We start from the raw sequence: 57,671 nt of genomic DNA, 5'->3' as shown, positions 1-57,671 counted from the left end.
TGCACGCGCCACATCGGCACGAAACACCGCGACCACCATGCGCGCCACGCTTTCCCAGTTCTCCTGATGGCCGCGCACCCGGTCATCGCGGAACATCATGCGCAGCACATTGCGATCGCGCGGCGGAATGGTGGCGTAATCCGTCAGAACGACGCTCGCCGCGCGGTTCCACGCGATGATATCCCACAGGGCGTTCTTGATCATGGCCGGAGCCGGATCGAGCGCATCGAGCACGCCCTGCAAGCGCTGCGTCACGCCTTGCGGGTCCTCGACCGCTTTTACCCGCACGTCGGGCGCATGCCCCAGCGCGACGAGAAACAGATGCTCGCGCTCGACATCGGTCAGCAGCATCGCGCGCGCCAAACGGTCGAGCACGTCCGCAGACGGCGCCCCGCCGCGTCCCTGCTCAAGCCAAGTGTACCAGGTGGCGCTGATGTTCGCGAGCTGGGCCAGTTCCTCGCGCCGCAGCCCCGGCGTGCGGCGACGGCCCGCCGGAAAGCCGAAATCCTGCGGGTCCATGCGTTCGCGCCGATCGCGCAGGAACGTTCCCAAAGATGTGCTGTCGGGCATGTGCGGCCTTTCAGTTATACCTGTTTAGAAGGTATTCATTACCCCGATACTCCGCAAGACCGGCAGCGGCGGAACAAAACGCCGCGCCGACCGTCTTTTCGGTTGAAAAACGGTCGCCATCTGCCCGACTGACATGAAAGCACCGCAAGGACGGGCGATGTCCGCTTCCGGCCACGGCTGAAGGGAGCAACGATTGGGTCAGCACCCGACCTTGATAGAACGCCTGCCGCTGCTGCCGGACAAGCCAGCTGCCGGATATGCCTTTGCTGTCGTGCTCAGCCTTGTTGCACTTGCTCTGCGTTGGCAACTCGATGCTGCCTTCCCACCGGGTTACCCTTACCTGACCTTTTTCCCTGCCGTGATCCTGACATCGTTCCTGTTTGGGCCGCGCCCCGGCATCGCCGCCGCGCTGGTTTGCGGCATTTTCGCATGGTACTTTTTCATTGCTCCGCGCGGGAGCTTCACGTTCGACGCGCGGACGCAGGTCGCGCTGAGCTTCTACGGCTTCGTCGTGGCAGTCGATATCGCGCTCGTTCACCTGATGCAGGCCGCGAACCGTCGCCTCAGCGCCGCGCGCGAGACCGTACACGACCTTGCGGAAGAGCGCGGACGGCTGGCGACCCGTGCGGAAGTCCTGTTTCAGGAACTCCAGCACCGTGTCGGCAACAATCTGCAGATGATCGGCGCCATGCTATCGCTGCAACAGCGTGGACTGAGCGATCCCGCCGCGCGCGCTGCACTGGACGATGCCGCCCGGCGCCTGCAGGTGATCGGCAACATCCAACGCGAACTCTATCGCCACCACGGCGACGACGTGCCGCTGGACACCTTCATTACCGACCTTGCGACGAAACTTGCCATCGCCACCACTCATGCCGGCGTGACCATCCACGTCGAAGCCCATTCGGGCCGGGCCTTGCGACAAGGTGCCGCAATTCCAGTGGCGCTGATTGTTGCAGAAGCGATCGCCAACGCGGTCGAGCATGGCTGCCCGGATCATGTCGGCACGGTCCACATCCACTGCCTTCATGATGCTGCCTCCGGCGGGATCTCCATCCGTGTGCGGGATCGGGGCCCCGGCCTGCCGTCCGCTTTCGACGGGCAGGCCGCCACCAGCGTCGGCTTGCGCCTGTCTCATGTCATGGCACACCAACTGAGCGCAGAACTGCTGCTCGAAAATGACCGATCCGAAGGCGATGCCCCCTGCGGCGTGGTCTCCACGCTCACCTTGCCGCACGAACACCTGCTTCCGCATACATGAGCCCCGTGCCACTTCCAGACCTCGCTCCTGCCCTGCGCAACACTCTGCTTGATGTCGCCGCGATCATGACCGGAGCGCGCGAGCGCTGGTGGATCATCGCCAGCGCTGCCGCCGCATTGCACGGTGCCGCGCCGATCGAGGTGGCCGATGTCGATGTGCTGCTTTCGGTTCCAGACGCCAACACGATCCTGCCGCGCCTAGGGCTCGCCGTAGGCCCCGGCACGGCGAACGAGCGCTTCCGTTCGGCCCGCTTCGCCACCTGGCAATCTACCGCTCTACCTGTCGATTTCATGGCAGACTTTCACGCGCGGGATTTCCAGCGGCCAGATGGACCGAAATGGAATCGCGTAATGCCGCAAACCCGCGTTTCGATCGATCTTTCCGGCGCAAGGCTCTACATCCCCTCACGTGTTGAACTTCACGCTCTTTTTCTGAGCTTCGGGCGCCCGAAAGACCTTGCGCGGGCACGGCTTCTTGCCGCTCTTCCCGCGCCGGATCAGGGACAAGCGTATCTTGGTGACGCCCGCTAACTTGCAGTTCACTCCAAGGCGCCTACATTGGCGAGGAGAAAGGACGGATTCCCTCCAAGATGAACAACGACGACCAGCCTAACGGCAATCCCTGGGTGAAGAGCCTCTTCGTATGGGGCGGTATCTTCCTGGCCCTGCTTCTGGTGGTATCGATGTTCGGATCACGTGCCGAAAGCGGCCCGCTGATCCCCTATTCGGACTTCCGCGCCAAAGTCGCGCAGGACACCGTCGCCTCCGTCGATATCGGCGACGACCGCATCGACGGCAAGCTGAAGAACGGCGAGAATTTCTCGACCATTCCTGTCGCCAACGACACTTCACTGGTCCAGCTACTTCAGGACCATGACGTGCGCTATGCTGGCAAGTCGCCCGAGCAAGGCAGTATGCTGCTGTATGTGCTCGCCAATTTCCTGCCATTCCTGCTGCTTCTGGGCATTGCCGTGTTCGCACTGCGACAGGTCCAGAAGGGCGGCGGTTCGGGGGCGATGGGCTTCGGAAAATCCAAGGCCAAGCTGCTGACAGAACGCGCCGGTCGCGTCACCTTCGACGACGTTGCCGGTATCGACGAAGCACGCGAGGAACTCGAAGAGATCGTCGAGTTCCTGCGCGATCCGGGCCGCTTCTCCAAGCTCGGCGGCCAGATTCCCAAGGGCGCGCTGCTGGTCGGCTCGCCCGGCACCGGCAAGACCCTGCTCGCCCGCGCCATCGCCGGGGAGGCAGGCGTTCCGTTCTTCACGATCTCGGGTTCGGATTTCGTCGAAATGTTCGTCGGCGTCGGCGCAAGCCGCGTGCGCGACATGTTCGAGCAGGCCAAGAAGAATGCGCCATGCATCGTCTTCATCGACGAGATCGACGCCGTGGGCCGTCATCGCGGCTCGGGCCTCGGCAACTCGAACGACGAACGCGAGCAGACGCTGAACCAGCTGCTCGTCGAGATGGACGGCTTCGAGGCGAACGAGGGCATCATCATCATCGCGGCGACCAACCGCCCCGATGTGCTCGATCCCGCGCTGCTGCGCCCCGGCCGTTTCGACCGTCAGGTCGTGGTGCCGGTGCCCGACATCGATGGTCGCGAGAAGATCCTGGCCGTTCACATGAAGAAGGTGCCGCTGGCGCCCGACGTGAACCCGCGCGTGATCGCACGCGGCACGCCCGGTTTCTCGGGTGCGGACCTCGCCAACCTCGTCAACGAAGCCGCACTGCTGGCCGCGCGCCGCAGCAAGCGCCTCGTCGCGATGCAGGAGTTCGAGGACGCCAAGGACAAGGTGATGATGGGCGCGGAACGCCGCTCGATGGTCATGACCGAGGACGAGAAGAAGATGACCGCCTATCACGAAGCGGGCCACGCGCTCGTCTCGGTGCATGAACCGGCGTCCGATCCGATCCACAAGGCCACGATCATCCCGCGCGGTCGCGCGCTGGGCATGGTCATGCGCCTGCCTGAGCGTGACAGCTATTCGTATCACCGCGACAAGATGCTGGCGAACCTCTCGGTCGCCATGGGTGGCCGTGTCGCCGAAGAACTGATCTTTGGTTACGACAAGGTCTCCTCGGGCGCCTCAGGCGATATCCAGTACGCCACCGGCCTCGCCCGCTCGATGGTCACGAAATGGGGCATGTCCGACAAGCTCGGTCCGCTCCAGTACGAAGACCAGCAGGAAGGCTATCTCGGCATGGGCGCCTCGCAGCGCATCATGGGATCGGACGAGACCAACAAGCTGATCGACAGCGAGATCCGCGAACTGGTCGACAACGCCCACGCCCGCGCGACGCAGATCCTCACCGATCGCAACGAGGAACTCCACACGCTGGCGCTGGCGATGCTGGAATACGAAACGCTGACAGGCGATGACATCAAGCAGTTGCTGGAAACCGGCAAGCTCGACCGCCCCGGCGACATGACGCTGGCTGCGGGCAAGCCCGTGGCCGTGCGTGGCTCGTCGATCCCCAAGGCGGGCAAGCGCTTCTCCGGCGGCCCGGCAGCGCAGGGTATCTGACGGTGAAATTTTCCGGTCCGTTCCACCGAACGGGAACCGGATGAACGAACCACGGTTCTCCTTCATGGAGAATGCAGGAAGGGGCGTTGGACCAAGGGTCCGACGCCCCTTTGCTTTGGGCAATCGGTTCGCGAAAGCGACAGGCGGGTCGGCTTGACCATGGCGGACATGTGCTCTGCCCTGCCGGACGCACCTCTACGCTTCAAACGGTGCCGACACTACTCGCAAGCGGGCGAAAACCGCTCAAAAGCTGGTCTGCGCCATGATCATCACGAAAAACAGCGTCAGGGCCATCGCCGCGAACCACACCAGCATGCCCGTTCGCCAGAGCGCACCCCAGCGGCTGACCAGATAGGCACCGCGCAACTGTCGATACATGTGCAGCGGCGGAAGGAAGACGAGCACACCCACCAGCCCTCCCCAGCCAATGGCCGAGCAGAGCATCGCCACGATCACCAGAAGTGTCATGAAGCACAGTGAATACGTCACGAAAACGGTGTGATCGTACAAGTGGTATCGTCGGGAGAACGGGAAAAGCAGCCAAAGGAAAGGCACCGAAATCGGAATCAGCGCCCAGCTGTATTTGTAGGCATAGGTCTGTATCTTGTAGATCGCGAGGTCGGGATTGCTCTGGAACTTGCGGATCGCGCCGACGATACGCGGGCGCAATGTCTTGTCGAGTTGCGAAATCGACGTCCCGCTGGCCACCAGATTCCCGCCCTTGTCCGACAGGGCATCGCGCGTGCCATGCAGGACATCAAGGCCATCCTGGGCATTGTCGATCTGCTTGTCAATCTGATCGGTATCGCGCCCGGCGGCGATCAGTCGGCCCCGTTCAGCCTTCAACTGGCCAAGTTTCAACTCACTGGTGGATATGGCTTTCTCGATGGCGGAAGGGTCTGATACTGCCGCTGTGGCGTGTCCGCCCTCGTGGTCTTCCACGGCATGGAACACCGCGAACATCACGAAGACGAAGAACAGGAACAGCGCGATCGGCGACACGTAACTCGCCCGTTTACCCGCGATATATTGCCGCGTCAGTCGCCCCGGATGCAAAACCAGTAAGGGCAGCGTGCGCCAGACCCGCCCCTCGAAATGGAAGACGCCGTGCAGCAGATCGTGGAAGAACGCGCCCAGCGTCCGGTGGACATGCGCCGCCTGCCCGCAGACATGGCAGTGAGAGCCGATCAGCCCCGTCCCGCAGTTGAGGCAGGCCGTTTCATGGGTATGGCCATCGCTTTGCGCACCGTGCGGTTCGACACCACCGCCGTCCACAGCCGCCGAAAGCAACGCCCCCTGCCCCAGTTCCGCCAGTCCTTCCCCTGCACTCATCATCGCCCCCAGCAATCCGCTGGTCGCGAGTGTGCCGTACGGATCGCTGCAGCGCAATGCAGGTCTAGAGTTCGGCGAAGCCTCCGGCACGGCCACCCTGCAACTTGCGCTCGATCGCGGACCAAAGACCGGCAAACGCCTGCGCCGCTGCGCTTTTCGGCGACAATACGCCTACCGGCTGACGCTGCACGGCACCCTGTTCAACCACGCTGGCATAGGGCACCGAGGGCCACTCCGGCTGCGCGGCGCGCACTTCCCGGTGGAGACCGCGACGCAAGTCGAGCATCGAGAGAACAGGCAGGATCGGCGGGTGTCGTTTTCCAGCCCCGGCGATCTCACGGACCACCAGATCAAGCGCCCGCGCCGAAAGCGGCGAAGGCGGCAACGGCACGATCACGAGATCGGCCGCGCGAATGATCTGGGCGGACAGTTCGTTCATCACCGGCGGGCAATCCAGCACTACGCGGGGATAATGCTGCGTCAGTTCCTCGGTCAGCCGCGCCAGTCGCTTGCGCTTGCCGATCTGCAGGAGCCGGGAATCGAGCGCACGGATGCTGTCATCGGCCGGCAGCACATCCAGCCCGGCATAAGAGGTATGCTGGATCAGCTTCGCAACGGCACGGCCGCGCGTGAAGACCTCTTCGACAAGATGCGTCGATTGTGGCTGAAGATCGTAGAGAAATCCCGATCCGCCTGCGGCATCGAGATCCCACAACAAGGTACGGTGCCCGGTCATTGCACTGGAACACCAGGCAAGGTTGGCCGCGAAGGTCGTCTTTCCGACGCCACCTTTGACGCTGTACACGGCGATCGTCGCACCAGCAGGTGCAAGCGCGCCATCAGCGTCCTGCTCACCAGGATGTCTGGCGGCTTCATCCGGCTTTCGCACGCCGCCCATGGCGAACCCTGCGATCCGGGGAAGTTTTCGGTTCTTGTCCTTCACCGGGAAGAGACTTGCGCCTCATCCCGGCAAGGTCAAGTGCCGGGGATCAACCGTCGTAATCGGCGCCCAGCGAGGTGTTGCGCGTCGGCGCCGAAGCCGTGATGCGCAGCGCTTCGGCCGACTGGCTCAGCGAGCCGACATCGTCCATCTCGTCATCGTCTTCCGGCAGGTAACGCTGCATCGAGGTGACCAGCGTTTCCTTGAGAATCTTGGGCGTCACGGTTTCTTCCGCGATCTCGCGAAGGGCGACGACGGGGTTCTTGTCACGATCGCGCTCGAGCGTGAGTTCCGCACCACCCGAGATCTCGCGCGCACGCTGCGCAGCCAGCAGGACCAGGTCGAAACGGTTGGGGATCTTGTCGACGCAATCTTCGACAGTAACGCGCGCCATGGGCACTCCGTGAAAATTCGAGAGTTCGGAAAGGACGGCAACTAGGCATCGGCTGCCGAAAAGTCAAGGAAAGCCGCATCCTTTCCAAAACGCTGTCCTGTCCGATATCGAACGCATGAGGTCGGAAGGAACCTGTAGCCTCTTCAACCGCTTGGCCCAAGGGCATATCCTGCCCGGCCTGTCACTCAAGGGATTTTCATCATGGCCAATATCGCCATTACCGGCGCGGGGCGCGGCATCGCGCTCGAAATCGTGAAGCTCCACCTTGCCAAGGGCGATCGCATCTTCGCCCTGCTCCGCGATCCCGATGGCGCCGCCGAACTCAACGCGCTGGCTGCCGACAGCGAGGGCCTCATCACGCTTCATGCCATGGATGTTTCCGAGGACGAATCGGTGCGGCAAGGTACGGCCGATACCGGAGATACGCCGGTCGATATCCTGTATAATGTGGCTGGCGTTCTGGGCCCGCGCGCATCGCAGGTCGAGCATGCCGATTTCGACGAATGGCTGGGCGTCCTGAACGTCAACGTCATCGGCCCGATGCGCGTGTTTCAGGCGTTCCTTCCCCGGCTCCGCGAAGGCAGCAGGGTCGTCAATTTCGGCAGCCAGATGGGCGCATCGACCTGGACGCATCCGGGCGCGGAAATCTACTGCACGTCCAAGGCCGCAGTGCACAAGCTGACGCAGCAGGTCGCGACCGGCACGACGGATCGCGGCATCATCGCCATCAGCGTCCATCCGGGCTGGGTGCAGACCGACATGGGTGGCCCCGGCGCCGACATTACGCCGCAGGAAAGCGCGTCGGGCATCGTCGCTCTTGCCGGGCGGCTCACGCCGGACATGTCAGGCGGCCTGTACAAGTGGACCGGCGAGCCGCACGCCTGGTAAGAAATGAACGTGCGGACGACGGGAATACCCCTTCGTCCGCACGCTTTATTCCTCAAGCTTGCGCCAAACCCTCGCGCGCAGCAGCGAGCATCCCGCGCAGCCATTCATCATGGCCATTGATCATCGGGTTCGGCACGGCTGCCGCCAGCGCCTTTGCAGGGTTGCCGTTCTGGGTTTCCTGCGTGAGGACGCGCACCCGGCCGCCCTCAATATCTTCGATCAACCAAGCATGATGCACGTCAAGCCGCTCATCGCCCTCACCCGACCAGCCATGCCACGCGACACGGCCCGGCGCTCCAGCCTGCGGAGCAACATATTCGGTCACTTCGCAATCGACAGGAAAGCCGAAGGTGCGGAAAAAGAAACGAGTCCCCTCTGCAAGCACCGGACCATTCCCATCGGGGAAGGCAATGTCAGCGCAATTCGCGTAGTAGCTCGGCCACACTTCAGCGTTGGCCAACAGTGGCCACACCTGGTCGGCGGTGAGTCCAGCCACGATCATCTCGTTCGAGGCAAAATTGTCGGCAAAGCCGGGAATGTAACCTTCCGGCCAGAAAATGGCGTTCATCGTAGGATCTCACTCGATATTTCATGGCGAACACCATCTGTATTCACCTTGCGGCTGTTCATTTGCTCCTCGCTCAGCCATTATTCCAATTATGACTCCGGATGATCGTCATCGCCATGACTGATATCAAGATTTTCGACCTCAATCTCCTCAAAGCGCTCGACGCCCTGCTGGTCGAACGTAGCGTGACGCGGGCCGCCAGTCGGCTCAACTTGTCGCAACCGGCAGTCAGCGGCATGCTCGCACGGCTAAGGGAAGCGTTTGCCGACCCACTGTTCGTTCGGGGGCAGCGCGGCATCGTGCCGACTGAGCGCGCATTGCAATTGGCTGCACCGCTCCGGCAGGCGCTGGACGAATTGGACAGCCTGTTCCAGCCCCCATTTTCGACCCGTCGAGCGCCCGAGGCACATGGCGTATTGCTGCGACCGATTATGCGCTTCACACTCTTGCCTTGCCCTGTCTTTCACGCCTTCGCTCGCTTGCTCCAGGAATACGGGTTTCGGTCCAACCCGTACCCGAGGTCGAACTGGGCGCATGGTTCGACAATGGCGACCTCGATCTGGCGCTGACCACGCCGCAGATGGCACCGGGATCGCTGCGCTCCCGCCACCTGTTCGATGAGCATTACGTTGTCGCGATGCGGGCCGATCATCCGGTCGCCGGAGCATTGCCCGACCTCGACACGTTCTGCGCGCTCGATCATGCGCTGGTTTCCCTGGGCGGCGACGATTTCTCCGGCGTGACCGACACGGCCCTGGCCGCGATCGGTCGCTCGCGACGGGTACAGGCATCTCTCGGCAGCTTTCAGGCGCTCGCTGATCTGCTGCGCACAACCGATCTGGTAACGGTCGCCCCTTCGCGGCTTTTCCGGCATGCTCCGGGCATCGTGGCGTATCCGCCGCCGATCGACGTGCCCGGCTTCAGCAAGATCGCCGTGTGGCATGAGCGAAGCCACCGCGACCCCACGCAAGGCTGGCTGCGCGCACTGCTTTTCCAGCAGGCAGCCGGAGATGCCCCTCCCTCATCCCCACTTGCGGACAACGCATGAAACCTTAACCTCTCCCGAGACTTGCTTGGCCGACCCCAAGGAGTTTCCCGCATGTCCCAGACCGTCGCAGATGTCATCGTTGAAACGCTGGAGCAGGCCGGTGTACGCCGCTGTTACGGCGTTCCGGGTGACACGCTCAACCATGTCACCGACTCGATCCGTCGCTCGCAAATCCGCTGGGTTCACATGCGCCATGAGGAAGCCGGTGGGTTCGCCGCAGGAGCCGACGCCATGGTGACAGGCGACCTCACCGCCTGCGCCGGTTCATGCGGTCCCGGTAGCCTGCACTTTATCAACGGCCTGTTCGACAGTCATCGCAACCGGGCGCCGGTAGTCCTTATCGCCAGCCAGATCGTACGCGACGAACTCGGCTTCGATTTCCCGCAGGAAGTGGACTACAAACCGATCTACCAGAGCTGTTCGGTATTCTGCGAGGAGATCCGCACACCCGGACAGGCCCGCCGCATGACCGCGATGGCCGCACAAGCCGCGATCGCGAAGAAAGGCGTTGCGGTGCTGATCGTTCCTGCCGACGTCTCCAGCGCCAAGGCGCCCGACGAGCCTGCCTTCCGCGTCCATCGCGCGACACCGCGGACGCTTCCTGCGCAGACAGAACTGGAGCAACTGGCAACAGCCCTGAACGCCGGCAGAAAAGTCGCGATCTATGGCGGTTCGGGAACGCATGAAGCCCACGATCAGGTGATCGCGCTGGCCGAAAAGCTGAAGGCGCCGGTGGCGCATACCTCGCGTGCCAAGGATTTTCTGGAACACGACAACCCCTACCTCGTAGGCATGACCGGTGTGTTCGGTTCCGAAGCGGGCTATCACGCGCTGACCGCGTGCGATACGCTGCTGCTGCTCGGCTGTGACTTCGCGTGGCGCCAGTTCTATCCCGAAAAAGCGACGATCCTGCAGATCGATCTTGACGGCACCCACCTTGGTCGCCGCCATCCGGTAGACATCGCCGCAGTCGGCGATGTGCGCTCGACGCTCGATGCGCTGCTGCCGATGATCACCCCAAAGGATGATCGCGCCTTCCTCGACCAGTGCCTGAAGCATCACGCCAAGGCCCAGAGCGAACAGTCCAAGCATGCCGTGGCCAATGACAAGGTGCCGATCCATCCGCAGTATCTGACCGAGACCATCGCCAGACACGCGCAGCCTGACGCCGTGTGGACGGCCGATGGCGGCTCCCCGATGGTGTGGTGCCTGCGCCATGTCCCTGCGACCGGCCGGAACCGCACGGTGATCTCGCTGACGCATGGGACAATGGCCAATGCCATGCCCAATGCACTGGGTGCGCAGGCAGCCTGCCCCGGCCGTCAGGTCATCTCGCTTTCGGGCGACGGCGGCATTGCCATGCTGCTGGGCGACCTGCTGACCGCCATTCAGGAAGACCTGCCGATCAAGGTCTGTGTGTTCGACAACAGTTCGCTGGGCTTCGTGGAGCTTGAACAGAAGGTCGAAGGGCTGCTCGACTCCTACACCAACCTCAAGAATCCCGACTTCGCACGGGTTGCCGAGGCCATCGGCTTCTGGGCACGGCGCGTGGAAAAGGCCAGCGATCTGGACAATGCCGTGCGAGACTGGCTGGCAACGCCCGGCCCCGCACTGCTCGATGTCGTTACCGATCGCATGGAACTGGTGATGCCGCCCAAGGTACAGGCCAGTCAGGTTTTCGGCACCGCGCTCTATTCGGCCAAGGCCGTGCTTGCGGGCCGAGCCGAGGATGTGAAGGGGCTGCTGCGTGGTGCCCTGACCTGATTGCGCCTGTGCCGCGCGAAGAGGAGCCTATCCTGTTTTCTCCCCCTCGCGCGGCGTATCCGCCCAGGGCATCCCGTCAGAACGGGTATGCCGGCGCTTGCTTCCCTCTTGATCGAGACCCACTGCCACTCGGTGAACCCCTCCCTGTTGGCCGGAGCGACGATCGAAGTGCCGTTGCCCTAAGCCCCGACCTCACCTATCATCACAAGCTATCCTGCAGATGACAGTTCTCCGGATCTGGCCGTCATGACAATGACTTACTGCGCAAAAATACAATGATTAAGGATGCTGCGTATCGCCTCCGCTGTTATCGAACTGGTACATACAGTCATCAAGCGACGATGTAGCCGATCCGCTAGTATTGCCATAGTCCCAGCGAAACGGCAGCACAGTTAATTACCTGCCGCTTGGCCCAAGCATGCTAATCACCGTGGGACCAGTGCTGCCCGAAGACCTACAGGCGTTACAACCAGTGCCAGCATGGCACCGAAAACCAGCTTGCCACCCAATGCGCACCACCAGTTCACGTCCTGCCAGCCCAAGGCAGCGAATATCGCCAGCGCGATTGCCGAACAGACCAGCGCCGAGACCAGCGCCATCGCGATCGCACGTACCCATGGCGAATACGGCAGGATCGAGCGCTCCGATAACGCCTCAACCTTGCCTGCCTGCCGCTTTGCGCGCGCTATCAGACCCGGCACCAGTACCCCCATCAGCGTGATCATGAAGCTCTGCGGCAGAGTATCGAAAACGAGGTTGCCAAGGCCCCAGACCGGCACTCGCGCCTCCAGACGAAACACCACGAGAAAAAAGGCCAGACTGAGGACGGTGTTGATCGCCACACTGGTCAACGTCTCGCGGCGGATGAAGTCGGACGCAGAGATCGCGCCCGGCTCGACCGGCAGAACACTCGTCTCGCTCACTTCCCTTCCTCCCACAGGCGCACCGGACCGATAAGGCCGGAGGGTCGCAGCGGCGCATCGGCACGATAAGTCGGCATCGCCGTCCAGGTGATCGCCTTCGCGCCGGGTTGGGCATCACCGATCAGGCGATTGACCCAGGTATCGGCGACCTGCACCTCCAGCGTGTTGGCGCCCGCCTTCACCACCTTGCCGATATCCAGCCGGTAAGGCGCATGCCAGACGGTGCCGACCGCGACACCGTTGACCCGAACCGCAGCCAGATCGCCGACCTGCCCAAGGTCAAGCCACAAGGGCGTGCCGGCCTTGTGTGACGCGGGGACTGTGAAGCGGCGCGAATAGGTCGCCACACCGGAGAAATATTTGATACCCGGATCGGCGCTTTCGCTCAACGAACCCAGCCGGGGCAGGTTCGCTGATACCGGAGCGCCGCGATCCGGCTGGAAGGCGACCTTCCAGCCACTGTCGAGATCACCCGCCAGGGCATGCGAAACCGGCGTGGGCACGGTAAAGCCAGCCTGCGTGGTCGGTTCGCGGAACACCACGAAGACGGCGTCATCGGCGGTGAGCGAGAGCGGCACGATCGTCTCGCCCTCGACGATCCGGTAACTTACCGGCTCGGACGTTCCGGTCTCGGGGTGCCACAGTTCGGGGCGCTTTCCGGTCACGCGGAAATGCGCCTCGATGGTCTGCGCGGTGTCGGCCGGGTTCGAGAGATAATAGATATCGCCCTTGTCGTCGCGGCGATGGACGAAGGGGATGGCCACGCCCGCCGCGGCCCCGGTGAAGCGGAAATCGGGCGCGACGCCCATCCCCGCAAGCGCGCCTTCCACGTCGTGCGAGGCGATAACCCGGCCCTTGCCGATCATGGCCTGCCCGCCACCCGGCCACAGCCGGTCGACAAGGCTCATCCACTGCGCGCCCTCGCCCTGCTCACTGGCGACGAGGCTGGGCGAAAGCTGCGGTTTCTCGCCGATCACCGTCGCCCCGCCCTCAACGAGAGCGGACAGGCGACGCAGCGCCGCCAGCGTCATCCGGCTGGACGAACCGCCGAGATAGATCGCGCGATAACGCGCGCCTGCGGGCGTCACGACATCGGTCCCGTCATTGGTCAGCAGCGTGTTCAGAGCATCGAAGTTCAGGAAATCATAGGCATGGGTAACAGGCGCGTCGGCGACCGGCTTATCGCCATAGAGCGAGGTCAGCGGCGCCTCCTCGCCATGGAAATAGGCCAGATCGGCCACGTTGCGCCCTTGCTGCAACATCAGCGAGGAGCGCGAGATATAATCCACCCACGGCTTCGCCATGCCGGACCAGCTCTCCATCCGGTTGAAGTACTGCCCGAAGATAAACAACGAGAGGCCCGGCTTCTTGTCATCCACCGGGACATGGACCGAGGTATGCACCACCGGGCGGTTGACGCCGGTCACGAACTCCAGATCGATAACGTGCTTCAGATCCTTCGGCGCAAAAGCCCAGGGCGCCATCTGCGAGGTCATCGATTCCGCCGCGACAAGGTTCTGCCCGTAAAGGTGCGCAACCGAGGCAGCGCCCTTGATGTCGGCGACCAGCGACTGGCGCGGCCCCTCGGCCTTGTTGAACGCCCACATCGCCGCCATCGGCACATCGGTGTGGCTGCGCATGGTCATGTCGTCGCCCAGCATCGGGCGATGATCCTCCAGCGCCTCGCCATAGAGCTTGAGGCCGTTGGCATGGGCAACGCGCGCGATAGTGCCGTAGTGCTCGCTGGCCAGCAGGTCTGCCAGTGTGCGGCGATAATCGTAGAGGAAGCGATCGGTATCCTCACGCGAGCCGACGAGAACACCGGTCAGCGCGGGTAGCCAGGGCGTGGGGTCATAGCCGCGCAAGGCCCGGAATTTCGCGATCATCTGCGGCGTCCAGTTCGCCTCGCCCGCCTCGATCGAGTCCGTCAGCAGTGCACGGATGCCGTGCTGGCCGATCAGGCCATCGCCCACCGTCTCGCGATACATGCCCAGATAATGGTCGAGATAGGCCTCCACCGCCTTGCCGTCGTACTTGTCGACTTCCAGACCGGTCGCCTCGGGTGTCGCCGGGTGATTGGTCGTGCCCAGCAGCGACCAGCCGAGCCGCAGGACCTGCCAGTACTGCCCTTTGGGGAGCTTTGGCGCGGTCCAGTCAAGCGTGCCATCCGCTTTCACCCGGTCCGTCAGGTCGATGACCTTCGCGGCATCGATACCACGTACGGCATCGTTCACCGATCCCAGCGCATAATAGTCCGGGCTCATCACGAAACCGGCCTTGGTCTCGAACCGGTCCACCCGCGCTTGCGACGTGAGCGCGAAAGTGCCGACGATCAGGGGCTTCTTCGCCATAGCCGCGCCGATGCCGTCGAACAGCCCCCCCATCGCCACACCCGGTGCCGGAGAGCCCAGCCCGCCATGAAGTGGCGCAGGGTTCAGAACGACACGGAAATGCGCAGCCGTCACCGCCGGAAAGCTGGCCGTCGTGGGTACACCGCTGAGCGTAAGGTCGGTGATCTTGGTCCAGGTCGTGCCATCCTCGCTCGCCTCCACAGCGGCAAGAAATGGTGAACCCGAAAAGGGAATTACGACGTCCGGCAAGAACAGCGTGACGCTGCGCATCGTCACGGCTTTCGGATAGTCCAGCCGCAGCACCGGCGCGGTGCCGTCCTTGCGCGCCAGCGTGACCCCGCGCCGAGATCGCTGTCCGACAGCGCACCGGCGGCGAGCGCGTTGCCCAGCCCGTCGTGCGCCTGAGGCATGGGCAATGCCGCCACCTCGGAGACCGAATAGGCCAGAACCGGGCCACTCCCGGTGAAATGCCCCGCCGCGGGCGCAGGGTGCCCGGAAATCATTTCCTCGATGCCGAGCGCAGGATGCAGGTCCTGAAAGGGGCCGGTCGTGCCAGGCAGCGCGGGCAGCGCACCGGTCAGTCGCTGCCCCGATGCGAGCGAGACGCTCGACCAGACCAGCTTCTTCATGCCATCCTTGGGCGCGACCCACGGCCCGCCGGTCTCCGACCAGCCGGGCGAGGAGGCGATGGCAAACTCCAGCCCCTGCCGGTCCGCTTCCTGCACCGCGAAGCGAAAGGCATCCTTCCACTCAGGCGTCATATAGGCCAGCCGCTTGTCCACGATCTGCGGGGTCTGGAGATTGGCATCGAAATTCTGGACACCGCCGATACCGACGGACTTCATCCACGCCAGATCCTTGGCGATGCCATCCTTGGTGATGTTGCCGTTCATCCAGTGCCACCACACGCGCGGGCGGGCAGAGGCCGGGGGATCGCGGAACTCCTGCGCCAGTACGCTGTCGGTGGCGGCAGGTGCCTGCGCGCTTCCCGAGGTGGCAGGCTCCCCCGCCAGAACGGGCGCGGCGACAAGGCCACTGGCGAGACAAAGCATGATCCGAAAGCGCCTGCGCGACATTTCCAACTCCCGATTTTTCCAGCCCCGCCCGTTGCAGGCTTTGGCCGATATTTTCTTCTGCGATCATCAGGCTGGCGCAACCGCCAGCCCGCGACAAGACCTAGATCGATCCGCGCGCGGCGATCGCCCCCAGCACCCGCGCGCTGGGTTTGGGCGTCCGTACGAAAGTCTCGCGGTCGACACTGCACAGCCCGAAATGCGGCTTGTACCCGAAGATCCACTCGTAGTTGTCGAGCAGCGACCAGTGCACATAGCCCAGCACCGGCACGCCATCGGCCATCACCTGCCGCAAATCGCGCAACGCCGCCGGAATGAAGCGGGCGCGGAGCGTGTCGTCGTCCGTGCCGACGCCATGCTCCGAAACCAGGATCGGCACGCCGGTTGCTTCATGGGCGTACTTCACAGCCCCGGCGAGCGAGGGCGCATAGACCTCGGTTCCCGACCAGTTGCGATCCGCACCGTCCGGTGCCGGAAGACGCCCCTTGTCGTTCCAGACCGCGCGTTCGTAGTTCTGCACGCCGATGAAATCGTCGCCCTTCGCGATCTCCAGCCACATGCCATACAGCTCTTGGCGAACGGCATCGCGCAGCGAGTTCTTGCCCGCCGCCTCCTCGTCGATGATCGAGAGCGTAAAGCCCACCGGCAGATCGCCGCGCACTGCCTTGATCGCCGCGCGCGCCGCCTTGTGCCCGGCGGCAAGGCCATGCTCGATGGCGTCGATATCCTCTGGCCCGGCCACATTGGCGCAGACGAACCTCGCGACGCCCAGACGCTTGGCGGCGGCCTGCACGGTGGCGCGCTGCGCGTCCCATACCGGCGGCGGCAGGATCTTGCGCAGCAGCAGCAGGATGTTCGGCTCGTTCAGCGTCATCGCCATGCCGATATCGGCGCCGATCGCGCGGGCGACCTTGTCGCAGTAGTTCGCGAAAAGCGCAGGCGCGTCGGGATTGGTCCAGCCGCCCATTGCGCTGAACCACCGCGGCGCGGTGAAATGATTGAACGTCACCAGTGGCGCGATCCCGCGATCCCGGCACCCGGCCACCATCGCCTTGTAGTGATCGAGCATCCCGCGCGAGATCAGGCCCTTCTCCGGCTCGATCCGTGCCCACTCGATGCCGAAGCGATAGCTGTTGAGGCCCAGCCCCTTCACGATATCGAGATCGGTCGGCCACAATTCCAGACTGTTCACCGCATCGCCCGAAGGCTCGGCAAAGACGGTCGGTTGCTGATGTTCGAGGAACCACAGGTCCGAGGCGATGTTGTTCCCCTCGACCTGATGCGGTGCCGTCGCGGCGCCCCAGAAGAAGCCTTTGGGAAATGGCGTGGATGCTTTCGCTACAGCCGCCTTTGCCGCAGCCCTTGCGCTCAAAGGCGCAAGCCCTGCAAGCGCCCCTGCTCCTGCGCCGACGGCCAGCAACGCACGGCGGTCCATCCGGAAATTCTCGGTCATATCGGCCTCTTTCACAGGGTGTCAGAAAGGAAGGTGAGAAGCTCATCGGACAGGCGCGTGTCCGAAGTGCCAAGATGCATCGGCAGTGTGTAGTGGGTGTGCCCGCTGGCGAGATAGCCGCGCGGCAGAGTGCCGTGGCGCTCCAAACGCGCCTGCATCAGCCCGGCCCACTCCCGCTGGAAGCGCGGCGGATCGTACTGCGCCCCGGCGAGGTAGAGCGGTAGACCGGTCGCAACGACAGCCCCCAGCGGCATGCGGGATGCGTAATCCGCCTGAGGCCCGTAATAGCGCTCGTCCCGGTCATCGAGAGGGGTGAATCCGTAGAGCCCGGACAGCAGGATCGCCGCTTTCACGAGATCGGCATGGTGCGGATCGTCGCGCAGGAAGCCCGCGACATGCACCGCCCCCGCCGACGTGCCCATCACCACGATCCGCGCCGGATCGCCGCCATGCTGCGCAGCATTTTCGCGCAGCCATGCCACTGCGGCGCCGACGTCCTGCGCCCCGGCTGGCCATTGGTGATCGGGCGCAAGGCGATAGTTCATCACTGCGCCCAGCATGCCGTTGGCTGCGGCCCAGCGCCCGATATGGGCGCTCGACCAGCCGCTCTGCGAGCCCTCGCCCCCCTTGTCACCCATCAGGAAACCGCCGCCATGGACGAACAGCAGGACGGGAAGGCCCTCATGCTCACTATCGCGATAGAGGTCGAGCCGATGGCGCGCATCATCGCCATAGGCGCAATCGAGCGCCACCGGAGCGATCTTCTCGGCCAGCCCCTGCTGTTCGGCGGCGAACAGGTCGCGGCACGCCGCCACGACCTGCGGCCCCATCCCGCTGCCCATCGCCATGATGGCCCTGCGGATTTCGGCGGGTTGGGGTCCGGTCATCGTCGGTTTCTCTCCGGTCGTTTCAGGCAGTCGCTTCAGAACCTGGGGCTTCAGAACTTGGCATCGAGGCTGATGCCGACGTTGCGGAACGACTGCGGGCCATAGATCGCCCCGACATTCGCCTCGCCGCTGTCCGTCGTATAGGGGAAGCTGCTCTGCATCAGCGACGGCTCATGCACGTTGAACAGGTTTCGCACGAAGACCGAGACCTGATAACGCTGGTCCTGCGTTCGCAGCCCCATCCGGCCGCCGACCATCCAGTGCGGGCGGAAAGTCGTGCCCGAATAGGAATTCTCCTCATAGCGGATGCGCGACTTCCACACGGTATCCGCTGCCAGGAAAGCGCCCAGACGCTCGCCGATCGGAACGGTGTATTCACCCGAAAGCGTGAACTTGTAGCGGGGCGAATAGGCCAGCTGGCTGCCGCCGATGTCCGTGCCGTCGGTGCCGAGATAGCCCTTGGGATAGGTCGCCTTGGCATAGATGAAGCCGGTGTTGAGCGAGAGGTTCGGGGTGATGTTGCCGAAGAAATTCACCTCGACGCCGCGCGTCTTCACGCCGTTCACGTTCTTCTGGTCGCACGAGATCACGCCGGTTCCATCCACGGTGCAGCTCTGCGCCTGGAAGTTGTCGATCTTCATGTAGAACGCACTGACATCGGCCACCCAGCCGCCGAACAGCGTGGACTTGAAGCCCACTTCGTAGCTGGTCGGGATTTCCGGCAGGACGACATAGGGCGTGCGGCCATCGGTCGGCACCGCGATCTGGCCACCCTTGAAGCCGCGCGAAACGGTGGCATAGGCCATCGTGTTGCGCGCCAGATCGTATTGCGCGCCCAGACGCCACGACCATTCCTCGGCATTGAGCACGGTATCGGCAGTGCTCGGCATCTGCAGCGACAAACGATCGGTGGTGTAGCGCGTGCCGGTGATGAGGCGCAGAGAATCCCCGATGTGCGTGGTCGCCTGCCCGAAGAACGCCAGCGATTCATCGCGGATCGTCAGCGCGGGAACCGTCGTAGAGGCGATCGGGATCACAACATTTTCCGCCGGAACCAGCGTGACGTTCACCGTCTCGGGATCGCGATTCTGCTTCTGGTTCGAATAGAACGCCCCCACGGTATATTCGATAGTGTTGGTGGCTGCCGAACTGACGCGGAATTCCTGCGTAAAGAGGTTCAGGTTGCGATCAACCGGTTCGTTTTCCACCTGCAATTCCAGCGGATCGCCACGGAAGACGTTGGAAGAGGCGCCAGAGCCCAGTTCGCCCGACTTGCGATAGGCGGTGATTGAGGTCAGTGTGAAGGGATCGGCGGCATAGTCCACCTGCACCGACCCGCCGTAGTTGCTCGTCGTGCCCTTGTAGTGCGAACTGGTGCAGTAGTCGCGGTTGCCCTCCTTCACGGTCACACCGCAGCTGGCGAGGCGATCGGTGATGCCCACCGCGTCATAGCCCGCGCCGCCGAAGAACGAGCCGGGGCCACTGGTCTTGATGAAGGTGAAGAAGTCGCCGCCGTTCTCCGCGCTGGAATGCGCATAGTCGCCGATCAGGTTCACGGTCAGGCGATCGGTCGGCTCCCACAGCAGGCGGCCGCGCACCGAATAGCGGTTGTTGTCGTTGAGATCGCCAGTCGTGGCATTGCGGTCCACGCCCTGACGCAAGTTGGCAACGCCGGAAATGCGCGCGGCCATGTTGGACGAGATCGGAATATTGACGACGCCCTGCACCACCTGATTGCCGTACTTGGCACCGGCGGTTCCCGCGTTCGACAGTTCGGTGCGCACGCGGGCGGAAAACTCGCCGAACTTGGGCGCGTTGGTGGTGATGTTGATGACGCCCGCAGAAGTGGTCAGGCCGAACAGGGTGCCCTGCGGGCCTTTCAGCACCTCGACACGGGCAACGTCGAACAGATCGGAAATATTGGCGTTGCCCTGGCTGACCTGATCGACGACCACGCCCACCGAAGCCACCGCGCCTGGCGAAAAGGTCATCGTGCCGATGCCGCGGATCGAACCGCCGCCACCGGTGTTCTGGCCCGGCGCCGCCTGAATCTCGAGGCTCGGCGCAATGCGGGCCAGATCGTTCACGGTATTCACCTGCTGGCGCTCAAGCTGCGCGGCGCTGGCGACGGTGATCGAGATCGGAACTTCCGTCACCTTTTCGGCGCGGCGCTGCGCGGTGACGATGATTTCCGACGGCGGCGGTGCAGCAGCGGCGGGTTCGGCGCTGGTGGCGTCCTGCGCCATGGCCGGAACGCCGAAAGCCGAAACCGCGACGCCGCACAGCAGAGCGAATTGCCTGGTCTTTTGCCCAGTCTTTTGCATGGTCTGTTCTCCCTGACAGGTATTTGGTTTGTTTTTTGAGTTTTGAGTATTGAAGGGCGAAAATTCAGATTTCGTCGATTACCGGATTGGTCAAAGTCCCGATCGGCCCGACCGATATTTCCACGGTGTCACCCGCCTTCATGTAGAGCGGCGGCTTGCGCTTGTCGCCGACACCGCCCGGTGTACCGGTGGCGATTACGTCACCGGGATTGAGGGTGGTGAAAGTGGAGCAGTATTCGATCACCGTCGGAATATCCCAGATCAGGTCCGAGATCGGCTGGTCCTGCAGCAGTTCGCCGTTGAGGCGCGTCTGCACCCGCAGCGAAGTGAGATCGGACACCTCGTGCGCCGGGATCATCGCCGGACCGAAGGCGCCGGTGCCGGGCCAGGTCTTGCCCGGCGTGAACTGGATGTTGTGGCGCTGCCAGTCGCGGATCGAGCCGTCGTTGAACACCGCATAACCGGCGATGTGATCCATCGCATCAGCCTTGGAAATGCGACGCCCCGGCTTGCCGATCACGATGGCGAGTTCACCCTCGTAGTCGAAACGCTCGCTTTCGGGCGGACGGACCATCGGCTCACCATCGGCGATCAGGCTGTCGGCCCAGCGGGTGAAGATCGCGGGATGATCCTTCTGCTCGCGCCCGGTCTCGGCAACGTGGGTGGCATAGTTCAGGCCCACGCACAGGATCTTCTCGGGGTTGGGCACCGCCGGCAGCAGCGTAACCTCGGCGCGCGCATACTCGCCGGTGACAGCCAGAGCCGCCAGATCGCCGCCGAGCGCATCCTTCAACCATGCATCGCCACCGGGCGCGCCCAGATCGTGCACCGTCCCGCCTTCAAGGCGGCCGAAGCTGGCGGTGCCGTCAGGGCGCTTGAAGCTGATGTACTGCGTCATGTCCGTCTCTTTCTTCGCAAATGCTGCATTCAGGCGCCCAGCGGCGCAGGCTCCCAGTCGCGCCGGAAGCGGAAGCGCTCCTCGGCGCGGCGCAAGCCCTCGAAATCCTTGTCCGACATGCCCCACTGGTCGATCCGGCCTTCAGGCCAGGTCCAGTCATCCGGCGCACCGACCCGATAGTCCTCGGCCACCTTCTCGACCGCCGTGGAGAACTCGATCACCGGGCCGAACGGCGCGATGTAATAGGCATAGACATTGGCACCCGGCCCATGGCGGCCCGGTCCCCAGGCAGGCACCTGCGCATGATCGCGCAAGCGGCCGATGCCGCGCATCACCGCGTCGATATCCTCCATCTCGAAAGCGACGTGGTTGAGCGAGGTGAACCCAGCGCGAGCAAAGGCGGTGGAATGGTGGCTGTCGTTGCAGCGCACGAAAACCATACCCTTGGTACGGTCCGACACGCGGAAGCCGAGCACCTGCTCCACGGCATCGCCGCACCCTTCCGCATCCGCTGCGTTGAACACCACATGCGTGAGCTTGACCGGCAGGTCCTTGCCCGCGATCGGCGCAACTTCCGCTGCGTCGACGAGAAAGCGCAGCAGCACGCCCTCGGGCAGCTCGACCAGCAGGCCATGGCCACCGCCCGGATCGGACGAGGTAACAGGCGCCGCCGTCCACCCCGCCTCGCTCACCCGCGCTGACAGCGCGGCAAGGTCAGCCGCATCGCACACGAAGGTCGTCGTGCGCACAAACTCGCTTTCCGAAGGCTCCAGCGCGACGAGGTAGGGGAACGGGCCGGAACCGCGCAGATAGCGCGTGCCGCCCTGCTCTCCGGCCTCGGCCATGCCCCAGATGCCGGTCATGAACGCCGCTGCCGCTGCCGGATCGGGCAGCGCCAGTTCGATGCTGCGCAGACGGATGGTCACGAGCAGATTCCCTTCCTGATAAAGGCGGCCGCGATCCCCGCTGCCGCGCATTCGGCATCGCATTCTCCAGTGTCGCCGCTGACGCCCACCGCGCCGATAACGGTGCCGCTCTCGTCGCGCACGAGCACACCGCCGGGCGAGAACGCCATCTGGCCGCCGACCGCCGTGGCCAGGCTCTGGAAGAACACCGGATTGCCCCTGGCCCGCTCTGCCAGCACCGCCGTATCCGCACCCATGCCAAGCGCGCCTGCGGCCTTGGCGCGGGCAATGTCGAAACGGAACAGACTGGCCCCGTCCTCCCGCGCGAAAGCCATCGGATGCGCGCCTTCGTCGAGGACGATCACGGCAAGCGGCTGTGCGCCCCTGTCGCGCGCGGCGGCAAGCGTATCGTCGACGATCACCCGCGCATTCTTCAGCGTCAGTTTCATGCGGCCTGCTCCTGATGTTCTGTTGCGTTCCCGAAGAGCATCTTGCGCCGGGCGGCCAGCAGTGCGGCACCGCGCCCTTTCTCGGTGCCGAAAACGTAGTGGTCGGGGCGTATGAGCACCGCGTCGGCTTCGTGATCGTCAAGCCAGCGTGTTACCGCGCCGCCATCCGGCAGGTGCGCAGCGCCGATCACCGCGACCCCGCACGCAGGCAGCCCACCGCCCGATCCGCGTACGAACAACCGCCAGCCGCCCCCGGCCAGATCGTCGAGCCGACCGCCGTTCTGCAACAGCGGCTGGACAAAGCGCGCGCCTGCGCCCTTGCTGGGCATGACCAGTCCGGCGCCGATGGCGGGGATCAGGTCGTGCGCGGTTTCGCCGCTCCTGGCCCGCTCGCGAATTTCCGCATCGCGCACTGCCGCCTTTGCGGGATCGAGTTCGCAGATGTAGCGTCCGGCGTTCACCGCAGCGCCGATCACCGCGCGAACATGCGGGTCCCGCTCGGGCTGGTAGGTGTCCAGGATCGCCTCGTCAGCCCCCTCATTGGCGATCGCGGCCATCTTCCAGGCTAGGTTCGCCACATCGCGCAGGCCATGGCACATGCCCTGCCCGAAGAACGGCGGCGTCTGGTGCGCGGCATCGCCCGCCAGAAACGCCCGGCCCATCTGCCAGCGCTCGGCGACAAGGCCATGGAAGCGATAGGTCGCCGCGCGCAAGATAGTGTGCGGCACGTCCTTCATCCACGCGCCGACCAGTTCGCGCACCTTTTCCGGGCGCATCATCTCGGCATCGTCCTCGCCGGGCAGCAGCATGAACTCCCAGCGACGATGGTCGCGGCGTCCCGGAACAACCGTCGCCGGGCGCGCGGGATCACACATCATTACGGACAGGCGCTGCAAATCGGCATCGGCAGGCACGCCCGAGATCGGCGGGAAGCTGACGCCGCCCTCGACCTCGGCATCGACCACCAGCCACGGCTCCTCGAAGCGCAAATCGTCGAGTGCGACGCCCATCGCCTTGCGCACCGTGCTGCGCGCGCCGTCACAGGCAATCACCCAGCGGGTGCGCACCGCATGTTCGTGCCCGTCCTGCCGATAGCGCACCGTGGCGCCGCCCGCATCCTGATCCAGCCCGAGGAACGTCGCGCCCAGCTGGAGCGAAACGCTATCCAGCCGCGCCATGCCTTCGCGCAGATGCGTTTCCAGTTCGGGCTGGTAAAAGAAGTAATCGTTCGCCCAGCCGAACGGACGCGGACGGCCAACCGTCCCCATGTAGCGGATGACGCCATGATCGGCACCAATGTGCAGGTGGCCGTCAGTGGCCACCATGTCCGGCTCCACCGCATCGATAACGCCGGCGGACTGGAACAGGCGCATCATCTCGTGATCGAGGTGCACCGCGCGCGGCAGCGGATAATGTTCCAGCTCCTTTTCCAGCACCAGAACGGTCAGTCCGTTCAGGCCGAGGAGGTTCGCGGCCAGCGCACCGACAGGTCCGCAGCCAATGATGACCACATCATGTTGCATCGGGTCAGCTCGCGGTTTCGGGCTCGGTCAGCGCTTTGTGGAGCGCGCCGTCCTTCATGATCATGCGGATATTGGCAGGGTTCTGGAGGATGGTGACATCCTGCGTCGGATCGCCATCGACCAGCAGCAGGTCGGCAAGATAGCCCTGCTTCACCAGCCCGGTCTCAATCCCCATCAGTTCGCCGCCGTACTGGGTTGCGGCGCGGAGCGCCTCTGCCGGCGTGAAGCCGTAATAGGTCACGAAATGCTCAAGATCGCGGGCATTGCGGCCATGCGGATTGAACGGGAAACCGTAATCGCCACCGATCAGGATGCGCACGCCGCGCTTCTTCAGTTCGGGCACCAGCTTGGCCTCGATATCGAGGCGCATCCGCGCGCTGGCCTTCATGTGCGTCATGTCGACATGCGGCGGCGGATTGGCTTCGAGCGCGGCAACCGACACACCCGGCCCCGGCGCGTAGAAGAAGGTGTCCCTGTCAGCCGCCATGCGATCGATCGCGGCTTCGTCTGCGAATGAGCAGTGATAGAGGATGCGCGCGCCTGCATCGAGCGCCAGGCCGATCGCCTCGCCCGAATAGACGTGGCAGGCGATCCACAGGCCCGCCTCGCGGGTTGCCTCGCCCGCCGCCATCATCTCGTCGCGGGTATAAAGCACGTCCATCGCCGAATTGGGCTTGAGCGCATCCTCGCCCGAAACCACCAGCTTGATCGACTTCACCCCTTCGTCCGCACAGTAACCGACGAAAGCGCGCATCGCATCGGGTCCGCGACCGTTGAACACGTCGCCAGTCTCGACCCCTTCGCCGCCTTCCGGGCTGCGCTCCAGCGTGGAGGGCACCAGACGCGGCCCCGGCGTCTCGCCCCGCTCGATCGCGCGGGCCAGCTCCGGCTCGATGCCGTCCCCCAGCGCACCGGCGGAATAGAGGCTGGTATAGCCATGGTCGAGCAGCACGCGCGCGTTGCGCCAGGCCGCGACCTTCAATTCGTCCGGCGGCAGAATGAACTGGTGATAGACCTTCTCGGTCGAGGATGCCCAGGTCAGGTGCGTATGCGCATCGATCAGGCCGGGCATCAGCGTCATCCCGCGCCCGTCGATCACGATATCCGCCGCAAGGTCCGGCATGGCGCTCTCGCCCAGCGAGACATCGGCGATGCGCTCATCCTCGATCAATACCCGGCCGCGCTGCAGCGGTGCTCCCGTGCCGTCGAAGATGGTGATGTTACGGATCAGTGTCCGCATGGTTCCTCTACCCCAATCGTTTGTGTTCTGGGTTCTGATCCGGTGTAAAACCTCGCGGATACCATGTAAAATAATGAATATTTCGATCTCCATAGTCTGTAACTATGGAATGCAGGCCCGGATCACTCCAGCCTTGGCAGGGCCTCGAACAGCACTTGCGCGAGCGGTGAAAGTGGCTGGTTCGCGAGGTGTAACACACCGACATTCCTGTCGAATTCCGCCTCGCGGATAGTGATCGCGCGCAACGAACCATTGGCGATATCCTCGCCCACCACGGTACGCGGCAGCACCGTCACCCGGTCCGTCTCGCGAACGATGGCACGGGTGGTCAGCAGCGAATCGCAGCGGATCGCCGTCAGTGGCACGCTCACCCCCGCCGAAAGGAACAGCGCATCGACCTGCCTGCGAAAGGCGCCGCGTGCCTCGGGCAGAACCCAGTTCCATGCCGCAGCATCTTGCAGGGATATCTCGTTGCCCAGATCAAAGTGCTGCGCGCCTACAACCAGCGAAAACGGATCGCTCGCGCATGTGACTTCCGCCATGTCATCCGGGCGCTGCTCAATCCGAGTGGTGACAAATGCCAACTCGATCACCCCCTTTCGCAGCATGTCCAGCAATTGAGCATCATCACGCTCCAGCACACTGAGGGAAAATTTTCCGACTTGCGCTTCCACCTCAGGAATCACGCCAGGCAACAGTGTCAGCAGTGCACCGGGCGTTCCTGCAACGCGTAACGGCCCCGCGATGCCGAGACGTGCATTATCAATATCAAGAGCAGCGTCGACCAGCAGTGTTGCCAAGGCCTCTGCCCGACGTTGCAGCGCTTCGCCCTCTGATGTCAGCGTAATTCCTCCGCGCCCACGCGCAAAAAGGCTGGCGCCGAGACTGCGTTCAAGCAAAGCAATGGTGTTCGAGACCGACGGCTGAGAAATATTGAGATCCCGTGCAGCTCCGCTGATCGAGCCCGCCTGACAAACTGCGCGAAAGGTCATCAGTGCCCGCGGATCAATCGCGAGACGCCGTCCGTTCACCACATTGTTCAGCCTTTCCTTCATAAATGCGTTCCGTTCGCTCACACCTAACCTCATTGCTTGCGTCGACATCATCGCCTAGCGGTCCCACAAGATTCTTCCTGCAGTGAGACCGGCTTCTTCTACAAAAGCCATAACGCACGGCACCGGCAGAAGCTGACACCCTTGTATGCCAATGCGGACGGGGCACTGCACAATTATAAAGACCTGTCGGATCGGCATTATCGACCGGATAGTTTGCGACAGCCGCAACCACGCGACCGACCAGAGGACACCGCCTGCACCGCCCGTGCTCACGCATGAGGCACGCCAGCGTGCAGGCTCCGTCATGCCGTCACGATTTCAACACACCGCGAACCTTTGCCGGTCGCCCCCTCGGGCACTTCGCCGACCTCGCGCCGCGCATTGCTCGGTGGTTTCGTCATCGCGCCGATCGCGCTGCCCGTTCTCACCCGTCCGGGCGCGGCGCGGGCGTCATCGGTGGAGAGCGTTTCGGAGATGCCGGTGGTACTGCGCCAGACCCGGGCCGGGCGCGATCTCACCCGCGCCCGCCACCGCACGGTCGAGGAGTTCTTCACCGGGCTCGAGGCGGGGATCGTCCCGCCCGGTGCAGGGCTGCTCTACCATGCCGGCATCGTCAGCTAGAGCGGATTTCGACCGGTATGAATCGGTAGGGATTCCCTACGATAGCGTTTTGTGATTCATAATCCGTGCTGGTGAAGGAGGCTGGCATGGATGGGTCATCCGCTTTCGATGGATTTGCGCTCGCGGCTTTTGGCAGCGATCGATAACGGATTGAGTTGCCGGGCGGCGGCGGCGCGATTTGGTGTTGCCCCCTCGACGGCGATCCGCTGGCATGCACTTCGGCGCGACACGGGCGCCTTTGCCGCCAAACCGCAAGGCGGTGATGTGCGTTCGCGCCGGATCGAGGAACGAGCGGCGGAAGTCCTCGCTGTCTGGGAGGCGCGGAAGGACATTTCGCTGGAAGAACTACGGGTGGATCTGGCCGCAGCCGGACTGATCGTCTCGGTAGCGGGACTTCATCGGTTTTTTGTACGTCGGGGCATGACGCGCAAAAAAAGACTGGCCATGCAATCGAGCAGGACCGTCCCGACGTCCTGAAGCAGCGGCATGATTGGTTCGAGGGGCAGGTCGACCTCGAACCAGGACGCCTGGTCTTCATCGATGAAACCTGGACCGCCACCAACATGACCCGCAGCCATGGCCGCTGTGCCAAAGGCGAGCGACTGCGGATGGGTTTCCCTCACGGGCACCGCAAGACCACTACGCTGGTCGCGGCTCTGCGCATGACGGGCATGGTCGCACCGATGGTACTGGACGGTCCCATCAACGGCGATTGGTTCGAGGCCTACGTGGCCCAGGTTCTCGTACCTGAACTGCGGCCAGGTGACATCGTCATAATGGACAATCTGTCGAGCCATAAGCGTCCGGCTGTCCGGGATCGGATCGAAGCAGCAGGTGCGACACTGCGCTTCCTTCCGCCCTACAGCCCGGACTTCAATCCGATCGAGAAGGCTTTCTCCCGCCTCAAGGCCCTCCTAAGGAAAATCGGGGAGCGAACAGTCAGCGGTCTGTGGAGCCTCATCGGAAAGCTCGTCGACATCTTCCAACCCGCCGAATGCGCCAATTACTTCAGCTCTTGCGGATATGATCCAGACTGATCGAAATCCGCTCTAGGCTCTCCTCCCCCTACACGCGCCATATGCCGCACGCGTCGCTTGGGCTGGAGCAGGTCGGTAAGATGCTCGGCCGGATCCTTGTCCGCCCAGCCCTGCGGGATCGCAAAGCGATAGATCTGACTTACATGCTGCTTGAGGCGGCGACTGACGTCGAGCGCGCCTCGACGCTGTGCAGGGCGAGCTTGGCCTCCGCGCGGCGCAGTCGCGCATCTGCCGGACTGACCTCGGGATAGGGGCCGAAGGATAGGAGCTTCTCCTTGTCGGCAAAGCGGTACTTCATCCGCCACAGCTTGGTGCCGTTGGGCCGCACCAGCAGGTGCAGGCCGCCACCATCGGTGAGCATGTAATCACGCGCACGCTTGGGGGCGTACCTGGCTTCGAGATCGGTGATCGACATGATTGGGGGTATCCATTCTGGGCGAGTGGATAATACCCCCATCGGCACCCCAAAATGCAAATCGCTGTCCTGGGATGTGGCGGGTTTGCGTGGGATGCCGCAGCGCTCTGATTTCGGGCGTAAACTGCTAAAATAAAATACAAGAAAGCCGCCCTCGGCTTAACCGGGACGGCGTGTGTGTATTCAGAATGGTTGCGGGGCAGGATATTTTTTGGATTAAAATTCAATATAAATTTTTGATTTTAATATATAATTCAATAAAGCTGATTGATCAGCACCCCCATTAATACCCCATTTTATCGAATATACGGCAGAGTGTTTTTTAAACATGACGAAATGCTTTAGAGTCAGCTTTCCGCTTCTTTGAACCACGCCCTGCTCGCGGCCAAGTTAGCTGCATACCTTGAAAAACTCGTAGCGCCTACCGAGTTGAAGTGATCCACTGCCTTTACCCGACAGCCGGGGGTGATGAAGACAGGACCCGCGGGCCGCTTGAGCCTTCGAACCGACATTTTGCATTGCGCGCAGCGCACGACCCGTCGAGGTGCTTGGGGATAGTCGTAGATTCGAGGTTTTCCGCGAACCGCTGGCGGCGGCGCTGCGCCATAGTTTTCATGATAAAGCTGGCAGTCCGCTGTTCGACCCGGTGCCCATGTTCAAAATCCTTGATGCTGCAGCCGCTGTACTGGCTCCGCGATACCTGCTGGAGTGTGAAGCACACTAAAGCGAAGGCGAAAGAGGGTGTGGTTTCCAAGGTGTTCAAGCCGGCCAATCTAGCTATTCCGATGTTCGGCTGCAAAAACTGAATGATTGACTGGCTGACGCCGGTAGACGCGAAATCGATCTGCGCGTGGGCGGGAGAGAGCTTATGCACAGCACCGATTTCGACCATATCTTATCAGACAATTGATCGAGGCGCTCCAGGCCTGCACAGCCTGAGAACAAAAATACCGCGCCCAACGATGCGACGACAATCGGCGGATAAGCGCCTACCCCAGGAAAGACCGTTTGCAACGATCCCTCCAAGGCATGGGTTGACGGCAAACGGCCAGAATTTATACTCCTACAAATCAACGATGTCCGTTCTTCAAGGCGGATTATACCGCTGCGCCGGCAAGCCCGTGCGAGCAGCTCTATAAACCAGCGCAGCGAGCGCCCTTCCAGGCCATCGCAGTCCGCAAGGAACCCCGCTGCGCCAGATGGATCCTTTGGAGAGGAAGCCGATGCCTGCCGTTCGTGGAGAAATGCGCTCTGCCAATGATGCGCTCTATCGCAAGATTTTGCTGCGCATCATGCCTTTGCTGCTGGTGTGCTACATCGTTGCCTACATCGACAGGGTAAATATCAGCCTCGCCAAGTTGCAGATGCTCGGGGACCTTGGCCTTACCGATACGGTTTTTGGACTTGGTGCAGGCATATTCTTCATCGGATATTTCCTGTGCGAAGTTCCCAGCAACCTGGTCCTTCACAAGGTCGGCGCACGCTTCTGGATTGCCCGGATTATGATCACCTGGGGAGTGGTGGCAGCCATGCTGGCAGCTATTGCCCCGATAGCGCATCTCATCGGGCCGCACACGGAGCAGTGGGTGTTCCTGGCCCTGCGATTCCTGCTGGGGGCGGCAGAAGCAGGCTTCTTTCCGGGGCTTGTGCTTTACTTCAATTACTGGCTTCCGCCCGAGCGACAAGGCCGCGTCTTTTCCATTCTCATGGCGGCTCAGCCGATTTCCTTCGTCGTCGGATTGCCCCTATCCGGCTGGCTGCTGTCGACGCTCGACGGGGCGCTTGGTTTTGCCGGATGGCGCTGGATGATCGTGATCGAGGCCGTGCCGGCAATCGTGCTGGGCCTCATTGTCGCACGCACGCTCATAGATGGACCACGACAGGCGTCTTGGCTTTCGTCCGAGGAAATCGAGGCGGTGGTCGATGCCGTCGAACGACAGGACCAAAAGCGCACGGATATGCCGCTGGGGCAGGTCATACGCCTCCCCCTGCTGTGGGCGCTGATGGCGATCTGGTTCCTGATGGTGATCGGGGTCTATGGCATCAATTTCTGGTTGCCGACACTGGTCAGCGCCAGCGGCGTGAAGAGCAGTTTCGCCATCGGGCTCTATTCCGCCGTGCCCTATATCGGTTGTGCCGTCGGCATGATTGTAGCGTCCAGCCATGCGGAACGGACCGGGACCAAGAAAGCGATGATGGTCGGCTCGGCAATCCTTGGCGGCCTTGCTCTGATTGCCGGCGCGCGTTGGGGCGCGGGGCACCTATCGGTCACGCTGATCACGATGACCCTCGCCATGGCCGGCGCCATGACAGCATCGGCGCTGTTCTGGAGCCTGCCGGGAGAGCGCCTGTCAGGTCGCGCCGTTGCTGCAGCGGCCGCCGCCATCAATTCACTGGGCAACATCGGCGGCTTTGCCGGTCCGTCCATTCTGGGGATCGCGCGCGACCATTTCGGATCGGACGAGATCGGTCTGGCCACACTCGGCCTATGCCTGGTCGCGGCTGGTGGGCTGGTCCTGCTGACCTTCCGGAAGCGGGGCGGAACACCACCATCCACCACACACTGCCTGCCCGAAGGAGTATGATCGAATGAGCAACGAACTGGTTTTGAACAGGCGATCTGCCATGGGTCTGCTGAGTGCCGTGGCATGCCTGCCTTCCTCGGCCATGGCCCAGGGCGTGCTGACAAGGCCCCAGCCACGCAGTGTCATCACCGATCCGCCCCGCGCCTGGGGCGCGAATGCCGACCCGGTGATCTATCCCGATCCCGATATCCTGGTCATCGACCCTGCCTTCAACGACCTGCTACTGGGCATCACGCAAATCCGCCGGATCTGGGACAAGGGGCTCTGGCTCGAAGGACCGGCATGGTCCGCACAGGGCCAGTATCTGGTCTTCAGCGACGTGCAGGCGGACAAGCAGTACCGCTATATCTGGGAGACCGGAGAAATCACGGCGTTTCGCTCTCCGTCGTTCAATTCGAACGGTAATGCCTTCGATGCGCAAGGGCGGCAGATCGTATGCGAGGATCTCTTCCGCCGGATCGTGCGGCACGAGCATGACGGAACGATCACCGTTCTGGCTGATGGCTTCGAGGGCAAGGGGCTCAATTCCCCCAACGACATCGCCGTTCATGCCGATGGCAGTATCTGGTTCACGGACCCCGGATATGGCGACACACTGTCCGAAGGCCATCCCGATTTCGTAGGAGGTCCAAGCAATGCCGCAGGCCGCCTCAACCCGCGCATCGGCTCGGAACTGGCGGGCCTTGCAGGCGGCCGGGTGCGCGGCCCGGGCAACTGCTATCGCATCAATGCGGACGGCGCGATCAGCAAGGTCATCGACGAAAAGGATCTGCCGGATCCCAACGGCATCGCCTTTTCCCCGGATTACAAGACGCTCTACGTTGCCAGCACAGGGCGGGCGCCGGGCGACACACATCAAGGCGGCAAGTCCGTGATCTATGCCTTCGATGTGAACGGCAAGACGGTCAGCCGCCAGCGCCTGTTCAGCGACATGACGGTGGATGGGGTGAAGTGCAGCCCGGACGGGTTCCGGGTCGACGTAAACGGCAATCTGTGGTGCGGCGTGAACGGCCCGATGGGATATGGCGGCGTACAGGTATTGTCACCGACCGGAAAGCTGCTCGGCCGCATTCGTTTGCCACAATTATGCGCCAACCTCACCTTCGCCGGACCCAAGCGGAACATGCTCATGATGTGCTGCGGTCAATCGCTTTATACCCTTCAGGTCCAGACACAGGGCGCCGCCTTCAGTTGACGAAGGAATAAGCATGGACGCGCCCATGATCTGAAGCCTGCCCTCAGGCGCATGACGGCGCCAGATTCCTAAGGGAAGATGTTTTCCGCAGCTTCCCCATCGCATCCCAAGCAACTTAGCACCAATGAACCGGAGATCATCAGCCTGCTACGGCATAGCGGGCGTTACGCGACGCACCGCGGGTCGCGATGTCGCGTGCGGGCCGGTTTGCTCGCCTCTATCCCTTAACGAACTGGATTTATCAAAGGCCTTCCCCGCTTTCTCGAACAACGAAGGCGACATCACCCAAATAGACAAAACAATTTGTCTTTTTTCGAGATAAATGTTTCTCTGCTCATACTTGTGAGAAGCAGAACATAAAACAGGGATAGGATAGGAATGGGCAAACCGGCGAAAGCTTGGCACACCTGTCTTGGCGCAGGCACACTGGCGAGCATGTTGCTGCTTCCATGGGAAGCGCAATCACAAGTGGCGGGGCCTTTCAATCTGGCCACCATATCGGCGGGACCGGAATGGTCACAGCAAGTCGATCTTCCTGCAGGCACCTGGTCGATAACCTTCTGGGCGGACCTGCCGGATGTCTCGTCCGGCACGCTCATCGCCTTGAAATCCGCTCCCAAACAAACGGACACGGTTTCATCGTCCGCAGACACGCAAGACCCTTCGCAGACGCTGCTGTCGCTTCAGCTTGAGCAGGGGCGCCCGATGCTGCGCGCAGGCCATCGCACCATCTCCGGCAAAACCCCTCGAACGCCAACGGGATGGCACCGCTATGCCCTGGTATCGCTGAACGGACGCCAGACATTCTACGTTGACGGACAAGCAGTTGGGCAAGTCGCCGCATCGCTGCCTGCCGGACCGATCTCACTCGTAGCCGTGCCTACCGATCGCCCCTCTGGGGGCATGACGGCCCGTATCGCTGGCCTGCGCCTCGATACAGGCGCAGGTACTCCGGCGGCCGCAGCGACAACGGCTCCCCCGATGCAAGCCTTCTGCCTTTTCTCCAGACCAGCCCGCACTGGCCGCTCCAGACGCACCAGATGGAAGGCCAGATCGTTGCACAGGACCCCGCCACGCTGCCGACCAGCGCAACGCCGCCCGATGCGCCTGTTTCCCGGCCGCTGGGAAGCAGGCAGGCGCTTTCGTCCGACAGTGAAGGACACTGGACGCTTGGCAACTGGTATCTCGCGCAGGCCCCCGATATCGCCGCAGCCGGCAGCGTCCTCTCGCGCGCGGACTACCGCCCCGACATGCGCGTCGGCATCTGGTACCCGGCGACCGTTCCGGGCACTGTCCTCACCACCTTCATCGACCGGGGGGTCTATCCCGATCCCGCACACGGGCTGAACAATCTCGCCATCCCCGAGAAGCTCGCCCACCAGGACTACTGGTATCGCACCAGCTTCGATCTCCCCCCGGAGGCGGTCGGCAAGTCTCTGGAGCTGCTGCTGAACGGTGCCAACTACCATGCGAAGTTATGGGTCAACGGCACCGAGGTGGGCGACACCACCGGCGCCTTCATCCGCGGCCGTTTCGATGTGAGCGGATTGCTCAGGCCCGGCCGCAACGCCATCGCGATCCGCATTTCTCCCCCACCACACCCTGGCCATGCGCAGGAGGAATCGCTGACCTCGGGGGTAGGCGAGAACGGCGGCGCGATGATGCTTGACGGCCCCACGTTCGGCTCGTCCGAAGGGTGGGACTGGATTCCCACCATTCGCGACCGGGAGACCGGCCTGTGGCAGAGCGTGCAACTCGTCGCCACAGACAAGCTGCGGCTGGGTGATCCGCAAGTCGTCACCACGCTGCCGCGTCCGGACAATTCCATCGCCAATGTCGAAATTACCGTACCGGTAGCCAACACGTCCGATCGGCCGGTCAGTGCCACCGTTCGCGCGGCGTTCGACGATGTGGCCGTGCAGCGTACGATTACCGTTCCGGCACGCGCCACCGTGCAGGTGCGTTTCTCCCCCGCCACCGATTCCGCGCTTGCCGTGCAGCATCCCCGCCTGTGGTGGCCCAACGGCTACGGCGATCCGGCACTTCACACGCTGCATCTGACGACCGCCATCGACGGGCGAACCTCGGATACGAAGACGCTGCGCTTCGGCATGCGGCAGGTCACGTACGAGCTCTCGCTGGTGGACGACAAGGGCGGCCTCGACCGCGCGCTGCTCGATTTCGACAAGGCGCGCACCGAGGGGCAAACGCTCATGGATGTCCGCCACGAGGCGATCCGCAAGGTGCCCAACGGCTGGGCCTACTCCTTTACGCCCGGCGCGCAAAAGTCACCCGCCGTCACGCCGATTGCGGGTGACGATGGCCTTTCTCCGTTCCTGGTGATCCGCGTGAACGGCGTGCGCATTGCCGCACGCGGCGGCTCGGTGGGCATGGACGATTTCCTCAAGCGCGTCGACCGGGCTCATCTGGAGCCCTATTTCAAGCTGCACCGCGATGCTCACGTCAACATCATCCGCAACTGGGTGGGCCAGAACACCGAAGAGAGCTTCTTCGATCTCGCCGACGAATATGGCCTGATGGTCATGAGCGATTTCTGGGAATCGACGCAGAACTACAATATCGAGGCACAGGACCCGGCACTCTACATGGCCAATGCCGAGGATGTGGTGAAGCGCTTCCGCAACCATCCCTCGATCGTGCTGTGGTTCGGGCGCAACGAAGGCGTACCCCAGCCGATCCTCAACGAAGGGCTGGCCGCGATGCTTCAGAAGGATGACGGCACCCGGCTGTACATGCCCTCGTCCAACACCATCAACCTGCACGATTCCGGGCCTTACAACTGGCGCGAACCCGAAAAGTACTTCACCGAATATTCCAAGGGCTTCGCGGTCGAGGTGGGCACCCCCTCGTTCCCGACGCTGGAATCCTGGGAGCGCACGGTTCCGGCAAGCGAGCGCTGGCCGATCAGCGACACCTGGGCCTATCACGACTGGCACCAGACCGGGAACGGCGCGGTCAAGAGCTTCACCGATGCCATGGACCGCGAATTCGGCAAACCCGACAGCCTGCCCGACTTTGCACGCAAGGCGCAGATGCTGGAGTACGAAAGCTACCGCGCCATTTTCGAGGGCATGAACGCCGGACTGTGGCGCACCAATTCCGGGCGGATGCTGTGGATGACCCAGCCTGCCTGGCCGAGTTCCGCCTGGCAGGTCTTTTCATCCGACTACGACACCCACGGCGCGTTCTACGGCATGAAGAAGGCTTCGGAGCCGGTCCATGTCCAGATGAACCTGCCCGATCACAAGGTGATCCTGGTCAACAACCGGCAATCGCCGCTTGCAGGCGTGCATGTCACCGCCATCGTACAGGGTCTCGACGGGCATGAACTGGCCCGGCGCGAGGCAACGCTGCAAAGCGCAGCGGGCGCCACTGTCGATGCCTTCACACTGGATCTGGCGCCGCTGATGGCCAGCGGCCCCGTATTCGTCCGGCTGGAAGCGCGCAATAACGCAGGCCTGCGCCTGTCCGACAATTTCTACTGGCAGGCTGGCAGTGACGCGGAACTTCGGGCGCTGAGTACGATGGCGCCGGTTGCCCTCACCGCGCATGCCCGCACGGCTGGTACGGACGACAAGGACGGCGGAAGCGATACGCGTATCGTCGTCACCCTGTCGAACCCGGGCACGCATGCCGCGCTGCAAGCCAAGCTCACGCTCTTCGACAGGTCCGGCAAGCAGGTGTTGCCCGCCTACTTCACCGACAACTACATCTCGCTGCTGCCGGGCGAGAGCCGTGACGTGACGATCACCGCTCCCGCCGCACTGGCGGGCGATGCGCCCACCGTGCACTTGCGCGGCTTCAATGTCGCCCCCCAGACGATCGCTGTTGGAGACAGACCATGATGCGCGCCCTGTCGGTTCTCGCCGCCGCGCTGATCGGCGCGTCGGCCTCCTTCGCAGCGCCGGTACAGGCCCAAACCGCAGCCCCGCCCAGTTTCAGCGCCGACGGGACGACCATCGCGCTGAATGCGGATCAGGCGGCACAGGTCCGCCTTCAGGTCGACTGGGCCTGGACTGCCCGGTATCGCGCCGACGATGCCGCCATCGTCGCGTCCGGCACCCGGCCCAGGATCGTGCTGATCGGCGATTCCATCACACAGGGCTGGTTCGATCTCGATCGCGCGTTCTTCACGCCGGGCCGGATCGGGCGCGGGATTGGTGGCCAGACCACCTCGCAGATGCTCGTCCGCTTCCGGCAGGACGTGATCGATCTGAGGCCCGAGGCCGTGCAGATCATGGCGGGCACCAACGATATCGCCGCCAACACCGGCCCGATGACCGACGAGCAGATCGAGGGCAACCTGCGCAGCATGACCGAAATGGCACAGGCACACGGCATCCGCGTGATCCTGGCCTCGATCCCGCCCGCGGACCAGTTTCCCTGGCGCCCCGGACTTGATACCGGCCCGCGCATTCAGCGCCTCAACGCATGGATACAGGCCTATGCCAAGGCCGCAGGCGCGACGTATGCCGACTACTGGAGCGCCCTCAAAGGCGACGGGCTTGGCGCGCGCGAGGGCCTGACGAAGGATCACGTCCACCCGACGCCCGACGGCTATGCCGTGATGGACCAGGTCGCCGAAGCGGTGTTTGCCAAAGCCCTCGCCTCCCCGCTCCGAAGGCTCTCGCGGCAGCGCAAGTCCCATGAACCGTGCGGTAAGCGTAGCCATCGCCGCTCTTGTCGTGACGATGGCAGGAATGACAGGGAGGCTGGCAGCCGAGCCATCATCCTCAACTGCTCCGCCAGCGGTGCCATCGTCGCCCCCCGAACCGCTCGTATCTCTTCCCGAAGGCACGATACGCGGCGAGCGGATGCCCGATGGTCGCGCCCTGTTCCGGGGCATTCCCTTTGCCGCACCGCCCATTGGACGCCTGCGCTGGCATGCGCCGGTTCCGCCCGCCAGATGGCAGGGCATTCGCGATGCGTCCCGCAGCGCCCCGGCGTGCCTGCAGATCGACTATGGCTGGAACCACACTGCGGCTGCGAACCAGTCGGAGGACTGTCTCTACCTCGATGTCGGCACCCCGTCGGTGGCGCCCTCCGCCCCCTTGCCGGTGATGGTGTGGATCCACGGCGGCGGCAATCGGGGCGGCAGCGGCGCGGGCACGGTGGAATCGCGTATCGTGCAGCGCGGCATCGTGCTCGTCAGCATCCAGTACAGGCTATCCGCGCTGGGGTTCCTGTCCCACCCGGCGCTGGGCACGCATTCGGGCAACTATGCGCTGATGGACCAGCAGGCCGCGTTGCGCTGGGTCCGGGAGAATATCGCGAAGTTCGGCGGCGATCCCGACAACGTCACGCTGTTCGGAGAGTCCGCGGGCGCGCAGGATGTCGGCCTGCAGATGCTGCTGCCCGGCGCAAGAAGCCTTTTTGCCAAAGCCATCGAGGAAAGCGGCACGCCGGGCTTCGGCCTTCCCCCCGCACGCTGAAACAGAACGAGGCGCTGGGAGAAACCATCGTTCGTACGGCAGGCGCACCGCCGCATCCCACGGCAGCCCAGTTGCGCGCCCTTCCCGGGAACGCCCTGATCGAAGCCGCCGAACATACCGACGTTCCCGGACTGGACGACGACAGCTTCATCTGGTTGCAGGCGGTCGTCGATGGCAGCGTGCTGACGCGAACGCCGCAGGATGACCTGCTGCACGGCGCGGGGCGGAGATCCCGCTCATCATCGGCAACAATCGCCACGAACTGGGCCTTTACGGCAGTCCCGAACGTGCCATCGCGCAAGGCTTCGGCAAGACTGCGGCGCAGGCTATGGCCGCATACGGGCTGGCACCGGGCGCGACACCGCCGGACGATCTTGCCCTGCGGCTGGCGAACGATTTGACCTTCCGCTGCCCTTCGCTGCATGTCGCGGCCCTGCGCGAGAACGCAGGCGGCTCGACGTGGCATTACCAGTTCGACCTCGACGGGCCGAACGGCACGCCTGTCACCCACGGATCGGAAATCCGCTTCGTGCTGGGACAGACGGGGGCTGCACCGGATGCAACCGCGCCGCTGGCTGCATACTGGGCCAGCTTTGCCCGCAGCGGCATACCTGCCGGGCCGATGGTTCCGATCTGGCCGCGCTTTGGCAACGCAGGGCAGACGCTGGAATTCACGGCGGCAGGTCCGCAGGTGGTCACGGGCCTGTCGCACGAAACCTGTGCCCTGCGCGACGCGCCCTGACTCGGCTCCCGACCGGTCGCGCTGGCCGATTGGCCATGCCGCGCTCAGGCGAGACTTCGCGCCTGCGCGCGAGCTTCCTCGATCTCCCAGAGGAACGCCGCGCCGCGCACCCCCGAACTGTCACCCCAACGCGCAGGGACAACCGACCCCGCCCAGGCTCCCGAAAAGCTGCGCGCCCGGATCGCTTCTGCAAGGCCGTCATAAATAGCTTCGACATTGGACATGCCTCCGCCCAGCACGAACACGTCGGGGTCGACCATGTTCGCGACCAGCGCCAGTGCCCGCGCGAGGCGATCACGAAAACCGTCAAGCGCTGCACGGGCGGGGCCATCGCCCTGCCCCGCCGCAGCAACGATCTCCGGCGCCGTCATGTCGCGCCCTGTTGCGACAGTATGCGAACGCTGGAAACCCGTACCGGATATCCACGATTCAAGGCATCCACGCTGCCCGCACCAGCACGGCGGCAGAGGTAGCTCCTCACCTTGCGGGTCCGGCAGGGGCACATGCCCCAATTCGCCTGCCAGACCATGCGGGCCGTTCAGAACCTTGCCGCCCAACACCAATCCGCCACCGCATCCGGTGCCGATGATCAGGCCGAAAACGCTTTCGCTTCCCGCCGCCGCACCGTCGATCGCCTCGGACAGGGCAAAACAGTTGGCATCGTTGGCCAGTCGCACATCGCGGCCCAGAGCCTCATGCAGGTCGTGCAGGAACGGTTGCTCGTTGAGATAGGTGACATTGGCGTTGCGCATGCGCCCCGTCGCAGCGACCAGAGAGCCGGGCGTGCCGATCCCGACCGTTGCCCCGCTTCCCAGTTGGGCCTCAATATCCATGACCACGTCTCGGACTGCCGTAAGCGCAGCATCATATGCCGCAGGCGTGGGCAAGCGCTTGCGCAGCAATATGTTACCGGCAGCATCGAGCGCCGCGCCCTCGATCTTGGTTCCGCCGAAATCGATGCCAATCCTGACCGGCCCACGGTCTTCTACGGTCAGTTTGCCGCGCATAATGTCCTGCCTCTCCCTGTTCGCCTGCCCTGCTTGGGGGCGCCCTCTTATCGGAATTGAAGAGGCAACATGCGCAATTCCCAATAATAAGACAATTGATTTATTTTATATGTATCGAGCGAGATACCTAACCCTGAGCGAGGCCCCGGATTCACGCCATTGCAAACGTAATCATCACCTTAACTAAAACAAATCAAAATATTTAAGTTGACGGACAGGCAGATTGCAGAGATTTCTGGATTGTTGCGAATCTTAACATGATGCCGTGACGAAACGGGGCAGAAGCGACAAGTCAAAGATCGCCGGGTATCGCGCCCTTCCCGCTAAAAAAACGCGTTGTCAGCGCGTTAGGAGAGGAGTGTTGAGGGAATGAGCCATCTTGGTCTTAGGCTGCGTGGTGCCCTGCTCACAGCCAGTTCGCTTACCGTCATGGGCATGGCGCAACAGGCACAGGCACAAAACGCGGTAGCCCCCATGGGCAATCCGGCGATAACCGCCCTTCAGGCAGCGCCCGCCGCCGTGCAGGCCGGCACCGCCACGGCGCAGACCGATGTGCCAACTGCCACATCAAGCGACCAGCAGAGCGCAGCGGATATCGTCGTGACCGGCATCCGCGGATCGCAGGAACGCGCCATCGCCACCAAGCGCGATGCGACGTCGGTCGTCGATTCGATCTCGGCCGAAGACATCGGCAAGCTTCCTGACGTGACGATTTCGGACTCGCTGCAACGCATTCCCGGCGTTCAGATCCTGCGCAGTGCCGGTGAAGGCTCGACCATCAACATCCGCGGCCTTCCCCAGGTCACGACGCTGCTGAATGGCGAAGCCTATCTCGGCGCCCAGTCGATCACCACGATCCAGCCCAATTTCAACGACATCCCCTCGCAGCTGTTCGCAGGGGCCGACGTCATCAAGTCCAGCACCGCCAGCCTGCTGAATGCAGGCATCACAGGCACCGTGGACCTGCGCACCCGTCGCCCGTTCGATCTCAAGTCAGGCTTCACCTTCGCCGCTGCTGCCGAAGGCGCCTATGGCGACAAGACCAAGCATGAGTTCGACCCCAACTTCAACGGCCTGATCGCCTGGCATAATGATCGCTTCGGCTTCCTCGTCAGCGCGGCCTATTCCGATGTGCGCCTGTCGAACTCGCACAACGGCATTCAGGAAGGTTACGGCGCCACGCTGCATAACGAAGGCACGGCAGATGCGACCTCCAGCGGCGGGTTCTCGCCCGCGACCCGCGCACGCGGCACACCTGTGGCTGGCGGCGTGGACGTCAACGGCGACGGCGATTCCAACGATGCCTTCATCGTGCCGCAGGGTTTCACCGGCTGGAACAAGATCAACCAGCGCCAGCGCCTGGGCATCAACGCCTCGGCCCAGTGGATCATCAGCGATGCACTGACGCTCAACCTCGACGGCTTCTACACCAAGCAGGACGAGCATGACCGCACCGCCGGTTTCCAGATGCAGGACGTCAACTGGCAGGCCGCCGAATTCGTGCCCGGCCAGTCCCGCGATACCGGCGCCACTTATGTCGGCAGCGATGGGCGCACGTACAACATCAATACCACGCAGGTTTACAACTACGATCTCGGCAACTTCGATTCCTATGCGCAGAACGACCGCTATCAGTCGGAATCGCAGAACTACAACGCCGAGCTGAAGTTCGACAACGGAGGCCCCTTCAAGGCTTCCGTTCGCGGCATCTACGGCAAGGCCCATCAATATTACGACCAAAGCTATATGCAGTTCAGCATGAGCGACGGCTCGCAATGGCAACCCGGCGGGATCGGCCACTATCCCACGGGCGATATCGCGTTCAATCCCGACGGCTATCAGGTCAACACCGTCGCCGGGCTCAATTCCCTGCCTGCCACCGTCGACTTCACCGGCAACCAGCCGGTCTTCACCCTGCCCTCGCAGTTGCTGAACGAACTGGGCAACATCAACGACTATGCCCTCAAGACGACATCGTCCGAAGGCAACTATCGCCGCAAGGGCGATCTCAAGGTGCTGCGCGCCGATGCCAGCTACGAGGCTTCCCCCGAACTGACCATCAGCTTCGGCGGGCGTTACTCCGAACGTTCGATTAACGATTACGAGTTTGATCGGGCCGCGCCGCTCTACGCCGGGGAGGCCAGCGATCCGAACGGATGCCTCGTCAAATGGAAGGCTTTCGACGTGCCGATGAGCGATGCCTCGTGCAGCGCCGGTGACGCTTCGGGCTATTACACCGCCGGGCTGACCCGCAAGGCGAACGACCCCACGCTGAACGGGCAGGTCAAGCTGTTCAATCCCGGCGTCGCCGGTGTTCCGAGCATGTACGTGCTCGATCCCGCGGCGATGGACAATGCGCTTGCCTTCCAGAACTCGTTCTATCCGGGCAACGTCGAGGTGATGAACCCCGGCGCCTCGTTCCGGGTCGGCGTGAAGCAGCTGTCCGGTTACGCGCAGATGGACTTCCACGGCAACTTCTTCGGCGTGCCGTTCAGCGGCAACGGCGGCGTCAAGGTGATCAATACCCGGCTCGACATCACCCAGTATGTCACCGGCTCGCCGCAGCCTTACGGCATGGCCAATACGCTCGCCGGAAGCGTTGAGACCAAGCGCAACTTCACCGACATCCTGCCCGCAATCAATCTGGCTTTCGACTTTTCGCACAACCTGAAGTTCCGCGTGGCCTTCACCAAGACCATGACCCTGCTCGATCTGGCGCAGTGGGGCGGCGGCCTGACACCTAACTATGCGATCGACACCAGCGATCCGGGCAACCCGGTGTTCCGCGTCACCGGCGGCAGCCAGAGCGGCAACCCGCAACTCGATCCGTGGCGTGCGACCAACCTCGATGCCTCGCTGGAATGGTATCTGGGCCGCGCCAGCCTGCTCAGCCTCGGTGCCTTCCACATCGCCGTCGACAGCTTCATCCAGAGCGGCAACGTCATCCGCACGGACCTTCCCGACAACGATGGCGTGGTCCGCAATCGCACTGTGTCGATCAGCACGCCGGTACAAGGCACTGGCGGCACGCTTCAGGGTATCGAAGCGGGTGCCAAGCTGTCGTTCGGCGATCTCGGCTTCATGCCGAACATCGTGCGCAACTTCGGCATCGACACAAACTTCACCTGGTCGCCCTCGGACTCCGGGCAGAAGGATCTGGCCGGGAACAAGGTGCCCTTCCAGGACAACTCGGAATTCCAGACCAACGCCGCGCTGTTCTATCAGGACTCGCGTTTCCAGGCCCGCGTCGCCTGGAACTTCCGGTCGAAGCGCGCCGTGCAATCGGACTTTGGCGGCATCAGCGGGCTGGAACTGTATCAGGCTCCGACCAACTACGTCGACGCCTCGCTCAGCTATGACGTGACGCCCAACGTCACCGTCTATGCACAGGGCTCGAACCTCACCGGCGAGTACGAGCACTACTATCTCACCTGGAAGGACGAGAGCGCCTACAACAACATCTTCGAGCGGCGATACACCGCAGGTGTGCGCGTGAAGTTCTGATCCCTGCCGACCTTCCCTCGTCGCGCCTTTTTTCAGGTCTGCGGCGAGGGAAAGCCTGCCAGACGCTGCTTCATGGAGCGTTGCCGATGTCCGAACATGCGATCCGATCCATCCTTATCGTCGGTGGCGGCACGGCCGGATGGATGGCCGCCAATCTGCTGGCGGTCCGCCTCAAGGGCCTGCCGATTGCCATAACCCTTGTCGAAAGTCCCGAGATCGGAACGGTCGGCGTGGGGGAAGCCACCGTGCCCGCAATCCGCGATTACCTGCGCGCGATAGATGCCGATATCTTCGACGTCATGCATCAGACCCAGGGCACCGTGAAGCTGGGGATCGAATTCCGCGACTGGTCGGGCCGGGGGGAGAGCTTCTTCCACCCGTTCGGTCGCTACGGCGCCGATGCCTTCGGCGTCCCCTTTCACCAGTACTGGCTCAAGCGCCGCGCGGCTGGCGACAGGACGCCGCTGGCACACTACTGCCTGCCCACCCGGCTGGCGATGGCAGGGCAGGTCCTGCTTCCCGCCGAGCCAGTGCCCAACGATCTGGGCAACTTCGACTGGGCGATCCACTTCGACGCGGGTCTGTTCGCCGCCTACCTTTCCCGCCGCGCGCGCGACGAGCTGAACGTCCGGCATGTGCAAGGCAAAGTACGTGACGTGACGCTTCACCCAGAAAGCGGCGACATTACCCATGTCGTGCTGGAGGACGAGCAGGTTCTGGAGGCAGACCTGTTCGTCGATTGCTCGGGATTTCGCAGCCTGCTGCTGGGTAGTGCGCTTGGCGTGCCGTTCGAGGACTGGGGCGATCTGCTGCCCTGCAATCGCGCGGTCGCCATGGCATGCGTCCACGGCGATGCCATCACCCCCTATACCCGCGCGACGGCACGGACGGCAGGCTGGCAGTGGCGCATCCCGCTCCAGCACCGGGTCGGCAATGGCTATGTCTACGACGGCAGCCTGATCAGCGATGACGAGGCGACGGCGGTGCTGCTGGGCTCGCTCGAAGGCGAGGCGCTCAGCCAGCCCAACCTGCTGCGTTTCCGCGCCGGACACCGCGTGCGGATATGGGAACGCAACTGCGTGGGCATCGGACTGGCGGCAGGTTTTCTGGAACCTCTGGAATCGACCAGCATCACCCTGATCCAGAGCGGCATCGAGCGCCTGCTGAACCATTTCCCCGACCGCGGCTTCGCCCCCGCCCTCGCTGCCGAGTTCAACCGGATCACGACGCTGGAATACGCGCGCATCCGCGATTTCCTGCTGCTGCACTACTGGGCCAACCGTCGCGATGGCGAAACGCTGTGGGATCGCGCCCGTGGGCTCGATCTGCCGGATACACTGCAAGCGCGGATCGCGGCATTCACCCAGGCGGGCAAGCTGCCGCGTCTCGAATGGGATACGTTCCAGCCGCCGAGCTGGCTGTCGATGTTCGCAGGGTTCGACCTGCTGCCTGTGCGCCACGATCCGCTGGCCGACCGGATGGCCGACACCGATCTCGCCACCGCCTTTACCCGCATGGACGAGGCCCTGACGCAGGCCAGCGCTGCCGCGCCATCCCATGCCGACTTTCTGACCGGGACCGGCGCCGCAACAGCAGCGCCCTCCCCCGTCCATCGCCCTCAACAGGTTGCCCAGGAACAGACATGACGAAATCCCGCTCGCCCCTCTCTCATCGCCGCCTGTCGGCCGCCGGCCTGATGGCCGCCTCGGCGCTGACCTGCGCCTCGGTTGCGCTGGCGGAGAGTGCAGCACCGGACGCCTCCCCTCCTCCGGCATCCGGTGCTGCACTCTCCGCCGGAGCGCCCGCGAATGCGGCCACGGCGCATCCGGCACTCTGGCCCAGAGCGCACAGCGTGGGTCTGGTCGATCCCGAGACCGAGGCGAAAATCACCGCGCTGATGGCGCGCATGACGCTGCACGAGAAGGTCGGCCAGATGATCCAGGGCTCCATCGCCTCGGTGAAGCCCGAAGACTTGCGCGAATACCCGCTCGGCTCGGTGCTGGGCGGAGGCAACGATCCCCCGCTCAGCGGCAACGATCGCGGGCCGGTGGGTGACTGGATCGCGACTGCCGATGCCTTTCGCAAGGTCTCGCTGGAGCAGCGCCCCGGCCATGTGCCCATTCCCACGATCTTCGGAATGGATTCCGTCCACGGCAATTCCAACGTGTTCGGCGCCACGATCTTTCCGCACAACGTCGGACTCGGCGCGATGCGCGATCCCGCGCTGATCGAGAAGATCGGCGAAGTGACCGCCGCCGAGAGCGCCGCTTCGGGCTTCGACTGGGCCTTTGCGCCGACCGTCACCGTACCGCAGGACGACCGCTGGGGCCGCGCCTTCGAGGGCTATAGCGAACGCCCCGAAATCACCCGCGAATATGCCGCCGCCATGGTGCGCGGGCTTCAGGGGGCACCGGGAAAAGGGCGCATCCAGAACGGACAGGTCGCGGCCTCGATCAAGCACTTCCTCGCCGATGGCGGCACGCACGACGGGATCGATCAGGGCGATGCGCAAGTGTCCGAGGAAACGCTCATCAAGGTCCATGCTCCCGGCTACATCGGCGGGATCGATGCAGGCGCGATGACGGTCATGGCGAGCTTCTCGTCATGGAACGGCGTGAAGAACCACGGCAACACCTCGCTGCTGACCGGCGTGCTGAAAGGCGCGTTCGGGTTCCAGGGCTTCGTGGTGGGCGACTGGAACGCACACGGCCAGATTCCCGGCTGCACCAATGCCGATTGCGCACAGACCTTCAACGCCGGTCTCGACATGGCCATGGTCCCGCAGGACTGGAAAGCGCTTTACGAGAATACCGAGCATGAAGTGCGCGAGGGCAAGATCCCGATGTCGCGCATCGACGATGCCGTGCGCCGTATCCTGCGGGTGAAGTTGAAGCTCGGCCTGTTCGATCCGGCGCGGCCCTTCGAACACCAGTCGCAGCTAGGCATTCCGGCGCATCGTGCGGTGGCGCGGCAGGCGGTGGCGGAATCGCTGGTGCTGCTCAAGAACAACGGCGGCCTGCTGCCGATCCGGCCCGGCCAGCGCGTGCTCGTGACCGGCTCCCATGCCGATGACATCGGCCTGCAATCGGGCGGCTGGACCCTTTCGTGGCAGGGCACCGGCAACACCAATGCCGATTTCCCCGGTGCGACCACGATCTGGGCAGGCCTCAAGTCCGCCATCGAGAAGGCAGGCGGCAGCGCCACGCTCAGCACCGACGGCACGGTCCACGGCCCGCGCCCGGATGTTGCCGTGGTGGTGTTTGGCGAGACACCTTATGCGGAAATGGTCGGCGACATCTCGACGCTGGAATTCCAGCCGGGAGACAAGCAGGCGCTGGCGCAGTTGAAGGCCCTGAAGGCGCAAGGCATTCCCACCGTCTCGGTGTTTCTGTCCGGCCGTGCCTTGTGGGTGAACCCGGAGATCAACGCCTCCGATGCCTTCGTCGCCGCCTTCCTTCCCGGCTCGGAAGGAGAAGGCATCGCCGATGTGCTGGTGGCCGGACGCGACGGCAAGCCCTCTCACGATTTTCGCGGCAAGCTCAGCTACTCGTGGCCAAAGACGGCGGCACAGTTCGCGAACAACGTCGGCCAGCCGGGCTACGATCCGCAGTTCGCTTACGGCTACGGCCTGACCTACGCCGATCATGTGACGGTTTCCCGCCTCAGCGAAGAGGCCGGTCTCGACGCCTCGCTGGCCAACATCTCGCTCTATTACCGGCCCGGACGTTTCGTGCCTCCCTGGAAACTGGAGACGCAAGGCGCCGTCGAGGTTCGCAATGTCGACGGCGCGGGGAAACAGGAGGGCGCACGGCAGTTCGCGTTCACCGGCCCGGGGCAGGCTCGCATCGCAGGTCCGCAAGTCGATCTGGGGCGCCAGACCAACGCGCAACTGACGCTGCGCGTGAACTATCGCCTCGACAGCGGTTCGCTCAAGGGCGCAACTCTGGGCCTTGGCAAGGCCCGGCTGGACGCCGCGCAAGTGTTCACGGCCCCACCCGGCCAGTGGGGCAGCGTGAAAGTGCTTCTCGCGTGCTTCCAGCAAGCGGGCGCCGACATGAACCGCGTTTCGCAACCTTTCGTGCTCGATGGTGACAGCGGCCTGACTTTCTCGATCGCCGATGTCGAACTGGATGCGGACCCCACTGGCGCCGTCTGCCCCAAATGAGAGCCCCGATGTCCCTGAAATCACGCATGCCCCTGCTTCGCGCCGCGCTGTTGACGCTCTTGCTGGCGCTGATCGCCCGTCCCGCACTGGCGGACGACATCGACCCCAACCGGCTTCCGCCTTCGCTCGATCCCGCGCGCCACGCCAACGGGCTGGCACTCACCCCGCCGATGGGCTGGAACAGCTGGAACCGGTTCGCCTGCAACATCTCCGAACAGACCATTCGCGATACTGCCGATGCCATGGTTTCATCGGGCATGAAAGCGGCGGGCTATCAGTATGTGGTGATCGACGACTGCTGGCACGGGGCGCGGGACGACAAGGGCTTCATCACCGCCAATGCCAAGGCGTTTCCCCACGGTATCAAGGCGCTGGCCGACTATATCCACACCAGAGGCCTGAAGTTCGGTATCTATTCCGATGCCGGAAGCAAGACCTGCGGCGGCCGCCCCGGCAGCCAGGGGCACGAGTTTCAGGATGCCCAGACGTATGCCGGATGGGGCGTCGATTACCTGAAGTACGACTGGTGCTCCACCGGATCGCGCGATTCCCAGGAAGCCTATGCACTGATGGCGGATGCCTTGCGTGCCACCGGGCGCGACATCGTATTCTCGCTGTGCGAATGGGGCAGCACGCGTCCCTGGCTGTGGGCGGCGAAGATCGGCAATCTGTGGCGCACGACGCCCGACATCACCGACAAGTGGAGCGGCAAGCATGGTTATGCCCTGGGCATGACCGACATCGTCGATCTCAACGAACCGCTCTGGCCCTTCGCCGGGCCCGGCCACTGGAACGACCCCGACATGCTCGAAGTGGGCAACGGCGGCATGACCGACACCGAGTACCGCAGCCATTTCTCGCTCTGGGCGATGATGGCAGCACCGCTGATCGCGGGCAACGATATCGCCGCCATGACACCCGGAACCGCTGCAATTCTGATGAACCGCGAAGTCATCGCGGTCGATCAGGACGCGCTGGGCCGTCAGGGGCGGCGCATCTCGCGACAGGGGGACGGCGAAGTCTGGGTCCGCACGCTGACGGACGGGCGACGGGCAGTGCTGCTGTTCAATCGCGGCGATGCGCCGATGCGTCTGTCGGTCGACTGGTCTCAGTTGGACTACAAACCGGCCGCCGTGCTGTCGGTCCGCGATCTCTGGGGCCATCGCGATCTGGGCAAGATGTCGAAATCGTGGTCGGCGCAAGTTCCCGCACACGGCGTATCGATGGTGGTTCTCACCCCTTGAATGCGCAGGACTCTTCGATTGCTATGATTGAGGAACTCTTGAAGCGGCTTCGCGACGAACCACCTTAACGGGGCACGTCACCGCCCTGCCCGTCTTCAGCGCCCGTTTGGCACACTCCTTGAGCGTAGTCTCATTCCCCTTCACCGCTCCCGCCATCTGCAGCACCTCCCACCGCTCCGGATCTCCCTCCTGCAGCAACCGCATCCCTGCATCGGCCACGCTCATGCCCAGATCGCTGGCCGTCCTCCTCCCGCGAGGCGGCTGCCGCGCGGGCCATCTGCTGCGCAAAGACCTCCGACGTCATCACCGGCACCTCCATCCCAAAGGTACGCGCCACCATCTATCGGGTGCATGCCATGAAGCGGGCAACGACCAGGCGATGACGCCGGGAAGGAAGGACCACAGGACGATTCCTGCCAGCAGCCCTGCGATACCGGCTTGAACGAAGCGCAGATGTTGACGATCGCGACTCGCAGATTGCAGCACGTCGGCGCCCCTACAATCCGAGCCCCTGCCCCGTCCCAGCCCCAGGCTGCTCGCAAGATCGTCGCCCAACGAGCGCCCGGTGGTGAACCTGATGCCGAGTTGCTGCTTGCGTTGGGCCAGCACCGATTCGAGCTGAGGATCGCGATGGAGGTTGTGGGCAAGGTCTGCCATCACCGCCCGGGTTTCCCGGCGGGCGCTCATATGGCCTGCCACATACTGCTGCTCGCTCTTCGTCCTGAGCGCCGTCCAGTTGGCGACGAACCGGTCGGCACGCAGTTCGGGATCGGTGCGCAGTTGCGTCTCCAGCTGCAGCGCACGCACTGCCCGGTTGATCCGCCCCTATGCCGCTTCATGGGCCAGCTCGGGCTCCTTCACGTAGGCTTTCTCGGCATCGTGTGCGCCGTAGGGGCGCAGCGCCTCGAAGTGGGTGCGCGAGGCTTCGAGCTCGGACCATTGCTCCGGGCTTGCCCGCTGCCCGGCCTCGCGGGCCTCGAAGACGGCAGCAACAGCGCGGGCATGGCGCTTCAAGGCCTCGGTCCGCTCTTCGCGCAACTGCATGGCGCGCGCCTCGGCTTGTGCCTCTGCCGAGAGTTGCGGGGCAGATGCCGAGGCCGGATTGGGCTCTGGCTCCAGCGTGCGCCGCACATGATCGGGGAGCTTCAGCACCAGACCATCGAAGCGCCCCTTGCGCGGGGCCCCGGTGTCCGGTGTCCTGGCCGCCGACTCTCTCTTGGCCGGCGGCGCATGGACGGGGCCTGCCTTGCCCGGATCGATGAGCGGACCACTGGGCAGGCGTAGCCCATCGAAGCGGCTGCGGGATGTACGGCCCGCCGGTTCGACCTGCCGAACGTGCGCCTCCTCCTCTGGCGTCTTGCCATAATCCGTCGCCATGTCCTTGCCGCGATCCCGGCTGAGCGCGCGCGCCAGCCTGGTGTGATCGGCAAAGTCGTCCTGCCCATAGTGCAGCTCGACCCCGGCCCGGTGCCGGGTCAGGGCCACATAGGCACTGTGACGATCGAGACCTGGCGTGGCCAGGACATGGACGCGGTCAACGGTCATGCCCTGTGCCTTGTGAAGGGTGGCGGCATAGCCGTGATCGAGCCGGTCATAGTCCTTGAGGTCGAAGGCTACGCAGGTGCCATCGTCGAGGGTCACGCCCATGGCCAGTGCATTGACGCTGCGCACAGTGCCGAGCGTTCCATTCTTCACCCCCAGACTGCGCTCGTTCTTCAGGAACATCACCCGGTCTCCCGTGGCAAAGTCGCGGGTGCCGCGCTCAACCTGCACGCGCACGTCCTCGCCCAGATCGCCGGCCTCGCGAAGACGCTGGCGGGCCTCGTCGTTCAGCCCCGCCGGCCAAGGCGGGACGCACCTGCAAGGCTGCAACGAAGTGGAAGACCCGGTCCGCCCAAGCGGCCGGGTTGCGCCCCGGCGAGGCGGGGCTATCGGGTAGCGACGCCCCCGTCACCTGGAGCCGCCAAGCCCAACGCCCAACGCCCCCGCGTGCCCTCACGCGGCGACCGCAGGGCGCGCCTGCACCGCGGGGCGCTCCCAAGCGTCGGGCGATCGTTACGGCTATGCCGACGAGACCCTTCCGGGGGCTCGGCCGAAGCGCAAGCGGAGGTAGAGCGCGGCCAGGGCCGCAAGGGCCCGGGACGCCCGGACTGTTCCTGATGTGTCGGCGCTGATGATTGCCAGCCTTCCGACACTCACAGCGCTTGAAGGATCACAAGGCGCAAACCGCTGCAGGTGTCAGTGGATCGTCGCCCAACCCTCGGCATCATCGTCGAGGAACGTATCCATGCCTTCCAGTTCGCCTGTACAATTCTCCAAGCTGCAGCCTCCCCCTTTCCGCCAACGAGATGCACGTTGTCATCGACGATCTCCGGCACCCCCGAAGTATGGGAAAATCGTGACCGAAGCTTGGCGGTGGCATTACAACAAAGTCAGGCCACATAGCTCATTGGGCTATCGGCCGCCGGCCCCGGAAATGCAACGCCGCCATGGCCGCCCTCCGGTTCCGCTTCGCCCCACCCAAGGGCGGCAATAGCGTCGGAGGCGATCATGCACTAACAATCAACCCGGACCACTCGCTGAGCGCCGATCAGGCCTTTATCGGCCCTCTTGAGTCTAGCTTTGAGCTGTTGCCCTAAAAAATGCATCCTGATGCAACCCAGACGTAATCAAAGGCATTATAGCTGATGCCATTGATTATCTTGCTAAATGCAAGGCCGACCCGGCTACGCTGAGAGTTCGCCCCAACCCCTTAACCAAAGGAGCCAGCACCCATGGAATATCGCCTGCTCGGCCGATCCGGCCTCAAGATTTCCATGCTGACCCTGGGCACCATGACGTTCGGTGGACAGGGTGCTTTCGCCAAGACTGGTAACACCGATATGCAAGGCGCCCAACGCCAGATCGACATGTGCCTCGATGCCGGCGTCAACAGCATCGATACCGCAGATATCTATTCCGCCGGCATGTCGGAAGAAATTATCGGCGAGGCGCTGACTGAAGGCCGCCGGGAGAAGTTGATCCTCGGCACCAAGGTGCGCTTTCCAACCGGCTCCAAAGGCCCGAACGAGCGCGGTCTTTCACGCCATCACATCGTGCGCGCCTGCGAAGACAGCCTCAAGCGCCTGCGTACCGATCATATCGATCTGTACTGGTGCCACGAATGGGATGGCCTGACCCCGTTGGAAGAAACCCTGGCGGCATTCGATGATCTGACCCGGTCGGGTAAGATTGGCTATGTGGCCGTTTCCAATTTCTCCGGCTGGCATGTAATGAAAATGATCGCGACGGCCGAGAGAGAAGGATTGATCCGACCCGTCGCCCAGCAAATCCACTATACCTTGCAGGCCCGTGAAGCAGAGTACGAGCTTCTGCCCATCGGCGTCGATCAGGGGCTGGGCAGCGTGATCTGGTCCCCACTGGCAGGCGGTCTGCTGTCGGGCAAGTACCGGCGCGGCAAACCCGAACCCGAAGGCACCCGCAAGGCGGCAAACTGGAATGAGCCGCCCGTCCGCGACGTAGAGGCGCTTTACAACATCGTCGAAGCACTGGTCGAAATTGCAGAGAACCGCGAGAACACTTCGCCTGCGCAGGTCGCTCTGGCCTGGTTGCTGACCCGCCCTTCCGTTTCCAGTCTCGTGATCGGCGCCCGCAACGAAGAACAGCTGGCCGCCAACCTCGATGCGGCACAGACTATCCTCAGCACCGAAGAGGTGAGCAAACTGGAGGCGGTCAGTCGTCCGCCGCTGCTCTATCCCTACTGGCACCAGCTGGACAGCGCCTCTGACCGGCTGTCCGCCGCTGACCTGGCGCTTATCGGGCCGCATCTGGGATGAGGCTGTTACGCGCTTCTGCATCGCACATCGTGGTTTCGTTCGCTGCACTGGGAATGACATCGTTTGCCCACGCCCAGACGCCATCTTCTATCCCTGCGGTGCTGGACAACACCGATCCGGGCTTCGCCGCAAGCGGCGAGGTCGAGATCGTCGCCGAGGTTCAGGCGCCCGATCCATCGGGTATCGCGGTGGTGAACGGGCGATTGTTCCTGACCTTTCCCAAGCATGACGGCGACCATCCGGGCCCGGTTCTGGCCGAATGGAAAGACGGCAAGCTTAGCCCCTACCCTTCGGTCGCGCTGTCGGCAGCCACCACGGGCAAGGCTGCCGACCGTCTGATCTCGCCCCATGGTCTGACCACCGACACGCGCGGACGGCTGTGGGTGATCGACGACGGCAAGATCAAGGGGCAGCCAATCCCTCCGGGCGGCGCCAAATTGCTGGGCATCGATCCCGCCACCGGCAAGGTCTTTGCCAAAGTGCTGCTCGATGACGCGACGCTGCCGGGCAGCCATCTCAACGATCTGCGCGTGGACCTCACCCACGGCGCTGCGGGTACTGCCTATATCTCGGACTCCTCGTTCGACGGGCATCCCGCGCTCGTGGTGGTGGACATCGCCAGCGGCCGCCAGCGCCGCGTGTTGAGCGGGGACAAGTCAGTGATGGCCGATCCCGGCTTCCTCACGTTCCTGGGGGGCAAGCCCCTGCGCGCCGACCCTGCGAACCCGAGCTTTCCGGGTGGCGGCGTGGACGGTGTAACGCTGAGCCGCAACAGCGACCGGCTCTACTATGCGCCGCTCAGCAGCCACCGTCTCTATAGCCTGCCTACCGCCCTTCTCGCCGATTTCTCGGTGGGCGATGCAGCCCTTGCCAAGGCGATTGTCGACGAAGGCGAAAAAGGCTCGGCCGACGGCCTTGCCTCCGACCCCTGGGGACGCATCTACACCACCGCAGGCGAGCATGATGCGATCTTCCGGCGCAACCTTGATGGCAGCTTTGACCTGATTACCCGCGATCCACGCTTCGTCTGGCCCGATGGTATCTTCGCGGACGGCCATTATGTTTACGTCACGCTTGGACAGTGGACACGGCTTCCCCGGCTCAATAACGGGCAGGACATGCGCAAACCACCATTTCTGGTGGCTCGGGTGCCTATCAATCCACCTGACTGACAAGCGCACTTACACGGTACATTGACCTGCCGGGCATCGAGCGCTGCCGGAATATCTCGAAGTTAATTAAAAAAGCTAGTCCTACCAGCGGATCGCCTGCTGGCAACAAACCGTTGTATTTCTGGACACCTTTTATCTTGATTTTAAGGACAAGAGGCGACGCGACAGTTGTTTCTCTGCCGAGCGTATTGGGCGGGGACGTGAAGCCGTGACCATGTTGCTAGCACAATCTGCATTCTTTGATCAGCGCATGAGATCCACCTGATCGTAACAGGCCATTGTGTAGACAGTCTTTCTACATTGACCCGCCCGAAAGGTTTGCAGTCTCGCTGCTTTGAAAGGCCAGATGCGGATCTTGTAGCCTTCGCGGAACACAGGCCTTACCGGCAGAATTCAAGTCCTCTCTTCCTTAAAGGGCCCGAAGAGCGAAAAATGCATCACGCATTTCAGCATTAATCCGATCATTCGGCGTCTTGCCTTCCAGCTGAATATTCCGCGGGAAACATTCCCGGCGGAATATTCATCGTCTGCGCTTGCAGGGTGGCAGGCTGATGAAATTAACGCTCGCTATGTTTGATTAGTTGCATTTGCACATGGCGGCAAAGCGCATAAGTGCACTTTGAATTGCGATGCAAGATGCGGTCGGGCTTGCTGTCCTTGGCCAACGCTCACTTCGCGAGCCGCAAAGCGGCACGCGCAAGCTGTTGCGCTTACAAAAAACAATATACAATTCGGGTGCAAATATAATGGGCAAATCGTCTCAGAGACATAAATGCGGGCGGCGGGGATTGCGTCGGCTTGTCATTTCTACCGCAGCTATCCTTTCCTTCAGCCCCGAAGGCTTCGCGGGTGTGGCGCAAGCCCAAGACGCGGACGATGTCGCAATACCTGCCAGCAAGTGGGGAGATACTATCGGCGGGGACTGGGGCGGTGTCCGCTCTGATCTCGATGACAAGGGCATCGATCTCAATCTTTCCTACGGCAACGAGTTCGCGGCAAACGCCAGCGGCGGCACGAACAAGGATGCCACCGCCATCGGCCAGGTCACAGCGGGCGTCACATTGGATATGGACAAGATCGCGGGGTTCCGGGGTGGATCGCTCCATGGTACGATCACCTATCGGCACGGCCCCAGTCTGGTTGACAAGGCAGGGCTTGATACCTTGCAGCTTGTGCAGGAAGCTTGGGGACGCGGCCAGACCTGGCGCCTGACCGAGTTCTACTGGGACCAGCAAGTCGCCCCCGGCGTGGATATCAAGGCGGGCCGCCTGACGATGGGCTCGGACTTTGAATCGCTGGGCTGCGACGCCCAGAACCTGACGTTCTGCGGCGCCGCCGTCGGCAACCTGGTCGGCGATTACTGGTACAACTGGCCGGTCAGCCAGTGGGGCGCGGTCGGAAAGGTCACACGTCGCAACTGGTATGCGATGGCAGGGGTCTATGAGGCCAATACCCACAATCTGGACAACAATTTCGCCCTGAACCACGCCGGCGCGGACGGCGTGACCGTACCGGTCGAATTCGGCTGGATTGCGCACTTGGGGGCACACGGCCTTCCCGGCGTCTACAAGATCGGTGGTTGGTACAACACGCAACATGCCGATGACCTGCAGTTGGCGGTTGATCACCAACTGGTGGGTGACCGTGATATCGACCCACTGCGTCGTAAGGGACGCTACGGCGCCTATATCGCGATCCGCCAGCAGTTGACCGGCACATATGTCGACGATCCGGTCAAAGGCCCTACGACAACCAGCGGCCTGAGCATCCAGCTCAACTACACGCAGGCCGACCGCCGCACCGCGCGGACCGACGATCAGGTGACTGCCGCAGCGATCTGGACCGCGCCTTTCGCCGGCCGACCCGAGGATGACGTGGCACTCTTCGTGGGCCGTACCAACGTGAACGCCCGCGCGGCCTATGCCGAACAACTGGCCGATCCGCGCAGCGAGCGAGCGCATGCCGAATATGTCGGCGAGTTCTATTATTCGCTGCACCTGATGCCCGGCGTCATGCTGCGCCCCAACGTGCAGTACATCGTCGATCCGGGCGGTTACCGCTCACGCACGGACGAGGTCATTCTTGGCCTGAAGAGCGCCTTTACACTTTGAGATTTGTCGTCGTGCCTCCCCCTTCCGGCGGGAAGCACCGACTTTGTTGATGTTCAACAGGAACTGAAAACCATGGAAATACTCAGCGCGCCGGGAAGCGCCCCCCGTTCCCGGACCGGCCTGTGGCTGAAAATCACATCAGTGCTCGTACTGCTGATCGCTGTCGTCCTTGTGGTGGCAGGTGGCTGGCTGGCAGCACTCGGAGGCTCGGTCTATTACGTCATCGCGGGTGCCGCGATGGCGGTCACGGCATTGCTGCTGTGGCGCGGGCATCGCTTCGCCTATCCGCTTTATGCCCTTATCATCGCCGCAACGATGGTCTGGGCCGTGAGCGAGGCAGGGTTCGATTTCTGGCGTCTGGCGGCGCGGGGTGACGTCCTCGTTCCGCTCGGCATCTGGCTGCTGCTGCCCTGGGTGGTGCGCGCGCATCCGGCAGGGACGCGTCCCTTACGCTGGCCGCTGGGTGCGGTTCTGGCGATCGCGGTGTGCATCGTCGGCTTCTCCCTGACGCGTGACAGCGTGGCAACGGTCGGAAATCTTCCCGGCGTTTCCGGTCCGGTGAACCTGGCCGATGGCATGTCTCCCGATGACTGGCAGGCCTATGGCCGCGACAATGCCGGGAAGCGGTTCTCGCCGTTGACGCAGATCACGCCGGAAAACGCGGATAAGCTACAGGTCGCCTGGACGTTCCGCACCGGCGACATGCCCGCGCTGGGCAAAGCCGATCCGGTGGAGAGCACTTTCGAGGTGACCCCGATCAAGATCGGCAACCTTGTCTATCTGTGCTCGCCCCACCAGATCGTCTTCGCGCTTGATGCCGCCACCGGCAAGCAGGTGTGGAAGTATGATCCCAAGTTGCAGGCGAACAACACTTTCCAGCACCTGACCTGCCGTGGCCTGGCATACCATGCCGCGCCCGCCAATGCGGTTGATACGCAGGGCAAGCCGGTTCCCGCACAGTGTCGCCAGAGCGTCTTCCTGCCGACCAACGATGGTCGCATGATCGCGCTGGACGCACTGACGGGGCGCCCTTGCGAAGACTTCGGCGCACACGGCACGCTCAACCTCAACCAGTCGATGAACGTCACCGAAAAGGGCTTCCTCGAAGGCACCTCGCCGCCGGTGGCGACGAAGCAGATCCTGATCGTCACCGGGGCGGTGACGGACAACTATTCCACGAACGAACCTTCGGGTGCGGTGCGTGGCTATGACATCTATACCGGCCGCCTCGTCTGGGCCTGGGATCCGGGCGCGAAGAACGAAAACCAGCTGCCTTCGGCTACGCACCACTTCACGCCCAACTCGCCCAACTCGTGGATCGTATCCTCGGCGGACGAGAAGCTGGGTCTGGTCTATATCCCGACCGGCGTGGAGACGCCCGACATCTTCGGCGGCAACCGCAAGCCCGATAACGAGCGCTATGCCAGCTCGATCGTCGCGCTGGACATCGCCACGGGCAAGCGCGTGTGGTCCTACCAGACCGTGCACCATGACCTGTGGGACATGGACGTGCCTTCGCAGCCGACGCTGATGGACGTCCAGACCGCACACGGCATGGTCCCGGCGATCTATGCCCCCGCCAAGACCGGCAATATCTTCGTGCTGGACCGCCGCACCGGCAAGCCCATCGTGCCCGCGCCTGAAAAGGCCGTGCCGCAGGGCGCTGTCGCCGGAGACTGGCTCTCCAAGACGCAGCCGTTCTCCGAACTGTCGCTGCGTCCCAAGGATAACCTGACCGATGCAAACATGTGGGGCGCGACGATGTTCGACCAACTCGCCTGCCGCATCATGTTCAAGCGTCTGCGCTACGAAGGTCCGTTCACGCCGCCCTCGCTGCAGGGAACGCTGGTGTTCCCCGGCAATCTGGGCATGTTCGAATGGGGCGGCATCTCGGTCGATCCGCAGCGCCAGATCGCGATCACCAACCCGATGACGGTTCCCTTCGTCTCGAAGCTGATGAAGCGCGGTCCGGACAACCCTTCGCATCCCACCAAGGACCACCCGGCGGGTAGCGAAACCGGCGTGCAGCCGATGTACGGCACGCCTTATGGTGTGAACCTGAGCGCCTTCCTTTCCCCGCTGGGCATGCCGTGCATGCAGCCGCCATGGGGCTATGTCGCCGGAATTGACCTCAAGACCAACAAGGTCATCTGGCAGCATCGTGTCGGGACGACACAGGACGCAGGCCTGCCGCTGCCACTCAAGATCGGC

General features: G+C 63.4%; 44 protein-coding genes and 3 pseudogenes (2 of these 47 cut by a window edge). 24 read left to right on the top strand and 23 right to left on the bottom strand.

Annotated features, from left to right (window positions below):
- A protein-coding gene (locus CI805_RS15510) for a helix-turn-helix transcriptional regulator (protein WP_260929030.1) crosses the window boundary here: on the bottom strand, nucleotides 1-570 show its 5' portion. Its footprint begins 288 nt before the window's first position; 570 of the gene's 858 nt are visible here — the first part of the coding sequence; its start codon is at nucleotides 568-570; the stop codon falls past the left edge of the window.
- A 193-nt stretch (nucleotides 571-763) separates the two neighbouring features.
- On the opposite strand from CI805_RS15510, the gene CI805_RS15505 reads away from it, so the two are divergent.
- From CI805_RS15505 to ftsH, 3 genes are read left to right on the top strand one after another with little or no spacing between them, the layout of a single operon-like run.
- Nucleotides 764-1,831, top strand: coding sequence for a sensor histidine kinase (locus tag CI805_RS15505; protein ID WP_260929029.1), 1,068 nt, complete (start codon nucleotides 764-766; stop codon nucleotides 1,829-1,831).
- A 5-nt stretch (nucleotides 1,832-1,836) separates the two neighbouring features.
- Nucleotides 1,837-2,361: a hypothetical protein gene (locus CI805_RS15500; RefSeq protein WP_260929027.1), complete on the top strand. Its 525-nt coding sequence runs from the start codon at nucleotides 1,837-1,839 to the stop codon at nucleotides 2,359-2,361.
- Nucleotides 2,362-2,420: 59 nt separating this feature from the next.
- Nucleotides 2,421-4,358 carry an ATP-dependent zinc metalloprotease FtsH gene (ftsH, locus tag CI805_RS15495; RefSeq protein ID WP_260929025.1) on the top strand — a complete coding sequence of 646 codons (1,938 nt, stop codon included), beginning with the start codon at nucleotides 2,421-2,423 and terminating at the stop codon, nucleotides 4,356-4,358.
- Nucleotides 4,359-4,601: 243 nt separating this feature from the next.
- Here the strand turns inward: ftsH and CI805_RS15490 are convergent, their stop codons facing one another.
- From CI805_RS15490 to rpoZ, 3 genes are read right to left on the bottom strand one after another with little or no spacing between them, the layout of a single operon-like run.
- Nucleotides 4,602-5,786, bottom strand: coding sequence for a DUF3667 domain-containing protein (locus CI805_RS15490; RefSeq protein ID WP_260929023.1), 1,185 nt, complete (start codon nucleotides 5,784-5,786; stop codon nucleotides 4,602-4,604).
- Nucleotides 5,755-6,633: a ParA family protein gene (locus tag CI805_RS15485; protein ID WP_260929021.1), complete on the bottom strand. Its 879-nt coding sequence runs from the start codon at nucleotides 6,631-6,633 to the stop codon at nucleotides 5,755-5,757. Before CI805_RS15485 ends, CI805_RS15490 begins: the two co-directional genes overlap by 32 nt.
- A gap of 46 nt (nucleotides 6,634-6,679) precedes the next feature.
- Entirely contained in the window at nucleotides 6,680-7,024 is a 345-nt protein-coding gene (rpoZ, locus tag CI805_RS15480) for a DNA-directed RNA polymerase subunit omega (RefSeq protein WP_260929020.1), read from the bottom strand.
- A 201-nt stretch (nucleotides 7,025-7,225) separates the two neighbouring features.
- Here rpoZ and CI805_RS15475 point away from each other — a divergent pair, with 201 nt between their 5' ends.
- Nucleotides 7,226-7,912, top strand: coding sequence for an SDR family NAD(P)-dependent oxidoreductase (locus CI805_RS15475; RefSeq protein WP_260929019.1), 687 nt, complete (start codon nucleotides 7,226-7,228; stop codon nucleotides 7,910-7,912).
- A 52-nt stretch (nucleotides 7,913-7,964) separates the two neighbouring features.
- Here the strand turns inward: CI805_RS15475 and CI805_RS15470 are convergent, their stop codons facing one another.
- Entirely contained in the window at nucleotides 7,965-8,480 is a 516-nt protein-coding gene (locus CI805_RS15470; protein ID WP_260929017.1) for an SRPBCC domain-containing protein, read from the bottom strand.
- Between the two features lie 101 nt (nucleotides 8,481-8,581).
- Here CI805_RS15470 and CI805_RS15465 point away from each other — a divergent pair, with 101 nt between their 5' ends.
- The 3 genes from CI805_RS15465 to CI805_RS15455 are packed head-to-tail and all read left to right on the top strand — an operon-like array spanning nucleotide 8,582 to nucleotide 11,292.
- Nucleotides 8,582-9,049: a LysR family transcriptional regulator gene (locus CI805_RS15465; RefSeq protein ID WP_260929016.1), complete on the top strand. Its 468-nt coding sequence runs from the start codon at nucleotides 8,582-8,584 to the stop codon at nucleotides 9,047-9,049.
- Nucleotides 8,932-9,528, top strand: a complete 597-nt coding sequence (locus CI805_RS15460) for a LysR substrate-binding domain-containing protein (protein WP_260929015.1) — start codon at nucleotides 8,932-8,934, stop codon at nucleotides 9,526-9,528. Before CI805_RS15465 ends, CI805_RS15460 begins: the two co-directional genes overlap by 118 nt.
- Before the next feature lie 51 nt (nucleotides 9,529-9,579).
- Complete coding sequence (locus CI805_RS15455) at nucleotides 9,580-11,292, top strand: thiamine pyrophosphate-dependent enzyme (protein WP_260929014.1); 1,713 nt, start codon at nucleotides 9,580-9,582, stop codon at nucleotides 11,290-11,292.
- A gap of 425 nt (nucleotides 11,293-11,717) precedes the next feature.
- Here CI805_RS15455 and CI805_RS15450 read toward each other — a convergent pair whose 3' ends face one another.
- The 12 genes from CI805_RS15450 to CI805_RS15400 all read right to left on the bottom strand — a co-directional run bounded on the left by CI805_RS15450 (nucleotide 11,718) and on the right by CI805_RS15400 (nucleotide 26,373).
- The gene (locus tag CI805_RS15450) at nucleotides 11,718-12,215 is read right to left on the bottom strand and encodes a hypothetical protein (protein WP_260929013.1); all 498 of its coding nucleotides are present in this window, start codon (nucleotides 12,213-12,215) and stop codon (nucleotides 11,718-11,720) included.
- Nucleotides 12,212-14,869, bottom strand: a complete 2,658-nt coding sequence (locus CI805_RS15445; RefSeq protein WP_313958585.1) for a glycosyl hydrolase — start codon at nucleotides 14,867-14,869, stop codon at nucleotides 12,212-12,214. The genes CI805_RS15450 and CI805_RS15445 overlap by 4 nt, the downstream gene beginning before the upstream one ends.
- The gene (locus tag CI805_RS20935) at nucleotides 14,839-15,618 is read right to left on the bottom strand and encodes a glycosyl hydrolase (protein WP_313958584.1); all 780 of its coding nucleotides are present in this window, start codon (nucleotides 15,616-15,618) and stop codon (nucleotides 14,839-14,841) included. The genes CI805_RS15445 and CI805_RS20935 overlap by 31 nt, the downstream gene beginning before the upstream one ends.
- 124 nt (nucleotides 15,619-15,742) lie before the next feature.
- Nucleotides 15,743-17,092, bottom strand: a complete 1,350-nt coding sequence (locus tag CI805_RS15440) for a family 1 glycosylhydrolase (RefSeq protein WP_260929012.1) — start codon at nucleotides 17,090-17,092, stop codon at nucleotides 15,743-15,745.
- A gap of 11 nt (nucleotides 17,093-17,103) precedes the next feature.
- On the bottom strand, nucleotides 17,104-17,979 hold the full coding sequence (locus CI805_RS15435; protein ID WP_260929011.1) for an alpha/beta hydrolase: 876 nt from the start codon (nucleotides 17,977-17,979) through the stop codon (nucleotides 17,104-17,106).
- Nucleotides 17,980-18,029: 50 nt separating this feature from the next.
- Entirely contained in the window at nucleotides 18,030-20,303 is a 2,274-nt protein-coding gene (locus tag CI805_RS15430; RefSeq protein ID WP_260929009.1) for a TonB-dependent receptor, read from the bottom strand.
- Between the two features lie 64 nt (nucleotides 20,304-20,367).
- The gene (locus tag CI805_RS15425; protein WP_260929007.1) at nucleotides 20,368-21,201 is read right to left on the bottom strand and encodes a fumarylacetoacetate hydrolase family protein; all 834 of its coding nucleotides are present in this window, start codon (nucleotides 21,199-21,201) and stop codon (nucleotides 20,368-20,370) included.
- Nucleotides 21,202-21,230: 29 nt separating this feature from the next.
- Nucleotides 21,231-22,121, bottom strand: a complete 891-nt coding sequence (locus CI805_RS15420) for a VOC family protein (protein WP_260929673.1) — start codon at nucleotides 22,119-22,121, stop codon at nucleotides 21,231-21,233.
- Nucleotides 22,122-22,123: 2 nt separating this feature from the next.
- Nucleotides 22,124-22,555, bottom strand: coding sequence for a GlcG/HbpS family heme-binding protein (locus tag CI805_RS15415; RefSeq protein ID WP_260929005.1), 432 nt, complete (start codon nucleotides 22,553-22,555; stop codon nucleotides 22,124-22,126).
- The gene (locus CI805_RS15410; protein ID WP_260929002.1) at nucleotides 22,552-24,078 is read right to left on the bottom strand and encodes a bifunctional 3-(3-hydroxy-phenyl)propionate/3-hydroxycinnamic acid hydroxylase; all 1,527 of its coding nucleotides are present in this window, start codon (nucleotides 24,076-24,078) and stop codon (nucleotides 22,552-22,554) included. The genes CI805_RS15415 and CI805_RS15410 overlap by 4 nt, the downstream gene beginning before the upstream one ends.
- 4 nt (nucleotides 24,079-24,082) lie before the next feature.
- The gene (locus CI805_RS15405) at nucleotides 24,083-25,318 is read right to left on the bottom strand and encodes an amidohydrolase family protein (RefSeq protein WP_260929000.1); all 1,236 of its coding nucleotides are present in this window, start codon (nucleotides 25,316-25,318) and stop codon (nucleotides 24,083-24,085) included.
- Nucleotides 25,319-25,440: 122 nt separating this feature from the next.
- Nucleotides 25,441-26,373 (bottom strand): LysR family transcriptional regulator, encoded by a 933-nt coding sequence (locus CI805_RS15400; protein ID WP_260928998.1) that lies wholly within the window; start codon nucleotides 26,371-26,373, stop codon nucleotides 25,441-25,443.
- Between the two features lie 336 nt (nucleotides 26,374-26,709).
- Between CI805_RS15400 and CI805_RS15395 the strand changes: the two genes are divergently transcribed.
- Together CI805_RS15395 and CI805_RS15390 are read left to right on the top strand one after the other, a co-directional pair.
- A complete protein-coding gene (locus CI805_RS15395; RefSeq protein WP_260928996.1) occupies nucleotides 26,710-26,994 on the top strand; it encodes a hypothetical protein in 285 nt (94 codons plus the stop codon).
- Nucleotides 26,995-27,084: 90 nt separating this feature from the next.
- Nucleotides 27,085-28,031 (top strand): IS630 family transposase gene (locus CI805_RS15390; RefSeq protein ID WP_260923236.1). Its coding sequence is split into 2 segments (ribosomal slippage): nucleotides 27,085-27,421 and nucleotides 27,421-28,031, totalling 948 coding nucleotides; the frame shifts between segments, so codons are not numbered across the junction.
- On the opposite strand, the pseudogene CI805_RS21160 reads toward CI805_RS15390, so the two are convergent.
- From CI805_RS21160 to CI805_RS15380, 3 genes and pseudogenes are all read right to left on the bottom strand, one after another.
- Nucleotides 27,998-28,171 (bottom strand): annotated as a pseudogene (locus CI805_RS21160) (hypothetical protein); the annotation flags it as partial. The gene CI805_RS15390 and the pseudogene CI805_RS21160 overlap by 34 nt on opposite strands.
- Nucleotides 28,171-28,446 (bottom strand): Arm DNA-binding domain-containing protein, encoded by a 276-nt coding sequence (locus CI805_RS15385; protein ID WP_260928273.1) that lies wholly within the window; start codon nucleotides 28,444-28,446, stop codon nucleotides 28,171-28,173. The gene CI805_RS15385 and the pseudogene CI805_RS21160, both read right to left, overlap by 1 nt.
- 448 nt (nucleotides 28,447-28,894) lie before the next feature.
- Entirely contained in the window at nucleotides 28,895-29,338 is a 444-nt protein-coding gene (locus CI805_RS15380) for a hypothetical protein (protein ID WP_260928994.1), read from the bottom strand.
- A gap of 307 nt (nucleotides 29,339-29,645) precedes the next feature.
- Here CI805_RS15380 and CI805_RS15375 point away from each other — a divergent pair, with 307 nt between their 5' ends.
- From CI805_RS15375 to CI805_RS15350, 6 genes and pseudogenes are all read left to right on the top strand, one after another.
- Nucleotides 29,646-31,031: an MFS transporter gene (locus CI805_RS15375; protein ID WP_260928993.1), complete on the top strand. Its 1,386-nt coding sequence runs from the start codon at nucleotides 29,646-29,648 to the stop codon at nucleotides 31,029-31,031.
- Nucleotides 31,032-31,071: 40 nt separating this feature from the next.
- A complete protein-coding gene (locus CI805_RS15370) occupies nucleotides 31,072-32,226 on the top strand; it encodes an SMP-30/gluconolactonase/LRE family protein (protein ID WP_260928992.1) in 1,155 nt (384 codons plus the stop codon).
- A gap of 1,040 nt (nucleotides 32,227-33,266) precedes the next feature.
- A complete protein-coding gene (locus CI805_RS15365; RefSeq protein WP_260928991.1) occupies nucleotides 33,267-36,092 on the top strand; it encodes a glycoside hydrolase family 2 protein in 2,826 nt (941 codons plus the stop codon).
- Nucleotides 36,089-36,757, top strand: a pseudogene (locus CI805_RS15360) (GDSL-type esterase/lipase family protein); the annotation flags it as partial. The gene CI805_RS15365 and the pseudogene CI805_RS15360, both read left to right, overlap by 4 nt.
- Nucleotides 36,758-36,998: 241 nt before the next feature.
- On the top strand, nucleotides 36,999-37,679 hold the full coding sequence (locus CI805_RS15355; protein ID WP_260928989.1) for a carboxylesterase family protein: 681 nt from the start codon (nucleotides 36,999-37,001) through the stop codon (nucleotides 37,677-37,679).
- Nucleotides 37,680-38,007: 328 nt separating this feature from the next.
- Complete coding sequence (locus CI805_RS15350; RefSeq protein ID WP_260928986.1) at nucleotides 38,008-38,421, top strand: carboxylesterase family protein; 414 nt, start codon at nucleotides 38,008-38,010, stop codon at nucleotides 38,419-38,421.
- A 44-nt stretch (nucleotides 38,422-38,465) separates the two neighbouring features.
- Here CI805_RS15350 and CI805_RS15345 read toward each other — a convergent pair whose 3' ends face one another.
- Entirely contained in the window at nucleotides 38,466-39,428 is a 963-nt protein-coding gene (locus CI805_RS15345; RefSeq protein WP_260928985.1) for an ROK family protein, read from the bottom strand.
- Between the two features lie 369 nt (nucleotides 39,429-39,797).
- Between CI805_RS15345 and CI805_RS15340 the strand changes: the two genes are divergently transcribed.
- From CI805_RS15340 to CI805_RS15325, 4 genes are all read left to right on the top strand, one after another.
- Nucleotides 39,798-42,932, top strand: a complete 3,135-nt coding sequence (locus CI805_RS15340; protein ID WP_260928984.1) for a TonB-dependent receptor — start codon at nucleotides 39,798-39,800, stop codon at nucleotides 42,930-42,932.
- Between the two features lie 86 nt (nucleotides 42,933-43,018).
- Nucleotides 43,019-44,578: a tryptophan halogenase family protein gene (locus tag CI805_RS15335; protein WP_260928982.1), complete on the top strand. Its 1,560-nt coding sequence runs from the start codon at nucleotides 43,019-43,021 to the stop codon at nucleotides 44,576-44,578.
- Nucleotides 44,575-47,097: a glycoside hydrolase family 3 protein gene (locus CI805_RS15330; protein ID WP_260928981.1), complete on the top strand. Its 2,523-nt coding sequence runs from the start codon at nucleotides 44,575-44,577 to the stop codon at nucleotides 47,095-47,097. Before CI805_RS15335 ends, CI805_RS15330 begins: the two co-directional genes overlap by 4 nt.
- 26 nt (nucleotides 47,098-47,123) lie before the next feature.
- Nucleotides 47,124-48,341: an alpha-galactosidase gene (locus CI805_RS15325; RefSeq protein WP_260928979.1), complete on the top strand. Its 1,218-nt coding sequence runs from the start codon at nucleotides 47,124-47,126 to the stop codon at nucleotides 48,339-48,341.
- A gap of 303 nt (nucleotides 48,342-48,644) precedes the next feature.
- Here the strand turns inward: CI805_RS15325 and CI805_RS15320 are convergent, their stop codons facing one another.
- Together CI805_RS15320 and CI805_RS15315 are read right to left on the bottom strand one after the other, a co-directional pair.
- Nucleotides 48,645-49,148: a hypothetical protein gene (locus CI805_RS15320; RefSeq protein ID WP_260928978.1), complete on the bottom strand. Its 504-nt coding sequence runs from the start codon at nucleotides 49,146-49,148 to the stop codon at nucleotides 48,645-48,647.
- A gap of 18 nt (nucleotides 49,149-49,166) precedes the next feature.
- Entirely contained in the window at nucleotides 49,167-50,213 is a 1,047-nt protein-coding gene (locus CI805_RS15315; protein WP_260928976.1) for a hypothetical protein, read from the bottom strand.
- Between the two features lie 520 nt (nucleotides 50,214-50,733).
- On the opposite strand from CI805_RS15315, the pseudogene CI805_RS15310 reads away from it, so the two are divergent.
- The 5 genes and pseudogenes from CI805_RS15310 to CI805_RS15290 all read left to right on the top strand — a co-directional run.
- A pseudogene (locus tag CI805_RS15310) lies at nucleotides 50,734-50,900 on the top strand (integrase core domain-containing protein); the annotation flags it as partial.
- 215 nt (nucleotides 50,901-51,115) lie between these two features.
- A complete protein-coding gene (locus CI805_RS15305) occupies nucleotides 51,116-52,177 on the top strand; it encodes an aldo/keto reductase (protein ID WP_260928974.1) in 1,062 nt (353 codons plus the stop codon).
- Nucleotides 52,178-52,275: 98 nt separating this feature from the next.
- A complete protein-coding gene (locus CI805_RS15300; RefSeq protein ID WP_260928972.1) occupies nucleotides 52,276-53,349 on the top strand; it encodes a major royal jelly family protein in 1,074 nt (357 codons plus the stop codon).
- 851 nt (nucleotides 53,350-54,200) lie between these two features.
- Nucleotides 54,201-55,460: a carbohydrate porin gene (locus CI805_RS15295; RefSeq protein ID WP_260928971.1), complete on the top strand. Its 1,260-nt coding sequence runs from the start codon at nucleotides 54,201-54,203 to the stop codon at nucleotides 55,458-55,460.
- A gap of 72 nt (nucleotides 55,461-55,532) precedes the next feature.
- A protein-coding gene (locus tag CI805_RS15290) for a membrane-bound PQQ-dependent dehydrogenase, glucose/quinate/shikimate family (protein ID WP_313958583.1) crosses the window boundary here: on the top strand, nucleotides 55,533-57,671 show its 5' portion. 150 nt of this gene lie beyond the right edge of the window; the window shows 2,139 of its 2,289 coding nt (coding positions 1-2,139); the start codon lies at nucleotides 55,533-55,535; its stop codon lies off the right edge, out of view.

Source organism: Novosphingobium sp. 9 (assembly GCF_025340265.1).
Classification (GTDB): Bacteria; Pseudomonadota; Alphaproteobacteria; order Sphingomonadales; family Sphingomonadaceae; genus Novosphingobium.
Note: the sequence above shows the minus strand (reverse complement) of the source record. Positions and strands in the feature narration are given on the sequence as shown.

What these genes read in the sequence shown, in the direction of transcription:
- ftsH (WP_260929025.1), top strand. Translation starts at nt 2,421, where the DNA reads ATGAACAACGACGACCAGCCTAACGGCAATCCCTGGGTGAAGAGCCTC.
- rpoZ (WP_260929020.1), bottom strand. Translation starts at nt 7,024, where the DNA reads ATGGCGCGCGTTACTGTCGAAGATTGCGTCGACAAGATCCCCAACCGT.
- CI805_RS15475 (WP_260929019.1), top strand. Translation starts at nt 7,226, where the DNA reads ATGGCCAATATCGCCATTACCGGCGCGGGGCGCGGCATCGCGCTCGAA.
- CI805_RS15470 (WP_260929017.1), bottom strand. Translation starts at nt 8,480, where the DNA reads ATGAACGCCATTTTCTGGCCGGAAGGTTACATTCCCGGCTTTGCCGAC.
- CI805_RS15465 (WP_260929016.1), top strand. Translation starts at nt 8,582, where the DNA reads ATGATCGTCATCGCCATGACTGATATCAAGATTTTCGACCTCAATCTC.
- CI805_RS15455 (WP_260929014.1), top strand. Translation starts at nt 9,580, where the DNA reads ATGTCCCAGACCGTCGCAGATGTCATCGTTGAAACGCTGGAGCAGGCC.
- CI805_RS20935 (WP_313958584.1), bottom strand. Translation starts at nt 15,618, where the DNA reads ATGCTTTGTCTCGCCAGTGGCCTTGTCGCCGCGCCCGTTCTGGCGGGG.
- CI805_RS15440 (WP_260929012.1), bottom strand. Translation starts at nt 17,092, where the DNA reads ATGACCGAGAATTTCCGGATGGACCGCCGTGCGTTGCTGGCCGTCGGC.
- CI805_RS15435 (WP_260929011.1), bottom strand. Translation starts at nt 17,979, where the DNA reads ATGACCGGACCCCAACCCGCCGAAATCCGCAGGGCCATCATGGCGATG.
- CI805_RS15430 (WP_260929009.1), bottom strand. Translation starts at nt 20,303, where the DNA reads ATGCAAAAGACTGGGCAAAAGACCAGGCAATTCGCTCTGCTGTGCGGC.
- CI805_RS15425 (WP_260929007.1), bottom strand. Translation starts at nt 21,201, where the DNA reads ATGACGCAGTACATCAGCTTCAAGCGCCCTGACGGCACCGCCAGCTTC.
- CI805_RS15415 (WP_260929005.1), bottom strand. Translation starts at nt 22,555, where the DNA reads ATGAAACTGACGCTGAAGAATGCGCGGGTGATCGTCGACGATACGCTT.
- CI805_RS15410 (WP_260929002.1), bottom strand. Translation starts at nt 24,078, where the DNA reads ATGCAACATGATGTGGTCATCATTGGCTGCGGACCTGTCGGTGCGCTG.
- CI805_RS15405 (WP_260929000.1), bottom strand. Translation starts at nt 25,318, where the DNA reads ATGCGGACACTGATCCGTAACATCACCATCTTCGACGGCACGGGAGCA.
- CI805_RS15400 (WP_260928998.1), bottom strand. Translation starts at nt 26,373, where the DNA reads ATGAAGGAAAGGCTGAACAATGTGGTGAACGGACGGCGTCTCGCGATT.
- CI805_RS15385 (WP_260928273.1), bottom strand. Translation starts at nt 28,446, where the DNA reads ATGTCGATCACCGATCTCGAAGCCAGGTACGCCCCCAAGCGTGCGCGT.
- CI805_RS15380 (WP_260928994.1), bottom strand. Translation starts at nt 29,338, where the DNA reads ATGGTCGAAATCGGTGCTGTGCATAAGCTCTCTCCCGCCCACGCGCAG.
- CI805_RS15375 (WP_260928993.1), top strand. Translation starts at nt 29,646, where the DNA reads ATGGATCCTTTGGAGAGGAAGCCGATGCCTGCCGTTCGTGGAGAAATG.
- CI805_RS15370 (WP_260928992.1), top strand. Translation starts at nt 31,072, where the DNA reads ATGGGTCTGCTGAGTGCCGTGGCATGCCTGCCTTCCTCGGCCATGGCC.
- CI805_RS15365 (WP_260928991.1), top strand. Translation starts at nt 33,267, where the DNA reads ATGGAAGGCCAGATCGTTGCACAGGACCCCGCCACGCTGCCGACCAGC.
- CI805_RS15350 (WP_260928986.1), top strand. Translation starts at nt 38,008, where the DNA reads ATGGCCGCATACGGGCTGGCACCGGGCGCGACACCGCCGGACGATCTT.
- CI805_RS15345 (WP_260928985.1), bottom strand. Translation starts at nt 39,428, where the DNA reads ATGCGCGGCAAACTGACCGTAGAAGACCGTGGGCCGGTCAGGATTGGC.
- CI805_RS15340 (WP_260928984.1), top strand. Translation starts at nt 39,798, where the DNA reads ATGAGCCATCTTGGTCTTAGGCTGCGTGGTGCCCTGCTCACAGCCAGT.
- CI805_RS15335 (WP_260928982.1), top strand. Translation starts at nt 43,019, where the DNA reads ATGTCCGAACATGCGATCCGATCCATCCTTATCGTCGGTGGCGGCACG.
- CI805_RS15330 (WP_260928981.1), top strand. Translation starts at nt 44,575, where the DNA reads ATGACGAAATCCCGCTCGCCCCTCTCTCATCGCCGCCTGTCGGCCGCC.
- CI805_RS15325 (WP_260928979.1), top strand. Translation starts at nt 47,124, where the DNA reads ATGCCCCTGCTTCGCGCCGCGCTGTTGACGCTCTTGCTGGCGCTGATC.
- CI805_RS15305 (WP_260928974.1), top strand. Translation starts at nt 51,116, where the DNA reads ATGGAATATCGCCTGCTCGGCCGATCCGGCCTCAAGATTTCCATGCTG.